The organism is Caulobacter sp. CCG-8 (assembly GCF_037402475.1).
Taxonomy (GTDB): Bacteria; Pseudomonadota; Alphaproteobacteria; order Caulobacterales; family Caulobacteraceae; genus Caulobacter.
Genome location: NZ_JBBEUD010000009.1, coordinates 165666 through 210998 on the forward strand (window position 1 = coordinate 165666; position 45333 = coordinate 210998).

Here is a 45333-nt window from a genome sequence, read left to right on the forward strand (position 1 = left end):
TGCGCGCGCTGAAGACCATCCAGCAGGCCTGCGCCGACACCGGCACGCCGGTCTCGGTCTGCGGCGAGATGGCGGGCAGGCCGCTGGAGGCTTTCGCCTTGCTGGCCTTGGGTTTCGACCGCTTGTCGATGCCGCCGGCCGGTATCGGACCGGTCAAGCAGATGGTGCTGTCGTGCGATCGCGAGGCCGCGCGGCGCAATGTCGAGGCGCTGCTGAAGACCTCGGCCGGGTCGCTCCGTGGCGAGATCGAAACCCTGGCGCGCAAGCTTTACGTCGCCGTTTAGACATGGCCTGGGTTAACCAAGCGCCGCCGTATAGTGTATTGAATCCGGCGACTTACTTTGATATCGACCATAAAGTATTAACAAATCCCGGCTAGGACGGGTGGGGTAAGTCGTCGGCTTCGTCTCTGAGGAGACTGAATTCTCCGGCGACGCGAATTTGGGGTCTCATGGCAGCCATGCCGCTGGATACGGGCAGGGTCTCGCACTTGCATCTGGTCGCCGACGGCGAGCGCGAAGACGCGCCGCTGGCCGAGCACCAGCCTTCGATCGATCACGGCGTCGACATCGGTTCGGCCCTGCGCGCGGCCCGCGAGTTCCGCGGCCTGACCCTGCAGGACGTCGCCGACGCCACCCGCATCCGTCTCAGCTATATCGAGGCGCTGGAAGACCTGCGCCTGGACGAGCTGCCCTCGCGCCCGTTCACGATCGGCTACGTGAAGTCCTACGCCAAGGTGCTGGGCCTGGACGGCGACGCGGCCGTGGCCCGCTTCAAGGTCGACGTGCCCGACGACAGCGAGCCGCTGCGCGCCCCGGTCGGCGTGCGCCACGAGCGCGACCCGCGCCTGGGCCTGATCCTGGCCCTGGGCGTGCTGATCGTGGCCGCCATCGTGCTGTGGAACGTGGCCCAGCGCGCCATCGCCAAGGACGCCCCGCCGGCCCAGGTGGCCCAGGAACACGCCGTCGCCGTGGCCAATGCGCCGCCCCCCGTTCCGGTCGATCCGAACGCCGCGCCGGGCTCGGTCCCGCTGGGCGCGCCGCTGCCGGCCCCGGTCGAATCGACCACGCCCGAGCCCTACAAGACCCCCGGCCTCGACGACGCCGCCGCCAACGGCGGCTCGGCCGACGCGGTGACCGCCGCCTCCAAGGTGCGCGCCGCCGAGGCGGCCAAGGCCGGCGTCGATCCGAACCAGGCGGTCAAGGTCGGAACGCCGTTCCGGGCCAAGGGCGCGGTCTACGGCGCGGCCCCGGCCGAGGCCTCGGGCCTGATCCTGCAGGCTCGCAAGCCGGCCTCGCTGAACGTGCACGACGCCAACGGCCAGATCTATTTCGCCCGCTGGATGGCGGCCGGCGAGGCGTTCCGCGCCCCGCGCAACGGCGGCCTGATCGCCGAGGTCTCCGACCCGCAGGCCTTCGAGGTCTATAACGGCGGCGCCCTGACCAGCCGCATGGGCGCCCCGGTCTCCGCCCTGGGCAAGCTGGTGGTGGCTCCTGCGGCGCCCGCTCCGGCGCCCGTGGCGGCGGCTCCGCAACCCAAGCCCGCCGTGGCTTCAGCGGCCAAGCCGCAGGGCTGAGAAGGGGACACACACTCGCCCTGGGCGTTGTGTGATCCTGGCGAGGTGGTGGGGGCGAGTGTGTGTCCCCCGTTTCTGGCTCGACCTCTAACCCCTTCGCCCGCCCGACTTCGCGAACAGCAGGTCCGACCAGTTCCATCGGCTCGACCCCAGGGCCAGGCGCGGCGCGCCGGGGCCGTCGGCCAGGGAGATCAGCACCAGGCCACGCATCGGGTCGTCGCGGCAGGCCTTGGGGGCGAAGGCCACCTCCAGCATGATCAGCTCGCGCACGCCGGCCAGGCCCTTGCCCTCCTGGCCCGGGCTCTGCACCCAGTCGCCGTTCCAGACCAGCACCGCCTTGCCCTTGGCGGCCGCCTCGGGATGGACCTGCATCATCGCGGCGCGGACGCGGGGGTTCTTGCGCAGGGCGTCCTGCAGCAGCCGGACCATGTCGCACCCGCCGCCGCCCGGGCCGCTGCCCGCCCCGCCGGCCCCGGAGCCGTTGCCGGCCGTGGCCGCGCCGATCAGGTCGGCCTCGCCCAGCTCGGCCACCACCTGGGGCGTCGGGGCGGGCTTGGCGGGCAGGGGCTCGACCTCGCGCGGCGGGACCTGCTTGGGCGGGCGGACGGGCAGCTTGGGCGGCGAGCGCTTGGCCGGGGCCGGATCGCCGGCCGGTTCGGGCGCCAGCTTCGGCGGCTCGGGCGGGGGAGGGGGCGGCTGGTACAGGGCCACGGCGATCGGGTCGGGCTCGTCCATCATCGGCGGCTGGATGCGCACGGCCAGGATCGCCAGCAGCAGGCCGGCATGAGCCGCCAGGCTGACCGCCCCGGCGACCAGGCCGTCCACGCGGGCGCGCCGGCGACGGACCGGCGTCGGGACCAGGGGATCGTACGGCTGCGGTCGCCCGCTCATCGAAACTCCAGAACCGCCTTTGGGAAGCTCCAGAGACCACCGGCCCGCGTCAGGATCGTGGCGCCCGCGACATTTCTCCTCGCGCCCTGCACGCGCCCGCTCTTGGGTTCCGTCGCCAAACCCCTTAGATTGGCCGCATGTCCGCAGACCACACGCACGTTCGTCCCTGGCGCCAGATCACGCGTCGCCAATCGCGGAAGATCCGCGTCGGCAACGTCGAGGTCGGCGGCGACGCCCCGATCACCGTCCAGTCGATGACCAACACCCTGACCAGCGACGCCAAGGCGACGCTGGAGCAGATCCGTCAGCTGGAGGAGGCCGGCGCCGACATCGTCCGCGTCAGCTGCCCCGACACCGACTCCACGGCCGCCTTCAAGACCATCGCCCGCGAGGCCAAGGTGCCGCTCGTGGCCGACATCCACTTCCACTACAAGCGCGGTATCGAGGCGGCCCAGGCCGGCGCGGCCTGCCTGCGGATCAATCCAGGCAACATCGGCAGCCCCGACCGCGTGCGCGACGTGATCCAAGCGGCCCGCGACCACGGCTGCTCGATGCGGATCGGCGTCAACGCCGGCTCGCTGGAGCGCGAACTGCTGGAGAAGTACGGCGAGCCGTGCCCCGACGCCATGGTCGAGAGCGCGCTGAACCACGCCCGCATCCTGCAGGACCACGACTTCCACGAGTTCAAGATCTCGGTGAAGGCCAGCGACCCGTTCATGACGGTGGCGGCCTACTACCAGCTGGCCGAGGCCATCGACTGCCCGCTGCACCTGGGCGTCACCGAGGCCGGGGCCCAGCGCACGGGCACGGTGAAGTCCTCGATCGGCATCGGCTCGATGCTGTGGGCCGGCATCGGCGACACCATCCGCGTGTCGCTGGCCGCCGACCCGGTCGAGGAGATCAAGGTCGGCTTCGACATCCTCAAGTCGCTGGGCCTGCGCCACCGCGGCGTCAACATCATCGCCTGCCCGTCCTGCGCCCGTCAGGGCTTCAACGTCATCAAGACGGTCGAGGCGCTTGAGCAGCGCCTGGCCCACATCAGCCAGCCGATGTCGCTGTCGATCATCGGCTGCGTGGTCAACGGCCCCGGCGAGGCCCTGATGACCGACCTGGGCTTCACCGGCGGCGGCGCCGGCTCGGGGATGGTCTACATGGCCGGCAAGCCCGACCATAAGCAGTCCAACGACGGCATGATCGACCACATCGTCGAGCTGGTCGAACAGCGCGCCGCCCAGCTGAAGGCCGAGGCCGAAGCCAAGGCGATCGCGGCCGAGTAGGGGCGCTCAGGCGTCCTGATCCAGCGGACGCCCTCCGCGCGCCCGCAGGTCGGCCATCAGCGTCCGCATGGCCCAGCCCGTGGCCTTGGCGATCTGTTCGCCGTCCAGGCCCCAGTGGTCGCGCATCTCCAGCCAGGGCGTGGTGTGCAGCACCTGCAGCACCGCCGTCGCCAGCCTCTGGTCCTCTGGCGGCAGGTCCTTGACCAGATCGGCGGCGACCTGGGTGTAGGCGTCGACGCGACGCCCGCTGTCGGCCAGCCGCATGGCCCGCCCCTGCGGCGTGGAGCGCACCAGGGTGGTGATCGGCGCGATGCGGTCCAGGCCCGTATAGATGTCATGCAGCGCGTCGGTGAGGTCGGCCTCGGTCTGGGGGAAGGCGACGCGCGGCCCGGCCAGCTCGCGCACGCGGCTGGTGGCCCCCGCCAGCAAGGTCTCGCGGTCGGGGAAGTAGCGATAGACGGTGCGCCGCCCCAGGCCCGTCCGCTCGGCGATCAGGTCGTGGTTGATGTCCATCCGTCCCTCCGCCAGCAGCTCGATGAGGGCGTCGGCGATGCGCGTGCGCACCTCCTCCTTCTTCTGTTCGCGGGCGCCGGGCTTGTGGGCTGAACCATCCATAGGGTCCAGATAGAGTCTGGCACAAAAAGTGTCAAATCCGTATTGACACAATCTGTGCCACATTGCATTGAGCGCCCAACGAAAGGGATACCGATGCTATTTCACATGTCGATCGCGGCGCACGATCCGCAACACGTGGCCCAGGTGCTGGCCGAGCTCTGGGGCGGCGAGGCGTTCCGCTTTCCGCCGATCTCCGACAACGGCTGGATCGCCCTGGCCGGCGACGCGCGCGGGACGGCGCTGGAGGTCTATCCGATCGACGTGGTGCTGCGCGAAACGGAAGGCGACGCCGACGCCCACGGCGAGCACACCGGCCAGCCGGCCTTCACGGCCACCCATGCCGCCGTCGCCACCGACCTCGACCTGGAAGCGGTGATGGCCATCGCCGCCCGCGAGGGCTGGCCAGCCAAGTACCGCAAGCGGGGCGGCCTGTTCGGCGTCGTCGAGATCTGGATCGAAGGCCGCCAGATGATGGAAATCCTCACGCCCGAGATGCAGGCCGAGTACCTGGCCTGCATGAACTTCGAGGCGTGGCGCGCCATGAGCGCGGCCATGGGCGCCCGCGCCTAGGCCTTGATGTTCAGCACCGAGGCCGACGGCGTCGATCCCGACGCGCCGGACGGCGTCTGGACGTCGGCGGTGGCGTCCGGACCCTCGACGGCCTTGGCGGCTTCGGTTAGGTCCTTCCGGGCGTCCTCGACCTCGTCGGCCGCGCCGTCGTGCCTGGACTTGTCGAGCAGCTTCTTCAGTTTCGCTTCCTGCACGGCCGTGTCGTACATCTGCTTGGCGGCGCCGGCGAAGGTCTTGATCTCTTCCATGTAGAGATCGGCCACGAAGCGCGGCTTGGCGCCGGTCAGGATCATCGGCGTCGCGGTCTCGGCGGCGGCCGCCTCCGGCGTGGCGGCTTGCGCCTGCGGGTCCGTGGCCGGCGCGGCGTCGACGGGCGTTCCGTCGGGCGCGGCCTGCGCGCCTTGGGCCGCGGCGGCGGCCTGCGGATCGGCGGATTGGTCCGTCGACTGGGCCGGGTTCTGGGCGTTCGCCTGGGCGGCGGCGTCGCGACCGTCGGCGGTGGCGGCCGCGTAGTCCTTGGCCACCTGCGAATACTGCTTGTAGAGGTGGGCGGCGGCCTTGGCCCGTTCGACCGGGTCGCGGATCAGGGTCAGGGCGATCAGCGCCTTGCTCATGTCCTTCAGCTTCTCGGCCACGTCCTGGCCGGGCGAGCGTGTCTCCTTCGACGACCCGAAGGTCGAGGCCGCGTCCTTGGCCGACGTAGCGCCCGAGGTCGGCTTGGAGGCGTCGGCGCCGGCGGGATCGCCGATGGGCGTCAGGGTCTTGGCCAGGGACGCGGCCAGGGAGGTCGACGTGACGTTCATCGCTTTCGAATCCTACGCGGGCGAACTGGGCGCACCCTAGCAGGCCCGCGTGACGGCATCATGCTCGCGGCTCAGCCCAGCGAGGTCTGGATCGGCACGCCGCCCTTGATCGCCAGGGTCACCGGGGTGCGCTCGGCGATGTCGGCCAGGCGCGCGCGCTGGGCGTCGTCCAGCGGGCCGGCGGGGACCACGACGCGCTCGATCCGGGGCGGGGTCTCGCCGCCGTGGTAGTGCAGCCGGACCTCCAGGCTCTCCAGCGGCCATGTCTTGTGCTCGGCGTACATCTTCAGGGTCATGGCCGTGCAGGCGCCCAGGCTGGCCAGCAGCAGGTCGAACGGGGCCGGACCGACGTCGGCCCCGCCGTTGCGCGGCGGCTCGTCGGCGGTCAGCTCGTGGCGGCCGGTGGTGATCTGGGTGACGTAGCGAACGTCGCCGATGCGGGCGGTGGCGGCGGCCATGGCGGCTCCTTGCGAAACGGGAGCCGCATCCTGCCGCGAGTCGGGGCGAGGGCGGGGACATGCCCTCGGGCGTGTCCCCAGATTTCGCGCGGAGCCAGGCGGTTGGGGACACGCGCAAGCGCATGTCCCCGGTCTCAGATCGTCGCCCGCGAGCGCTCGTCCGCGCCGATCAGGGCGTCGGCCACGACCCGCAGGCCGCGCTCAAGCTCGCCCCGCTCGGCGGTGGCGCCCAGGCAGATGCGGACGCCGGTCTCCAGGCCCGGGGCGACGATCGGGGCGCCGGGCGGGGTCAGTTCGACGCCGCCGCGCAGGGCCCGGCCGGCGACGCGCTCGGCGTCCAGCTCGGGCATCGCCAGCCAGACGTGCGGGGCGCTGGGCGAGGCCGGCGCCTCGATCGCCGTTCCCAGGACCTGGCGCGCCAGGACCATGCGGGCGGCCATCTCGGCGACCGACTCGGCGGCGATCTGGTCGGCGACGCCCTCCTCGATCCACTGGGTGGCGATCAGACCGCCGAAGTTGGGCGGGGCGTAGGCCAGGGCGCGGACCGCGCGCAGCACCCGGTCCAGGGCCTCGCCCGGGGGCGTGACCAGGAAGCCGGTGCGCAGGCCCGGGGCCAGCGACTTGGACGCGCCCGAGACATAGAAGGTCCGCTCCGGGGCCAGCACCGCCAGGGGCGGCGGCGCGCCGGGGGCGTAGACGGCGTAGATGTCGTCCTCGACCAGCCACAGGTCGCGGGCCCGGGCCACGGCCACGATTTCGGCCCGCCGCGCGGCGCTCATGATCCGGCCCGTGGGGTTCTGCAGGGTGGGCTGCAGGGCGACCACCCGGGCGGTCCCGCGCGCGGCGGCCGCGTCCAGGGCGTCGGGCAGCACGCCGTCGGCGTCCATCGGCAGGCCCTCCAGGCGATAGCCGGCGTGCTCAGCCAGCGCCTTGACGCCGTAGAAGGTGGAGGACTCGCACAGCACCGTGTCGCCGGGCCGGGCCACGGCCCCGAAGGCCAGGTTGAGGGCCTGCTGGGCGCCGGAGCAGACCACCAGCCGCGTCCAGTCGGCGCCGGCCAGGCCCGCGCTGCGCGACAGCCAGGCGGCCGCCGCCCGGCGCTGGGTCTCCAGGCCAGCGGGAGGCGCATAGGCCAGGTGGTCCAGCAGGTCGGCGCGCCGGCGCAGGCGGCCCAGGGTCTCCGACAGCCGCGCCTGGGCGGGCGCGAGGGGGGCGATGTTGCGGGCCAGGTCGATCGGACCGTTCGCCGCCGGTTCGGGCCGCGCGCCGCCGGGCCCGCGCACGAAGCTGCCGCGTCCCACATGGCCCTGGATCAGCCCGGCTTTCTCGGCCTCGACATAGGCCCGGGTCACCGTGCCCAGCCCCAGGCCCAGGCGGTGGGCCAGGTCGCGCTGCGGCGGCAGGCGCGCGCCGTCGGCCAGGGCGCCCGAGGCGATGTCGGCCCGCAGGGCGTCCAGCAGGCGCTCGTACAGCGGCGCGTCGCCCGGCGGCAGGGTCGGGGTCCAGCCCGCCATGCGTGTCTCCATAATTGTCATGGTGACAATATAGGTTTTGACTCATGATGCAATTGGCAAGATGACCGTGACATTCCTTCTCCCAACGGTCCTAGGGGAGTGTCCGCCATGACCGCTCAATTGCTGCTCGCCTTCGTCCTGTTCGCCTTCGCCACCGCCGGCACGCCCGGCCCCAACAACATGATGCTGCTGGCCTCGGGCGCGAATTTCGGCTTCCGCCGCACGGTGCTGCACATCCTGGGCATCAGCGCCGGCCTGGGCGTGATGGTGGCGGCCATGGGTCTGGGCCTGGGCGGGGTGTTCAAGGCCTTCCCGGTGCTGCACGACGTGCTGAAGTGGGTGGGCGGGGCCTACATGCTGTGGCTGGCCTGGAAGATCGCCACGGCCAAGGGCGTGACCGACAAACAGGCCGGCTCCCAGCCGATGACCTTCCTGCAGGCCGCCGCCTTCCAGTGGGTCAATCCCAAGGCCTGGGCCATGGCCCTGACCGCGGCCACCACCTACATGGCCGACGGTTCGACGAGCGCGGTGTTCCTGGTGGCCGGGACCTTCATGCTGGTGGGCGCGCCGTGCAGCGCGGCCTGGGCGGGCTTCGGCCGGGGCCTGCGGCCGTTCCTGGACCGGCCCAAGGTGCTGCGCGCCTTCAACCTGACCATGGCGGCGCTGCTGGTGGTGTCGCTCTATCCGCTGGTCGTCGAGACCCGTCCGGCCGGCGTCACGAAGGAAGCGCCGCGCCTGCTGGCCGACCTGCCGCCGACGCCGCGCTGGTCGTCGCGGGGCTGAGCAGATTGCAGAAACTTAAGTCGACGCCGGCGGACGGCTGAGCTCTGGTGCGGCCACGAAAATCCGGAGACGTCCATGTCCCTCGCCGTCCGTTCCGCCTTTCTCGCCGTCGCGCTGCTGGCCGGGAGCGCCGCCGCCGCCCAGGCCGCCGTCACCCCCGTGCCGGTCGGCCAGCCCCTGGCCCGCTTCGCCAACCTCAAGCCCGGCGTGCACCGCTATCTGCGCTTCAAGCAGACCGGCGACACCATCCGCGTCGCCGACGTCTGGACCCGCGAGGTCCGCTTCGAGGACCAGGACGGCAAGCGCCGGATGCACATCGTCCAGCACTGGGACGGGGTGGGCGCCACGCCGTCGGACCGCCAGCTGGACAGCTGGTTCGAGGTCGGCACCTTCCGTCCCCTGAGCCACATCCGCCGGTCGCAGAAGGACGGGGTCTCCAAGGTCGAGGGTTTCGTCTTCCGGCCCGACCGGATCGTCGGGATGAAGGACCTGGAGGGCAACGCCGCCAAGGACTTCGACGTCGCCTCGCCGCAGCCCAGCTTCAACTTCGAGACCGACATGGAGTTCATCCAGGCCCTGCCCCTGGCGGCGGGCTACGAGGCCAGCATCGTCTTCACCCACCCGGGCGGCGGGCCGCCGGCGGCCTATGTCTTCAAGGTGGCGGGGTCGGAGACGCTGGACCTGCCGGGCGGCGGCAGGGTCGACTGCTGGCTGGTCACGGCCGACTACAACCGCCCGGAGACGCCGGTGACGCGCTTCTGGTTCGCCAAGGGCAGCCAGGTGATGATCAAGCAGCTCTCGCCCCTGCCGGACGGTTCAGGGGTGATCGGGAAAACCTTGCTCTATTGATCAATTTGAACCGCTCATCCCGGCGTTCGCCGGGATGAGCGGATTTGGGGATGGGTGAGGGGGCTTGCCTGGGAGAGCGCATCGGCCCCAGATCGAACCTCCACACGAGGTCCCGCCCATGCGCCCGTTTTTCCTCGCTGCCCTGGCCGTCGCGATCGCGACGCCCGCCCTGGCCCAGGACCTCAAGGTCACCGTCCAGGGGCGCGATAGCGTGACCCTGACGCCGGCCGATCTGAAGGCCCTGCCGCGCGCCAAGGCGACCTTCACCGCCCACGGCAAGCAGATCACCTACGAGGGCGCGGTGCTGAACGCGGCCCTCAAGCAGGCGGGGGTGGTGTCGGGCGACCGGCTGATGGGGCGCTATCTGAACCAGGTGGTGGTCGCCAAGGGCGCGGACGGCTTCACCGCCAGCTATTCGCTGGGCGAGACCGACCCGATCTACCGGACCAACCCGGTGATCATCGCCGACAGCAAGGACGGCCAGCCGCTGGACGCCAAGGAGGGCCCCTACCGCCTGGTCGTCGACGGCGACCTGCGCCCGGGGCGCTCGGTGCGGCAGGTGGTGTCGGTGGACGTGAAGGCGGTTCCGTAGATCGGCGAGCCCCTAAATCGTTGTCATCCCGGAAGCCCCGCAGGGGCTGTCCGGGACCCAGGGGACTGGGCTGATGCTTTGCGGTTCCCCTGGGTCCCGGACAAGCGCTCCGCGCTTTCCGGGATGACAACCGTTTGGGGGAAGTTGACCCCTAGCTCTGCACCGGCCCCAGATAGTCCAGCTTGCCGATCTGCACGCCCTTGTGGCGCAGCACGTCGTAGGCGGTGACCACGTGGAAGAAGAAGTTCGGCAGGGCGAAGCCCAGCAGATAGTCCTCGCCGGTGAAGGTCAGGGTCCCGCCGGGCAGCTTCAGCTCGACGGTGCGGTCCTCGCTGCCGTCGAAGGCCTCGGGATCGACGCTCTGGATGTAGGCCAGGGTGTCGGCCACGCGCTTGCGCAGCTGGGCGAAGCTCGTTTCCTCGTCGGGCATGGCCGGGGCCTCCACGCCGGTCAGCCGGGCCACCGCGCCCTTGGAGGCGTCCGAGGCGCGCTGGATCTGGCCGGACAGCGGCAGCATGTCGTCGGTAAGGCGGGCGGCGACCAGGTCGTCCGGGTTCCAGCCCTGGGCCTTGGCGTGGGCCTCGCCCTTCTCGAGCAGGGTGGACAGGACGTTCAGGGCGCGCACGAAGACGGGAACCGAGGCGCGATGCATCGACAGGGGCATGGAGAGCTCCGAAGGAAAGCGCGGCGTTGGGGGATGGATTTGGCCGCGGTCGGGAGATGGGGGCGCAAGGTCGAGCTTTACAGGGTCGCGCAGGCCGTTCCGACCCAAGGGGTGACGCGGGGCGTTCGGAGCGGTAGAGAGACCGCCCATTCTCCCACAGCGTGACATCTCCCCTTGCGACTGCCCCAGGCCCGCCTCGACCAAGTTCTCGACCGCTTCCGTGAAGTCGAAGCCCGCATGGGCGCGGCCACCGACGGGGCCGAGATCGTCAAGCTCTCCAAGGAGCACGCCGAGCTACGCCCGGTGGCCGAGGCCGTCGAGGCCCTGGCCAAGCTGAGCGCCGAGCGCGCCGAGCTGGAGGAGATGGCCGGCGATCCGGAGATGGCCGCCATGGTCGCCGACGAGAAGGCGGCCCTGGACGAGAAGCTGCCGGTCATGGAGCGCGAGCTGGCCCTGATGCTGGCCCCGCGCGACAAGGACGAGAACGCCTCGGCCATCCTGGAAGTCCGCGCCGGCACGGGCGGCGACGAGGCGGCCCTGTTCGCCGGCGACCTGTTCCGCATGTACCAGCGCTACGCCCAGCTGCAGGGCTGGCGGGTCGAGATCGACAGCGTCTCGGAAGGCGAGATGGGCGGCTATAAGGAAATCATCGCCTCGGTCACCGGCGACGGCGTGTTCGGCCGCTGGAAGTTCGAGAGCGGCGTGCACCGCGTCCAGCGCGTGCCGGCCACCGAGGCCCAGGGTCGCATCCACACCTCGGCCGCCACCGTCGCGGTGCTGCCCGAGGCCGAGGACGTCGAGATCGAGATCAACGAGAGCGACCTGCGGATCGACACCTACCGCTCGTCCGGCGCCGGCGGCCAGCACGTCAACAAGACCGACTCGGCCGTGCGCATCACCCACCTGCCGACCGGGGTGGTGGTGACTTCGTCGGAAAAGTCGCAGCACCAGAACCGCGCCCGGGCCATGAAGAACCTGAAGGCGCGCCTCTACGACATGCAGCGCGAGGCCCTGGACACCGCCCGCTCGGACGCCCGCAAGAGCCAGGTCGGCAGCGGCGACCGCTCCGAGCGCATCCGCACCTACAACTTCCCCCAGGGCCGGGTCACCGACCACCGGATCAACCTGACCCTCTACAACCTGGCCAAGGTGATGGAGGGCGACGCCCTGGACGACGTGATCAAGCCGCTGATCGCCGAGGACCAGGCCGCGCGCCTGGCCAGCCTGGAAGAGGGCGGGTTCTAGGGCCCGGCCCTAGAAGTTCGGCGCCGACCATCCGACGTTCAGCGTCGCCAGGGCCAGGCCGGCCGTGAAGGCGACGTCGGCGCCGGACACGGTCGGGGTCTGGGCGTCGCTGATCGGCTGTTCCAGCGCCGTGACCAGGCTGGCGTTCTGGATCGTCCCGCCCAGGGCCCGCAGTCCGGCCAGCGACACCGTCACGTCCATGGCGGCGTTCGAGGGCTGGTAGACGCGAAGGATCAGGTTCCCCGGATTGGCTTCCGACGGCTTGACGGCGGTCAGGATCGGGGCGGCGCTCACCGAGGCCGCGCTCACCGAGGCCGCGCTCACCGAGGCCAGCGAGACCGCGGCCGGCAGCTGGTTGGTCGAATTGCCAGGCGCCACCAGGGCCGTCAGCGGGGTGGTGTAGCCCAGGGCTTCGATCAGCTGGGCGCCGTTGCCGGGGTCGGCCTTGCCGTTGCTGTCCACATTGATGCCGGTGGGCACGCGGAAGGCGTATTCCATCGTGTGGACGTCCGGGTCGATGCCGCCGGGCGGCAGGGGCAGCTGGCACCAGCCGAAATAGTTCTGGCCGGGATTGCGGGCCAGGCCGCCCACCAGCAGCGCGCTGTTCTGGGCGCCCTGGCCCCAGGCCGGCATGGCGCCGTGATAGATCGCGGCCAGCGGCGCGCCCGTGGTGGTCTCCGGGATCAGGAAGTCGTGCGTGGCCTGCATCGACGGCCCGTCCCAGTAGCGGACCTGGACGGCGTCGTCCCAGTGGTAGGGCGTGCCCTGGGCGATCGCGTCCACCTCCGCCCCCAGCTGGAACATCGTCATGGCCGAATAGTTCAGCGGACAGGCGCCCGTGGTGCGCATGCGCACGAACGGCTCGTCGGCGACCAGCAGATATTCCACCACATAGGGGTAGTCGGCGTCGGCCACCCTGCAGGTCAACTCGGCCTGCAGGCGCACGCGCAGCGGGCCGGTCTCCAGCACCTGGAGCCCGGTCACCGTCGTGGTGACGTTGGTGTCCAGCGTCAGGGCCGGGTAGCCCTGTCCCTGCTCGGGGGCGTAGCGGTAGTTGTTGCCGTCGGCGTCGTTGTAGAACCCGATCTGGTTGGACGTCCCGCCCAGGATGTTGGCCTGGGGATCGCCCGACTGCAGGTCCAGGATCGTGTCGATGGCCCAGGCCGAGGCCGCGCTGACCTCGACCGAGATCAGGCTGTTGGCCAGGACGTAGGAGTCCCCGCCGTTCGAGGTGGTGATGGTCGCCTCGGACGTCGCGGACGCGGTCTCGGGCGACAGGTAGCAGGTGGTGTAGCCCAGGCTCTCGCCGGTGGCGGCGAACAGCAGGCCGCCCTCGGCGCTGGGCTGCAGGGGCACGTTGCCGGACGGGGTGCGCACGCTGGAGAAGAACGACGGGTCCAGGGCCGACGGGACCGTCAGCTCGACCAGGCCGCTCCTCTGGAAGCCCAGCTGGTTGAACACCACGATCGGCAGTTCGTCGGACTGCGGCGCGGCGTCGACCTGGGCGGCGATCTCGCTCATGGCGTCGAGACGCAGCCCCTCGGCGCCGGTGCGGGCGGCGGCCAGTCGCGGCAGCTGCTCGCCGCGGTAGACGTAGTCGGCCGCCGTGCCGGTGATGAAGTCGTGGTGAGTGCTGGGCGCCAGGCCGAGCCACGCCTCGCGCAGGGCCGAGGTGCGGGCCTGCAGCTCCACCGTCCAGGCGCCGCCGCAGCTTTTGGCGTTGCGGGCGCCGGCGATGACCCCGAAGATCTCGGCGCCCAGCAGGGCGCGGGTGGCGTCGTTGTGCAGCCGTTTGATGCGCGGCCGGGTCTGGTAGCAGCCCGAATAGTAGGGCTGGGGCCGGAAGGCCTGGGGCGCGCCCAGCAGGCCGCTGTCGACGATGGCCTGGATGTAGTCGTCGAAGGTGCCCGCCACGGCGACCACCGCCGAGCCGCTCTCGTTCCAGATCTGGGCGCAGGCGGCGGTGTCGACGGGCAGGGCGAAGTCGGTGCCCACCGGCACGTAGAGGAACGGGGTCACCGACGAGGGCGCGTTGGCGGTGATGTAGCTCTGGATCGCGCTGACGGCGTTCTCCGTCGTCAGGTTCGAGCCCTGGCCGTAGCCGTTCTGCATCCAGTGGGCCACCGCCGTGGAGCCGTCGCGCGCGCCCCAGATGAACTCGGTGCCGTTGTCCGTCATCCATTGGGCGGGCGACGGGCCCTGGCCCTTCAGCGGCGGGATGTTGGTGGGCGCCCCGCCGGCCACCCGCTCGAAGGTCACGCCCTGGAAGCCCATGGCCGTCAGCATGACCGGCAGCTGCGAGTCGTGGCCGAAGTCGTCGGGCACGTAGGCGTGCTTGGGGAACAGGCCGTAGGCCTGCTGCACCCAGTTCGTGCCGGTCAGGTAGTTGCGCAGGAAGGCCTCGCCGTGCGGCAGCAGGCTGTCGGGCGAGGTGACGCCGCCGCCCAGGATCTCGACGTTGGTCCCCGCCTGCTTCAGCACCCCGGCCAGCTGCGGATTGGCCTCGGTGAAGGCCTTCAGGAAGCCCATCTCGCAGATCGAGTAGAAATAGGCCGGGTTGGGCGCGCCGTTCGGAACCAGGAAGCCGGACGCCTGGCTGAAGATCGTGAAGGCGTCGCCGCCGGTGGCGCTGAAATAGGTGAAGCCGTTGATGTCGTAGGGCGGGTTGTTCGAACAGAGGGCGGTGAAGGGAAGGATCCAGTCCCAATCCAGGTGGGGCGTGGTGCAGAGAATGACCTTGCTGATCGTCACGCCCAACTTCGTCATGGGTCTGCTCCTCGAGGGTCCAGGGACGGATCGTTCGCTGTGATGGCCTTCCAGGGGTGTTCGAGCGGGCCGGCGCGCGCGACGGGGCGCCGTCGTGGTCACGACGCGGCCGTCTTCGGGCTCGGTGGGAAATTCAACCCCAGATAAGCATTATGCTTGTCTGGGTTGAGTTGGTCAATCGGCTTGCGGCGGACCTAGAGGGTCTTTTCCAGCACCACGAACGACAGCTCGCGCTGCGGCTTGCCGAAGCGCTCGCCCACGGGGAAGGGCTTGGTCTCGCCGGTCAGGGCGTAGCCGCGGCGCTGGTACCAGGCGATCAGGGTGTCGCGCAGGTGGACGACGGTCATGCGCACGCGCTTGGCGCCGAGACCGGCCGCGTAGGTCTCGCCATGGGCCAGCAGGGCGCGGCCCAGCTGGCGGTCCTGCAGGTCGGGCCGGATGGTCAGCATGCCCAGGTACCATGCCGGTCCCCCTTGGGCGTCACCTTCAGCGACGTCGCCGTCCGGCTCGATCCAGACGCAGCCCAGCAGCGGGCCGTCGGCCTCGTCGCGCAGGGTCAGCAGCACCGCGTCCGGCGCGTCGGCCAGGTCCTGCTTCAGGCTCTCCAGGTCGATGCGCTGGCCGTCGATATAGCCGGCCTCGGTGGTCCAGCCGGCCTGGGCGCCCTGGCCTCGGTAGGCGGAGTTGACCAGGGCCACGATGGCGGGGAATTCGGAGTCGAGGGCGGGGGCGAAGATCATGGCCGCACACTTAGGGGCGCGACCCGCGTTCGCCAAGGCTCAGCTGGGCGGCGGCGTGGGCGGAGCAGGACCCTTGGGCTTGCTCCAGCCGATGGCGTGGCCCCAGTAACGGCCCGACACCCGTTTCACCGTGCCCGCCTCGCGCTGGATGAACTCCCAGGGGTGGAAGGCCAGGCCCACGGTGTCGGCCATGGCCGCGCCGCGCTGGCCCATCGGCTTTTCGGGGCCGGTGGTGGAGTCGATGGCCGTCTGGTGCTCGATCTCGGCGTTCAGCTCGGCCCCGACCAGCACGGTCATGATCGAGAACCACATCCAGACCATGAAGGCGATCACCGTCCCCAGCGGGCCGTAGGTGGCGTCGTAGTGGGCCACGCGGTTCACATAGACCGAGAAGCCCAGCGACCCGCCCAGCCAGGCCGCCGCCCCGAACACCGAGCCCCAGATCACCCAGCGCCAGCGCGGCCGGGCGCGGCAGGGGGCGAAGCGGTAGAGCATGGCGAAGGCGAACGCCGTCACGCCCAGCACGATCAGCCAGCGCAGCGGGATCCAGAACACCGCCGCGGCGGAGAGGCCGATCCGGTCGAACACCACGGGCGCGGCGATCAGCACGCCGGCCAGGACGACCGCGTAGATCAGGGCGCAGAGGGTGAAGGCGTAGGTCCAGAGCGTCTTGGTGACGTAGTTGCGCTTCTCGTCCTCGTCATAGGCGATGTTCAGCCCGTCGAAGAGCGCCTTCATGCTGGCGTTGGCGCTCCAGATCGACAGCAGCAGGCTGACCACGAAGGCCACGCCCAGCTTGGCCTGTTCCTGGCTGGCCAGGCGCAGCATCTGCTCGCCGACGATGTTGACGACGCTGGCCGGGAAGACGGTCGACATGTCCTGCAGCTGCTTCTCGACCGCCGCGACGTCGGCGAACAGGCCGTACAGCGACACGAAGGCGCCGATGGCCGGGAAGATGGCCAGCAGGGTGTAGAAGGTCACGCCGCCGGCCACGGCGGGCAGGCGGTCGACGCTGATCTCGCGGAAGGTGCGCCACAGGATGTCGCGCCAGCCCAGGACGGGGATGCGGTGCGGATGCCGGGCGGCGCGGCCGCGCATCGGCTCGGCCTTGTCGAACTCCTGCGGCGGCATGGCCCGGTCCTCGGAGAGGCCGGGCGGGTGGTCCAGCTGCGTCTCGTTGGGCGCCAGGGCCGGCCCGCGTCGCGGCAGGACGAACGGGACCAGGGCCAGCAGGGCGATCCAGGGCGCCAGATGATAGGGCCGCGAGGCGATCCACGACCGGATGGGGCGTCGCGGAACGGTGTCGGTCATGGTCTGGCCCTCCGCTGGAGGAACACGCGCGGCGCCGCTCCGTTCCGCCCGAACGCACGGATCGCGACCTTGCCAAGCCCCGAGTCGTCGCCGACCTTGTGCGCCATGCACGCCCGGATCGCCAGCCTCTACCGTCACCCCGTCAAGGGGTTCACGCCCGAGCGCCTGGCGGGGGCCGAGCTGGTCGCGGGCCGGTGCTTCCCGTGCGACCGGCTGTACGCCGTCGAGGACGGCCCCAGCGGCTTCGATCCCGAAGCCCCGGGCCACATCTCGAAGATGCGGTTCACGGTGCTGGCCAAGATCCCGGCCGTGGCCAAGGCCCGCACCGCCTATGACGAGGCGAGCGGGGTGTTCAGCGCCCGCGCCGAGGGCCGGCCGGACTTCGCCGGCGACCTGCGCGAGGCCGAGGGGCGACGGGGCTTCGAGGCCTGGCTGGCCGGCCTGCTGGGCGACGAGGCCCAGGGCCCGCTGCGCGTGGTCGAGGGGCCGGGCGACCACCGGTTCATGGACAGCCGCAGCGGCTATGTCTCGATCGTCAACCTGGCCAGCGTGCGCGACCTGGAGGCCCGGCTGGGCCGGCCGGTCGATCCCCTGCGCTTCCGCGCCAACCTCTATGTCGAGGGCTGGCCGGCCTGGGCCGAGAACGACTGGACCGGCCGGGCGATGAGGGTGGGCGAGGCGAGGGCGGAGGTGCTGAAGCCCATCGTCCGCTGCGCCGCCACCCACGTCGACCCGGTCACCGCCGAGCGCGACATCGAGATCGTGAAGGCCCTGTTCGACCACTACGGCCACATGCTGTGCGGCGTCTACCTGCGCGTGGACGAGGGCGGGGCTGTGCGCGAGGGGGACGAGGTCAGCCTCGCCTGACGAAATTTGAACACCGAGAGGTCGCCTCCGCGCGCGAGGCGGAGTAAGACCCCGCCTCATGACCCTGACCCTCGTCAAAGCCTGGAACGCCGCCAAGGATCGTCTGAAGTCCGTTCAGATCGACCAGCCGGCCATCGACGCCCGCCTGCTGCTGGAGGTGGCCGCCGACGTCACCCGTACCGACATCATCAGCGATCCCTACCGCGTGCTGACCGACGCCCAGATGGCGACCCTCGAGGACTTCCTGAACCGCCGCGTCGCGCGCGAGCCGGTCAGCCACATCATCGGCCGCAAGGGGTTCTGGAAGATCCTGCTGCAGGTCAACAAGGACGTCCTGACCCCGCGCCCCGAGACCGAGGTCATCGTCGACGAGGTGCTGAGGGCCTTCCCCGAGGCCATGAGCTTCAACATGCTGGACCTGGGCGTCGGCTCGGGCACGATCCTGCTGGCGGTGCTGGCCGAGCGCCCGGCCGCCAAGGGGCTGGGCATCGACGTCTCGGAGGAGGCCCTGGCCGTGGCTCGCGAGAACGCCGCCAACCTGGACCTGTCCGGCCGCGTGGCCCTGCTGCGCGGCGACTGGACCAACGGCCTGGGCGACGAGAGCTTCGACCTGGTGGTGTCCAACCCGCCCTACATCGCCACCGACGTGATCGAGACCCTGGAGCCCGAGGTGCGCGACCACGAGCCGCGCCTGGCCCTGGACGGCGGCCCGGACGGCCTGGACGCCTATCGCTTCCTGGCCGGCGAGATCCTGCGGGTGCTCAAGCCCGGCGCGATGTTCGCCGTCGAGATCGGCTACGACCAGTCGGAGGCCGTGGAGGCCCTGTTCAAGGCGGCCGGCGCGAAGAACGTGCGGACCATCAAGGATCTGTCGGTCAACGACCGCGTTGTCACCGGTACGAAATAGCCGTTTTGAAAAATTCCTTGGAAACCCTGTCGTGAGGCGGTAGACGAATAACGTCTCCTTCCAAAACGCCGGGTGACGGGAACAGCGATCATCTCGATGATCGCGATACTCCCCTGGCAGGCGCGACCGGCCGACCCGGCTGATCGCCGCGCCCGAACCGGGCGGAGGCTCTACGGAAACCAGCGTCTCTAGAACATCGAAGGCAGGACCCAACACGGTTCCACTCCGCTCCAGAGGCCAAACACCGGACGCGTCGATCGCCGCCGGACAGGTTCAGAAGAGAAGATGAGAGATTTCAAGGGCATGAAGCGCCAGCGCGGCCGCAACAATCGCGGCGGGGCGGGTAGCGGCGGTAAGCCTCAGCAGCACAACGCCAACCGGGCCTTCGATTCGAACGGCCCCGAAGGCGTGAAGGTGCGCGGGGCGGCCCAGAGCGTCTACGAGAAGTACCAGCAGCTGGCCCGCGACGCGACGTCGTCCGGCGACCGGGTCCTGGCCGAGAACTACCTGCAGCACGCCGAGCACTATTTCCGGGTCCTGCGCGCCATCCAGCCGAATCGTCCGGTCAGCGACATCATCGGCAAGGACGCCTATTCGGCGTACGAGATCGACTTCGAGGCCGAGCCCGAAGAACAGCCCGAAACCCCCGAGGCGACCCAGACCGAGGCTCCGGCCGAGGGCGAGGGCGGCGAAGGCCAGGGCGAAGGCCGCCGCGACCGGTTCGAGAACCGTCCCCGCGAGGATCGCCCCCGTGATGATCGTCCGCGTGACGGGCAACGCGACGACCGTCCCCGCGACGGCCAGCGCGACAACAACCAGAACCGCGACCGTGACCGCGACGGCCAGGGCCGCCGCGACCGCTGGCGCGACCGCGACGACCGCCCCCGCGACGGCCAGCGTGACGATCGTCCGCGCGATGATCGTCCCCGTGACGACCGCCCGCGCGACGACCGGCCTCGCGAGGATCGGCCCCGGGATGACCGTCCCCGCGACGATCGTCCGCGGGAAGACCGCTTCCGCGACGAGCGTCCCCGCGAGGACCGCCCCCGTGAGGATCGACCCGCCGCCGAGGGCGAAGGCCAGGCCCGCGAGGGCGGCGAGGGTCGCCGCGAGCGTCCGCGCCGCGACCGCGCCCCGCGCGACCGCGATCCGATGGCCGTGATCGAGCCGCAGGCCACGCCGCTGACCGCCGAGGCCCCGGCCTCGCCGCTGCTGCGCGGCCAGGACGGCGACGTCAGCCACGCCCCGGCCTTCCTGGGCCGCAAGTCGCCCCGCGCCGAGGCTCCCGCCGACGCCGCGCCGACGGCGCCGACCTCGGACGAAGGCGAGGCTCCGGCCAAGCCCAAGCGCCGCCGCGCCCCGCGCAGCTTCGAAGGCAGCGCCGCGCCGGAGTCGGAAGAGGTCTGAACCTCTCCACCGATCGCCTGATCTTCAGTCATCCCTCGGCCTCGCCGGGGGATGACGTCGTTTTGGGCGTCCCCCATTGCGTTCGACGCCAAACCCCGCCTAGCCTCGCGCCCAACAACATTAGGGGGCGACCGTGCGCGGCAAGACCAAGACCTTTCTCCTGACGGCGGCCGCCTTGTCGGCGCTTGTCGCGCCGGCCCTGGCCGCGACCTCCGCCAAAGCTCAGTCGGCGGATGAAGCCGCCTTCCGCGGGCTCTACAAGGAGCTGGTCGAGATCAACACCACCGCCTCGGTCGGCAGCTGCACGGCGGCGGCCCAGGCCATGGGCGCGCGGCTGAAGGCGGCGGGCTTCGCCGACAGCGACATCAAGGTGGTCTTCCCCGACGAGCACCCCAAGGCCGGCGCCCTGCTGGCCACCCTGCACGGCAAGGACCCCAAGGCCGGGGCGATCCTGCTGATGGCCCACATCGATGTGGTCGAGGCCAAGCGCGAGGACTGGGAGCGCGATCCGTTCAAGCTGGTCGAGGAGAACGGCTACTTCTACGCCCGCGGCGCCAGCGACGACAAAGCCATGGCGGCGATCTTCACCGACAGCCTGGTCCGCTACAAGCAGGAGGGCTTCAAGCCCAAGCGCGACATCAAGCTGGCCCTCACCTGCGGCGAGGAGGGCGGCCAGTTCAACAGCGTGCCCTGGCTGCTGGAGAAGTATCCGCAGGCCATGAAGGCCGACTTCGCCCTGAACGAGGGCGACGACAGCCAGCTGGACGAGAAGGGCCAGCCCCGCCTGCTGGGCATCCAGGTCGGCGAGAAGGTCTATATGGACTACACGCTGGAAGTGACGAACGCCGGCGGCCACTCGTCGCGCCCGATCAAGGACAACGCGATCTACCACCTGGCCAACGGCCTGGCGCGGCTGGGCGCCTACGACTTCCCGATCGCCCTGAACGACGCCACCAAGGGCTATTACGAGCAGAACGCCAAGATCGAGCCCGATCCCGAGGTGGCCGGCGCCATGCGCGCCATGGTCGCCAATCCGGGCGACGCGGCGGCCGCCGCCATCCTGGCCCGCGACCCGGGCCGCAACAGCATGATGCGCACCACGTGCGTGGCCACCATGGTCGAGGCCGGCCACGCGCCCAACGCCCTGCCGCAGCGCGCCAAGGCCAACGTCAACTGCCGCATCCTGCCGGGCAACGACCCCAAGGTCATCCGCGACCAACTCCAGGAGATCGTCGCTGATCCGGCCATCAAGATCACCCTGGCCCAGGACCCCGATCCGGTCAGCCCGCCGCCGCCGCTGACGCCCCGGATCATGGCCCCGGCCACCAAGGTCGCCGCCAAGATCTGGCCGGGCGTCCCGTTCATCCCGGCCATGCTGACCGGCGCCACCGACGGCCGCTTCACCAACGCGGCGGGCGTCCCGACCTACGGCCTGTCGGGCCTGATGGCGGGCGTGGACGGCGACCACATCCACGGCCTGAACGAGCGCATCCAGGTCAAGGCCCTGATGAACGGCCGCCAGTTCCTGTACGAGGTGGTCAAGCTGTACGCGGACGGGAAGTGACCCGCCCCGCGCGCTTTCCCGATATCGGGTGAACCCTGATCTGTTCGGGCCCGGGCCGCGCCGATACAATCGGTAGCGGTTCTGGCTCGTGCTGGAGAGACATCATGCGTCGCATCTTTTCCCTCGGCCTCGCCGCCCTGGCGCTGTCGGCCTGCGCGTACAATCCCGAGCTGGGTCGTCAGCAGATGACGATCGTCGACGACTCCAGCCTGACCAAGGCCGGCGAGCAGGCCTGGAACCAGGCCCTGACCAAGAGCAAGGTCAGTCCCGACAAGGCGGCCAACGCCCGTGTCCGCGCCGTGGGCCAGCGGGTGGTCAACGCCGCAGGCCTGGGTGACCGGCCCTGGGACTACGCGGTGTTCGAGGACGCCTCGCCCAACGCCTTCGTGCTGCCCGGCGGCCATGTGGGGGTCACCACCGGCCTGTTGAAGATCGTCGACAACGACGACCAGCTGGCCGCCGTGATCGGCCACGAGACCGGCCACGTCGTGGCCCACCACGCCGCCGAGCGCCAGTCGCAGAACATGACCTCCAGCCTGCTGCTGGGCGTCCTGGGCGCCTATGCGGGCGGCGACACAGGGCGGGCGATCTCGACCTACGGCGGCGACGCGGCCAAGTACGGCATCCTGCTGCCGTTCTCGCGCAAGCAGGAACTGGAGGCCGACCGCCTGGGCGTCGACTACATGCAGCGGGCCGGCTATCGCCCGCGCGAGGCGGTGACCCTGTGGGAGCACATGCAGGCCCAGGGCGGGTCCGGCACGCCGCAGTTCGCCTCGACCCACCCGTCGGACGCCACCCGGATCGCGGCCCTGCAAAACTATATCGTCCAACGCGGCTGGTGAACCTTGTGTGGCTGATCGGCCACACCTAAATCCCTGTTCGAGGTCGTTCGTGCTCGATGGAGGCGAACGGCCCAAATCCGCCTTTGGAGGGGATACCGTATGAAGATCGATCTCTATTCCGACCGCGCCAAGTCCGCGGTCCAGTCGGCCCAGAGCCTGGCCCTGGCCAAGGGGCACCAGCAACTGGGGCCCGAACACCTGCTCAAGGTCCTGCTCGAGGAGAAGGACGGCCTGAGCCGCACCCTGATCCAGAACGCCGGCGGCCGGCCCGACGCGGCCGACGCGGCCGTGGACGCCCTGCTGGCCAAGACCCCGCGCGTCGACGGCGCCGGCGGCCAGCTCTACATGAAGCCCGACACGGCTCGCGTCTTCGACGCGGCCGAGACTGGGGCGAAAAAGGCCGGCGACGCCTTCGTCACCACCGAGCGCCTGCTGATCGCCATAGCCAAGGAAGGCGGCGACGCGGCCAAGATCCTCAAGGACGCCGGGGCCACGGCCCAGGGGCTGGAGACGGCCGCCGCGGCCATCCGCAAGGGCCGCACCGCCGACAGCGCCTCCAGCGAGGACGGCTATGACGCCCTGAAGCGTTACGCCCGCGACCTGACCCAGGCGGCCCGCGACGGCAAGATCGACCCGGTGATCGGCCGCGACGAGGAGATCCGCCGCACGATCCAGGTCCTGTCGCGCCGCACCAAGAACAATCCCGTCCTGATCGGCGAGCCCGGGGTCGGCAAGACCGCCATCGTCGAAGGCCTGGCCCAGCGCATTGTCAACGGCGACGTGCCCGAGAGCCTGAAGGACAAGAAGCTGCTGTCGCTGGACATGGGCAGCCTGATCGCCGGCGCGAAGTATCGCGGCGAGTTCGAAGAGCGGCTGAAGGCCGTGCTCGGCGAGGTCACGGCCGCCGAGGGCTCGATCATCCTGTTCATCGACGAGATGCACACCCTGGTCGGGGCCGGGAAGGGCGACGGGGCGATGGACGCCTCCAACCTGCTCAAGCCCGCCCTGGCGCGCGGCGAGCTGCACTGCGTGGGCGCCACCACGCTGGACGAGTACCGCAAGCACGTCGAGAAGGACGCGGCCCTGGCCCGTCGCTTCCAGCCGGTGTTCGTGCAGGAGCCGACGGTGGAGGACACCGTCTCGATCCTGCGCGGCCTGAAGGAGAAGTACGAGGTGCACCACGGCGTGCGCATCAGCGACTCCGCCATCGTCGCCGCCGCCACGCTCAGCAACCGCTACATCGCCGACCGCTTCCTGCCCGACAAGGCCATCGACCTGGTCGACGAGGCCGCCAGCCGCGTGCGCATGGCCATCGACTCCAAGCCCGAGGAGCTGGACGAGATCGACCGCCGCCTGGTGCAGCTGAAGATCGAGCGCGAGGCCCTGTCCAAGGAGACCGACCAGGCCTCCAAGCAGCGGCTGGAGAACCTGGAGGTCGAGATCGACGACCTGCAGTTCCGCAGCGACGAGATGACCGCTCGCTGGAAGGCCGAGAAGGACAAGGTCGGCGGCGCCGCCCAGGCCCGCGAGGCCCTGGACCGCCTGCGCGCCGACCTGGCGACCGCTCAGCGCGCCGGCGACTTCGCCCGCGCGGGCCAGATCCAGTACGGCGAGATCCCGGCCCTGGAGCGCCGCCTGGCGGAAGCCGAGGCCGGCGAGACGGGCGGGGCTGAAAAGGCCCTGACGCCGGAAGTCGTCGACGCCGAGCAGATCGCCGCCGTCGTCAGCCGCTGGACCGGCGTGCCGGTCGAGAAGATGCTGGAAGGCGAGCGCGAGAAGCTGCTGAAGATGGAAGACCAGCTGCGCGGCCGCGTGGTGGGTCAGGACGAGGCGCTGGAAGCCGTGTCGGACGCCGTCCGCCGCGCCCGGGCCGGCCTGCACGACCCGTCCAAGCCGATCGGCTCGTTCCTGTTCCTGGGCCCGACGGGCGTGGGCAAGACCGAGCTGACCAAGAGCCTGGCCGAGTTCCTGTTCGCCGACGAGCATGCGATCACCCGCATGGACATGTCGGAGTACATGGAGAAGCACTCGGTCAGCCGCCTGATCGGCGCGCCTCCCGGCTATGTCGGCTACGACGAGGGCGGTGCGCTGACGGAAGCGGTGCGCCGGCGTCCGTACCAGGTGGTGCTGTTCGACGAGATCGAGAAGGCCCACCCGGACGTCTTCAACGTGCTCCTTCAAGTGTTGGATGATGGCCGCCTCACGGACGGCCAAGGCCGGACGGTCGACTTCAGGAACACCCTGATCATCATGACCTCCAACCTCGGCGCCGAGTACCTGGCCAGCCAGGAAGACGGCGAGGACGTGGAGGAGGTCCGGCCGATGGTGATGAACACGGTGCGCGGCCACTTCCGCCCCGAGTTCCTCAACCGGATCGACGAGATCATCCTGTTCAAGCGCCTGTCGCGCGCGAACATGGGCGACATCGTCCGCATCCAGCTGCAGCGGGTAGACAAGATGCTGGCCGAGCGCCGCATGACCCTGGCCCTCGATCCCGAGGCCCTGCGGTGGCTGGCCGACAAGGGCTACGACCCGGTCTACGGCGCGCGCCCGCTCAAGCGCGTGATCCAGAAGGACCTGATCGACCCGATCGCCAAGAAGCTGCTGGCCGGCGAGCTGGAGGACGGCGGGGTGATCTCGGTCGGCGCCGGCGCCGACGGCCTGAGGATCGGCAAGGCGACGCTGCAGTAACGCTGCGTCACCGTCGAATCTGGAGCGGGCGCGTCCGATGGGCGCGCCCGTTTTTTCTGTCTGGCGAAGAGCGGAAAAGAGGTCCAGGATGACCTCTCAGCCCTCACATATCGCAAATATTTATCGGGAACCTTTGGCCGGTTTGCGCGTACGCGCGCGTTACTAAGAAGCGGCGTAGAGATGTTCGTGAGAATGGCTAAGTCTGTCTAGAACAGGCCCAGAATTCGCCTCTTTCGAATGTCGGTTTTCAACTGACGAAGCGCCGCTGCTGAACTGTCGAACGGTTCAGCTTGGTGCTCGGAGTTGAAACAAAGGTGGAAGGGTGTCCCATGATTAGCGTGAATTATAAGATGATGATGGTGAGCGCTCTGGTGGCTGGCGGCCTGGCGGTCAGCGGCTGCGCGACCAAGGGCTACGTCAACGATCAGGTCGGCGCGGTGAACACGCGGGTCGACAGCACCGACAGCAAACTGGCCGAGGTGGACCGCACTAGCCAGGAAGCGCTGAAGCGTGCGACCGACGCCGGCAAGCTGGCGGAAGGCAAGTTCCTGTACTCGGTGGTGCTGAGCGACGACTCTGTGAAGTTCCCCACCAACCAGCATGAGCTGTCGCCGGAAGCCGAACAGCGCCTGGCCGACTTCGCCAGCAAGCTGAAGGGCGACAACAAGAACGTCTATCTCGAGATCCAGGGCTTCACCGACAACACCGGCGACCCGAAGTACAACGAAGGCCTGGGCGGCGAGCGCGCCGAGACAGTGCGCAAGTTCCTCAGCAAGCAGGGCGTGCCCCTGAACCGCATGGCCACCATCTCGTACGGCGAGGACGATCCGGTGGCCCCCAACGACACCCCCGACGGCCGCGCCCAGAACCGCCGCGTGGTGATCCAGGTCCTGGCCTAGCAGGTCCTGAACGCGATCATCGCCCTGCGTCCGGCTGGGCGATGATCCCTTCTCTCCGCTCGTCCTGACGAACATCGGGACCCAAGCCGGTTTTCCGAACCTGTCGTGGAGGCGGGTCGGGATGGGCGGCCTGGGTCCCGACCTTCGCCGGGGCGGGCGGATTTTTATGGGCGTCAGCCGATCGTGGCGGGCTTCAGCAGGTCCTCCAGGCCGATCCGGCGGTACATCTCGGCCCGCACCCGGTCGGCCACGCCGTTGACGACCTCGGCGCCGTCCTGCGACGGGTCGATGTGGACGCGGAACGGACGCTTGCCGAATTCGGTGTCGACCACCTTGGCGATGGCCCGCGCCACCTCGCCCGCGTCGGCGTCGGCCGGCTCCAGGGCGGCCAGGCCGTCCAGCGCCATCTTGGCCACGCCCTTGTAGGGGCCGTCGTCATATTCGGCGGCCCGCGCGGCGTCGGCCGGCTTGCCGGAGTGGGCGAAGTGGTTGGTGCCCTGGGTGAAGGCGCCGGGCACGATGATCGAGGTCTCGATCCCCCAGCGCGCCAGCTCGGTGGAGTACGACACCGCCAGGCTGTCCATCGCCGCCTTGGCCGCGAAATAGGGCGACAGGTAGGGCGGGGTGCCGCCGCGCGTCGAGCTGGACGAGACCCAGACCACCAGCCCCTTGCCCTGCTTGCGCAGCTGCGGAAGGGCGGCGCGGTTGACCCGCTGGGTCGACAGCACGTTGACGTCGTAGAGCTGGGCGAACTGCTCGGGCGTGAAGGCCTCGGCCGGGCCGAAGCTCATGTGGCCGGCGTTGTGGACGATCACGTCCAGGCGGCCGTTGTCGGCGATGATCCTGGCGATCCCGGCCTCGACCGAGGCGTCGCTGGCGACGTCCAGCTCGACCGTGCGCAGGTCGACGCCGTTGTCCTTGGCGTAGGCGGCGATCTCGGCGACCCGCGGCGCGTTGCGGCCTTCCGTCTCGCGCATCGAGGCGTAGACGGTGTGGCCTTGGCGGGCCAGGGCCTGGGCGCTGAGCAGACCGAAGCCGCTGGAGGCGCCGGTGACGACGATCACTTGGTTCTGGGTGGTCATTGGACTTGTCCTTGAAGGGGTGTGTCGGGGAGGGGCGTGAAGGCGGGGTGGGGGATCAGATGATCCCGCCGTTGGCGCGCAGGGTCTGGCCGTTGATCCACGAGCCGTCGGGGCCGACCAGGAAGGCGATGGCGGCGGCGATGTCCTCGGGCTGGCCCAGGCGTTCCAGCGGGGCCAGCTTGGCCAGGTGGTCGATCACCGCCTGCGGCTTGCCGTCGAGGAACAGCTTCGTGGCCGTCGGTCCGGGGGCGATGGCGTTGACGGTGATGTTCCGGCCGCGCAGCTCCTTGGTCAGGATGCTGGTCATGGCCTCGACCGCCGCCTTGGTCGCCGCGTAGACGCCGTAGGTCGGCTGCAGCAGGCCCACCACGCTGGACGAGACGTTGACGATCCGCCCGCCGTCGCGCAGTTGCCGGGCCGCCTCGCGCAGGGTGTTGAACGTCCCTTTCAGGTTGACGGCGATCTGGCTGTCGAACAGGGCGTCGTCGCTGTCGGCGATCGTGGCCAGCTTCATGATCCCGGCGTTGTTGACCAGCACGTCGACGCCGCCGAAGGCCGTGCGGGCGGCCTCGAACATCTTGCGGACCGCCTCGGGGTCGGCGATGTCGGCCTGGTGGGCGACGGCCTTGCCGCCGGCCGCCTCGATCGTGCGGACCAGGTCCTCGGCCGGCTGGGCCTTGCCGGCGTAGTTGACGACGACGGTGAAGCCGTCGCGGGCCAGGCGTTCCGAAACCGCCGCGCCGATGCCGCCCGAGGTGCCGGTGACGATCGCTACCTTGTTGCTTTGGTTGGTCATTTCGTCTCTCCAGGCCGACACCGCGTCGGCTGTGAGGAGAAGATGAGCCTTTGACGGACGGAGATAATCATCCGATATTCGACAACATTATTCAGATTTGCGAATAATGGAGACGCCGTCCTGGACCGCTTCGACGCCATGCGCCTGTTCGTCCGCATCGTGGAGCGACGCAGCTTCAGCCAGGCGGCCCTGGACCTGAACCTGCCGGCCTCGACGGCCACCGAGGGGGTCAAGCAGCTGGAGGCGCGGCTGGGCGTGCGTCTGCTGCAGCGGACCACGCGCCATGTCAGCCCCACCCTGGACGGCGAGGCCTTCTATCGCCGCTGCCTGACCATCCTGGGCGAGCTGGAGGACGCCGAGGCCGAGTTCAGCGACGCCAAGCCGCGCGGCCTGCTGCGGGTGGACGTGCACGGCACCCTGGCCCGCCACTTCCTGCTGCCGGGCCTGCCGGCCTTCCTGGAGCGCTATCCCGACATCCGCCTGCACCTGGGCGAGGGCGACCGGCTGGTGGACCTGGTGCGCGAGGGCGTCGACTGCGTGCTGCGGGTCGGCGACCTGAAGGACAGCGCCATGATCGCCCGCCGGGTGGGCCTGCTGGACGAGGTGACCTGCGCCGCGCCGAGCTATCTGGAACGGCGCGGCGTCCCGACCACGCCCGACGACCTGACGGCCAAAACCGAGCAGGGCGGCGGCCACGTGATGATCGGCTTCGTCTCGTCGGCGACAGGCGAGCATTTCCCGCTGGAGTTCACGGTCGGCGGCGCCCTGAGGGTCGTGACCCTGCCGGCCGTGCTGTCGGTGACCGGGGCCGAGACCAACATCGTCGCCGCGCGCCAGGGCCTGGGGATCATCCAGATCCCGCGCTACCACGCCCAGGCCGACCTGGAGGCCGGGCGGCTGGTCGAGATCCTGCCCGACTTCCCGCCCAGCCCCACGCCGGTGTCGCTGCTCTACCCCCAGGCCCGCCACATCCCGCCGCGCGTGCGGGTGTTCATGGAGTGGCTGACGGGGGAGTTTTCGCGGCGGGCCGCCTAGGCCGGCGCCGCCTCCTTCGCCGCCGCGATCAGGGCGTCGTCGATCTCGGAAGCCCGCTTGGCCGCCGGGCGCTGGCTGATGCCGGCCCAGTAGGCCTCGAACGCCGGGCGCTTCTCGATCGTGCCGAACATCATGCCCCAGCCGATCTGGGCGCCCACATAGACGTCGGCCGCCGAGAACGTGTCGCCGACGATGTACTGCTTGCCGCCGACCGCCGTTTCCAACGCGTTGAGCGTGTCTTCCAGGCAGCCGTAGCCAGCCATCGGTTTGCGGTCCTCCGGGACCACGAAGCCCAACGACTTGTTGGTCACCGCCGCCTCGACGGGCCCGCAGCCGAACATCAGCCAGCGATAGTAGGTCCCGCGCTCGGGCGAGCCGACGGGCGGGGCCAGGCCGGCCTCGGGGAAGGCGTCGGCCAGATAGGCGCAGATGGCCGCGCCCTCGGTGACCGTCACGCCGCGATGGGTGATGGCCGGCACCTTGCCCATCGGATTGACCGCCAGGTACTCGGGCGCCTTCATCGACGAGGCGTAGTCGAGCACCACCGTGCGATAGGGCGCGCCGACCTCTTCCAGCATCCAGCGGATGATCCGGCCGCGCGACATCGGGTTGGTGTAGAAGACGAGTTCGTCGCTCATGGGAGGCGCTCCTGGGGGAAAGGCGGCGCGATCCTAGCCTGCCCCGTCCGACGCGCAATCTCGACGATCGATGTTATTCGAGTTGCGTCAGGCCGCCTCGGCGGACTTTGCCATGGCCGTGTTCAGCGCGTCGACCAGGCCGGCGGCGGTCATCGGCTTGGACACCGCCCCGTCGAACACCCCGCCGGGGCCGCCCGGGCGGGCGTCGGCCGAGAAGGCGATGATCGGGGCGCTGGCGCTGGGGCCGCCTTCGCCGCGGATGCGCACGGCGGCCTGGGCGCCGTCCAGGCGGGGCATGCGCAGGTCCATCAGGATGGCGTCGAAGCGTTCGGCCGCGGCGGCGGCCACGCCTTCCTCGCCGTCCACGGCCTCGGTCACCTCGGCGCCCATGGCGGAGAGGATGGCGTTGACCAGTTCGCGGTTGGCCGGATTGTCGTCCACCACCAGCACCCGGCAGGCGGGCGGCAGCAGGGCGGCGGCGGCCTCCAGGGCGGACGGGGCCTCGGCGTGGGCCGTCGACGGGGCCAGCACGTCGAAGCTGAAGCAGGCGCCGCGGCCCGGAACGCTGACGACGCCGATCTGGCCGCCCATCGCCTCGACCAGGCCCTTGCAGATGGCCAAGCCCAGGCCCGTGCCGCCGTGCTTGCGCGTCAGGCCGGCGTCCACCTGCGAGAAGCGGCGGAACAGCAGGTCCACGTCTTCGGGGGCGATGCCCGGGCCGGTGTCGGCGACCGAGACGCTCAGCCGCTCCTCGGCGACGTCGTAGGCGGCCGTGACGGTGATCGATCCGGCCTCGGTGAACTTGGCGGCGTTGCCGATCAGGTTCAGCAGCACCTGGCGCAGGCGGCCGCCGTCGATCAGCAGGTCGGCGGGCAGGGTCTCCAGGCCCTCGGTGCGCAGGGCCACGCCCCGGGCCCCGGCCTCCAGGGAGAACAGGTCCAGCGCCTCCTCGATCAGCGGGGCGGGGGCGACGGGCTCGCGCTTCAGCTCCAGCTGGCCGGCCTCCAGCTTCGAGAAGTCCAGGATGTCGTTGATGGTGGTCAGCAGCGCCTTGCCGCCGCTCAGCACCCGGCCGATGAAGCGGCGGGCGTCGGTCGACAGGTCGGGCTCGTCGTCGACCAGGCGGGCGAAGCCCAGCACCGAGGTCAGCGGCGTGCGCAGCTCGTGGCTCATATTGGCCAGGAACTCGCCCTTCACCGCGGCGGCGGCCTCGGCCTCGTTGCGGGCCTCGCGCAGCTGGCGCTCCATGGCCTTCTGCTCGGTGACGTCGCGGACCACGTCGGTGATGCCGGTGATGGCGCCGGTCAGCGGATCGCGCTGCAGGCCGGGGCGGGACTCCAGCCAGATCACCTGGCCGTCTTTGCGGATGGCCCGGTACTCGACGCGGGTCGGGCCGTTGTCGTGGTGGGCCGTCATGTGGGCGATCTGCTCGACGACGATGGCGCGGATGTGCTCGCGGTCGTCGTCGTGGACGGTCATCATGCCCTCGCGGCCGACCAGCTCCTCGGGCGCGTAGCCCAGCATGGTGACGCAGGCGGGCGAGACGTACTGGATCACGCCGCGCAGGTTGCTGTGGACGATCATGTCCTGGGCGTTCTCGGCCAGCTGGCGGAAGCGGGCCTCGCTGCGGGCCGCCGCGGCGTTGGCCTCGGTCATGTCCTGCAGGATCTGGCGGCGGTGGCGCTGGATCGAGGCCACGGGCAGGCTGATGAAGATCGCCACGGCCAGGAACAGCTGCAGCACGATCGCCTGGTCGGGCGAGCCGCTGGCCAGCAGGGTGATCGGGCCGTGGCCGGCCATGGTGAAGATCACCGCGACGACGGCCACCAGGGTGGCGCTCAGCGCCGCGCCCAACACCTCCAGGCGCCAGGCGACCAGCAGCATCATGGGCGGCACGATGAACAGCACGGGGCGGGGCTGGGTGAAGACGCCGACGGTGACCACCAGCAGCAGCAGCAGGCAGACGACGCCGGAGATCGAGAGGGGACGTTCGCGCAGGTAGTGGCGCACGCGCACCAGGGCCAGCAGGCAGGGCGTGATGGTCATCAGGCCCAGGATGTCGCCCAGCGACCAGACGCCGATATTGGCCGCCAGTACACCGCCGCGCATGGCCGTGTGGATCGTGGCGGCGACCATGCCCGTGGCGATCGGCACGGCCAGGCCGCAGATCAGGGCGAAGGCGATCATGTCGCGCGCCCGGCCCAGGTCGACCTCCTGGCCGCAGATCCGGCGCATACCCCAGGCGCAGAGGAAGATCTGGACGATGTTGCAGCTGACCAGGGTGATGTTGATCGGCAGCAGGTCCTGGACGTGGGCGCCGGCGGCCAGGCCGCCCATGAGGCATCCCAGCAGGATCGCCGGCCAGTGGCGGCTGCGGCAGGACAGCAGGCAGGCCACGCCGAAACCGTTGGACAGCCAGATCGGCGCCACCTGGCCGTAGTTGCGGGGGAATTCGACGCAGAGATAGGCCAGGAGGGCGTAACCGACGGCCGCGATCATGGCCAGGGCCGCGGTCTTCAGGATGTCACCCCCGGTCCACCTGGACTTCGGCCAATCGAAATCTGGTCTTGCGGCGGTCGAAGAGGTCTCTGTCATCACCCTGCTTTCGCGGGTCGTCCAGCAATAGCTCAAGCTAAGACGATCGGCAGGGCATGAATAGATCGAAGGCCTTAAAGAACAGTGGCTTGCGGCGCGGCTCATCGCCGCGCCCCTGAGGTTGTATTCGACCTTTTACGACCCGAAACCCTCAGCCGTGACCAGGCGCGCGACTTCGGCGATCACAGCGTTGCGGCCGTCGTTGTCCAGGGTGGAGCGGCTGAGATAGGCGGTGATCAGCAGCGGCGGTTTCCCGGGCGGCCAGACCACCGCGATGTCGTTGGTGGTCCCGAACTTGTCGTCGCCCCAGCTGCCGGTCTTGTCGCCCACCTTCCAGCCCTTCTTCTTCCAATCAGCGGGCAGGCCGGCCCGCAGGCGCGCGTCGCCGGTCTGGTTGGCGACCAGCCAGTCGACCAGCTGCCGGCGCGAGGCCGGCGACAGGACGGGACCCAGGGTCAGGGCGCGCAGGGTGGCCAGCATGGCGTTGGGCGAGGTGGTGTCGTGGATTTCGCCGGGTCTGACGACATTCAGCGTGGGCTCGTATTCGTCCAGCCGGGTGACCTTGTCGCCCAGGCCCCGCACGAAGGTCGTCAGGGCGGGCGGGCCGCCGAAGGACATCAGCAGCAGGTTGGCGGCGGCGTTGTCGCTGAGCGTGACCGTCGCCTCGCACAGGGCGCCGACGGTCATGCCCTGGCCGACATGCTTCTCGGTGGCCGGGGAGTGGGCCAGCAGCACTTCGCGGCCGTAGGGGATGCGGCGGTCCAGCCGCTCCTGGCCCTGGTCCACCCGCTTGAGGATCAGGCCCGCGACCAGCGCCTTGAAGGTGCTGCACATGGCGAAACGCTCGTCGCCCCGATAGGCGAAGGTCTTGCCGGAGGCGCTGTCCAGCACCGAGACGCCCAGCCGGCCGTGGCTGCGGGCCTCCAGGGCGGCGATACCTCGGCTAATGCCGCTGGTCAGGCGCGCCGTCGCGGCCGAGGCGGCGGGCGCGGCGAAGGAGAGGGCGGGCAGGGCGGAAAGGGCCGTTAACACTTGGCGTCGGTCGATCATCGGGTCCTCCATGGCGCGCAAGATGATCGATGGGTGACCCCGCGATCAAACGATGATACTTCGCGCGAAACCCTAGAAAATTTTGGGTCAAAGGGATGGAGGGGTTTGGATGAGCCGCGCGCAACTTCCCCTCAACGCCCTGCGGGCCTTCGAGGCCTCGGCCCGCCATCTGAGCTTCACCCGCGCCGCCATAGAGCTGTGCGTGACCCAGGCCGCCGTCAGCCACCAGGTCAAGGGGCTGGAGCAGAGGCTGGGGGCGAGCCTCTTCCGCCGTCTGCCGCGCGGCCTGGCCCTGACCGACGAGGGCCTGGCCCTGCTGCCGGTGGTGCGCGACAGCTTCGACCGCATGGGCGACGTGCTGGAGCGGTTCTCGGCCGGTCGTGTGATGGAGGTGCTCAGCGTCGGGGTGGTGGGCACTTTCGCGGTGGGCTGGCTTTTGCCGCGCCTGCCGGCGTTCCGGGAGGCGCATCCGTTCGTCGACCTGCGCCTGTTCACCAACAACAACCGCATCGACATCGCCGGCGAGGGGCTGGACTGCGCCGTGCGGTTCGGCGACGGGGCCTGGCACGGCACCCAGGCCACGCCGCTGTTCGCCGCCCCGATGACGCCGCTGTGCGCCCCGGTCGTGGCCGAGCGGCTGAGGACGCCCGAGGCGCTGAAGTCCGAGATGCTGCTGCGCAGCTACCGCGCCGACGACTGGCCCGATTGGTTCGCCGCCGCCGGCCTAGCCCCGCCGCCGATCCGCGGCCCGGTGTTCGACAGCTCGTGGGTGATGGTCGAGGCGGCCATGCAGGGCGCGGGCGTGGCCCTGGCGCCGTCGATGATGTTCGCCCGCGACCTGGAGCAAGGCCGGCTGGTGCGGCCGTTCGCCCTGGAGGTGGGGGCGGGGATGTACTGGCTGACCTGGCTGAAGTCGCGGGCGGTGACGCCGGCCCTGGCGGCGTTCCGGGACTGGCTGACGGAGCAGGCCGCCTAGGATCGGGGACATGCCCTTGCGGCGTGTCCCCAACAGACGCGGTGCGAGATTTGGGGGACACGCACAAGCGCATGTCCCCGCGCGGGGCTAGGCGATCATCTCCGGATCGTTCCGCTTGAGCCACGCCGCGGCGTAGCTGCACAGCGGCACGATCTTCATCCCTTCGCCGCGCGCGGTCTGGGCGACCTGCTGCATCAGGCGGCCGGCGGCGCCGGTGCCGCGCAGGGCGGGGTCGGCCTCGACATGGGGGATCACCAGGCGGTGCCCGCTGCGCTGGTAGTCGGCGAAGGCGATCAGGCCGTCGACCTCCAGTTCGTAGCGGCTCTTGGCGGGGTTGTGGCTGAAGGCCTCGGTCATGACTCGCATATGGGCTGGACGGCGCGGGGCGCCACGGTTGTTATGGGTCTGGGGGCTAACGCGCGAAAGAGGTGGGCGATGCGGTCTCTAGCGGTGTTCGTGGCGTGCGGAACCTTGGCGGCCCTGGCCGCCTGCGGTCAGAAATCCGAGACCAAGACGGCGGAGGCGCCCAAGGCGGGAACGGCGACGACCGCCGCGCCGGCCGCGCCAGGAGCCGCCGCGCCGGCTCCGGCGGCGACCGCCCCGGCCCCGACCCAATGGCCCAAGCGCAAGCCGGGCCTGTGGACCCAGACCATGACCCTCAAGGCCCAGGGCTTCACCCGCAGCTTCCGCTTCTGCGTCGACGAGACCAGCGACGAGAAGATGGGGCTGGACACCCAGGCCGAGGACAAGCGCTGCCAGCGCAAGTCGATGACCCGCGGCGCGGACGGCGGCTGGACGGTGGTCTCGACCTGCGACATGGGGCCGGGCGGCAAGACCGAGAGCACCATCCACGTCGTCGGCGACTTCAACACCCGCTACGTCATGGACGTCACCAGCGTCACCTCGGGCGCGTCCTCCCCGGCGATGAACGGCGAGCACAAGATGGGCATGACCGCCGAATGGTCGGGGGCCTGTCCCGCCGGTTGGACCGGCGGCGACGTCGAGATGCCCGGCGGCCGGCGGATCAACCTGCTGACCAAGGCGGTCTCGGGCGGCTAGGGGCGGCCGCGCACCGCATCAGCCCAGTCTCCTGGGTCCGGACAGCCTCTACGAGGCTTCCGGGATGACACCGATTGGGTGCGTTTGGGTAGGTCGCCCTAGACCAGCTCCACCGCCATGGCGGTGGCCTCGCCGCCGCCGATGCACAGGGAGGCCAGGCCCTTCTTGCCGCCGCGCGCCTGGAGGGCCGAGATCAGGGTGCACAGGATGCGCGCGCCCGAGGCGCCGATCGGGTGGCCCAGGGCGCAGGCCCCGCCGTTGACGTTCAGCTTGTCGTCGGGGATGCCCAGCTCCTGCTGGGCGATCATGGCGACCACGGCGAAGGCCTCGTTGACCTCGAACAGGTCGACGTCGGCGACGTCCCAGCCGGCCTTCTTCAGCGCCTTCTTCATGGCCGGCACCGGGGCGGTGGTGAACAGGCCCGGCTCGTGGGCGTGGGCGGCGTGGGCGGCCACCCGGGCGACGATCGGCAGGCCCAGGCGCTTGGCCACGCTCTCGCGCGTCATGACCAGGGCGGCCGCGCCATCGCTGATCGAGGAAGAGTTGGCGGCGGTGATCCCACCGTCGCGGCTGAAGGCCGGGCGCAGGGTGGGGATCTTGGCGGCGTCGGCCTTCAGCGGCTGCTCGTCCTGGCTGACGGTCTCGACGCCCTTGCGGGTGGTGATGGTCACCGGCGTGATCTCGGCGTCGAAGGCGCCCGAGGTCACGGCCTTCTGGGCCTTGGCCAGGCCCTTGACCGCGTAGTCGTCCATGGCCTCGCGGCCGAACTGGTAGGTGGCGGCGCTGTCCTCGGCGAAGGCGCCCATCAGCTTGCCGGGGGTGTAGGCGTCCTCCAGCCCGTCCAGGTACATGCTGTCCCACATCTGGTCGTGGCCGATGCGCGCGCCCGAGCGGTGCTTGGTCAGCAGGTAGGGGGCGTTGGTCATGCTCTCCATGCCGCCGGCCACGATGATCTCGGCGCTGCCGGCCGCCAGGGCGTCGTGGGCCATGATCGCGGCCTGCATGCCGCTGCCGCACATCTTGTTGACCGTGGTGGCCTCGACCGAGAGCGGCAAGCCCGCCCCGACCGCGGCCTGGCGGGCGGGCGCCTGGCCCAGGCCCGCGGGCAGGACGCAGCCCATGAAGATCTGCTCGACCTGGTCGCCCGCGACCCCGGCCCGCTCGATCGCCGCCTTCACCGCCGTCGCGCCCAGCTCGGTGGCCTTGGCCCCGGCCAACGCCCCCTGGAACCCACCCATCGGCGTGCGGGCGAACGAGACGATGACGACCGGATCGCCAGAAGGCTTGTAGGTCTCGGACATGGTTAGGCTCCACCCTTGGGGATTTTGCGGCGGAATAAACCCTCTTTGGCGCGTCGAGCGCAAGGGTTTCGCGCAAAAAGCGGGCGACGGAGGATGCGGATATCCCGCCGTCGCCGCGCAGTGCGCAACCGAGAGAGTCAATTGCTATAAAAAACCTACTCGCGTGGGTCTGCAAAAGCAACCCTTGCATTCCCTGGCGGAAGGCTTCACCTTCGCGTGATGGGCCGTACCGCCGACTACACCAACGAACGCTGCGCCATCGCCGCCACCCTCGAGGTCGTCGGCGATCCGTGGACCCTGCTGATCCTCCGCGACGCCTTCCAGGGCGTGAAGCGGTTCGAACAGTGGCAGGAACGGCTGGGCGTGGCCCGCAACGTCCTGGCCGCCCGCCTCAAGAGCCTGGTGGCCCACGGGGTGCTGGAGCCTCGCCGCTATTCGGAGCGTCCGCCGCGCCAGGAATACGTGCTGACCCCCAAGGGGCGGGCCCTGTCGCCGGTGCTGCTGACCATGGCCGAGTGGGGCGACCAGCACGTCTACGGCGTGGGCAAGGGGCCGGTGCACTTCGTCCACAAAAAGTGCGGCTGCGACTTCCATCCCAAGCTGGCCTGCGAGGCTTGCGGCGAGATCGTCGACGGCCGCGACCTGTCCCGGGTGATCCACGAGGAACAGGCCCTGACCGTCGGCGAGGCCCTGGAGGCCTCGATCGGGATCGCCGCCGAGTGAGCTACCGCTTCCACGTCCACCGGACCAAGCCGGCCTACCGGCTGGTGACGGCGGACGGGGCGGGGTTCCCGGACGGGGCCGACCCCGAGGACTGGCGCTTCACCCTCGCGCGCCAACGCGCCGACACCGCCCCCGACGTGGCGCGGCTGGTCGACGAGACCGGCTACTGCCTGTTCAAGATCGGCCTGCGGTTCGACGAGATCGCCTGATCCCCGCGACGGGCCTGGAGCCTAGTCCTGTCGTCTTCCGAAGGACGGCTTGATCGGCGTCAGCGGCTCGGGCTCGAGCGTCGAGGCCGGTGGGTCGCCGGGTGCGCGCGGCGTGGCGGGCGGCGGGCTCGGCCCGACCGCGCCCGGGCCTGGAGCCGGCGTGGCCGCCGTGCCGTCCCGATAGCCCTCGACGAACGGCGCGCCGGGGATCTCCAGCGCATAGATGTACGTGCCTCCGCACTCGCCGGTCGCGCCGTTGGCGTAGGCCGCGGCCTTCAGGCGGCCGACGCGATCGGCGGGGAGCGCGCTCCGGGCGGCCGAGGGATCGAGCCTGGGGCCCCATTGCAGGTCGCCCAGCGTGTACCAGCCCGCGAAGACGGTTCCGCCGGCGGCGACCGGGAAGACCGGCTGGCCCAGGCAGAAGTCGACGGTGATCCCGTCCCGCCGCATGGCCGACAGGCGCCACTCGCCCGGCGGGACGGCGAAGGCCTGGACGGTGTCGTAGGTCTCGCCGTCGGCCGGAAGCCATCTGGACGGCAAGGCGGCGACGAAGGTGTCGGGCGCCGTATCGGCGGGACCGGCGTGCGTCCGCCTGAAGACCAGCTGCTGTCCGGCCTGGAGCGTCTTGCCGGACAGGCGGACGAGCACCAGGGCGGCGTCCGCCGGCGCGGCGGCGACCTGTTCGGTCTTCAGGGCCTTGATCGGCGGCGCGTCGCCGGCGGGCGGCCAGGTGAAGCTGACGGTCGTCGCGGGCTGGGTCGCCAGGCTCAGCGAAGGTTTCACGGGGCGGGCGCTGGGGGCGAACATCCGGGTCGAGCCCCAGTGGGCGTCGTTGGCGAAAGCCCGGGCGGCGGGGTTCGCCGGCCGAGGCGCGCCGACCTGGGACGAAAGCCATTCGGCCTTGGCGGCGCGCGGCAGGGCGGCCAGGCGGGCGCCCTCCGCCACGTCCACCTGGCGCACGTCCCAGCCGAGCACCACCATGCAGTTCTCGATGTTGGCCGCGTGGATGTTCTCGAAGACCATGCCGTCGTTGAACGCGCCCTTGCCGATGTCGGCCACGACCTTGACGGTGGCCGGGCCTTTAGGAGGGCCGCGGAACGACACGACGCCGGGCGGCGGGGGCGAGATGGTTCGGGCTGTCCGCTCGATGCAGCCGCGCAGCGCGGCGTCGTGGTCGGCCAAGGTCGCGCCCGCGCGGTGGAAATAGGTGTAGCCCGGCACGGTCGCCGTCAGGTCGGCCGCGAGGGCGCCGGTCGAAGCCGCCGCGAGCGCGACGGCCAGCAAACTCACGATACGCATGAAGCCCCCAAATCCCGGTCCGCAGAGTAGGGACGCTCCGCGCGGGCCGCAATATCGGCCGCCGGAGACGGCGGGCCTCGGATCCCGACGTTCGGTCGGAACCTCGACGCTTCGAATGCGTTCCAAGCCCTCGAGCGTCCAAGCCCTCGCGTGGGACGCTCGGGCGGGGGCGCCCGGTGTGCAGTGGGGTTCGCGTTGAGTGAAGCGAGGGAACGTGTCGGCGTGGTGGGTCCCGCCGGAAGCGTGTGCAAGCGGGTGTTGGACGTGCTGGGCGCGGTCCTCGTCCTGGTGTTCTTCCTACCGGTGGGCGTGCTGATGATCGCCGCGATCCGTTGCAGTCGGAGCGGGCCCGTCTTCACGTGCGAGCAGACCGTCGGCCTGGGCGGCGCGATCTTCGGCCGCTGGCGTCTTCACCGGCCGGCTGACGGCGAGACCGTATTCGACCGGGCGCTCTGGCAGGCGGGGCTGGCCGACCTGCCCTCGGCGGTCAACGTCATCGACGGCGACATGTCGCTGATCGGGCCCAGGCCGCAGTCGCCGTCGCAGTATGTCAGTTTGAGCCAGGGGCTGCCGGATTACGCGCGGCGTCTGGAGGCGCGGCCGGGGATGATCTGGCCCCGCGCCGGCGAGGGCGAGCCGTCATGGAGCGCCGAGCTGGACTATGTGGCCCGATGGTCGGTGTTCGAGGACCTGAAGGTGGCGGGGCTGTACGCGGTCCAGGGCCTGTTCCGCGAGGAACAGGGCGTCGACTAGGTCAGCCCGCGACCAGCACGACGCCGGCGATCAGGCTGGCCCAGAGCGCCAGGTTGGCCACGATCACCGTCAGGCGGGTCAAGGAAACGTGCCGGTCCTGGTGACGCTTGTCAGTATAGGCGGCGGTAGCCATGGGCCTACAACTCCGAATTCTACAGCAGCGTCAAAAAGCTTGACGGCAGCGCACAGTAGATACGCTCTAGATGCCATAAAAGTTTCGTATGTCACTCGCTCGCGACGTGAATTTTCGGTGCAGAGGGCAATTATTTTAGCGTGACTATTGGTCGGCCGACGCCGTTTTGACAGTGTCGTCAATAATGTGCTGAAAAGTGCGGCGTTTGCCGATTTTCGAGGCGTCGGCGAGCGAGGGGCGACGCCTAGAGCGCCGCCCGCTCGGTGGCCACGATGAAGCCGCCGCCCAGGACGCGCTCGGGATCGGCGGGGTCGTACAGCACGCAGGCCTGGCCGGGGGCCACGCCTTCTTCCAGCACGTCGAACACCAGGCGCGGTTCATTGTCGACCAGGGCCAGGCGGCCCGGGACGGGTTCGCGGGTCGAGCGCACGCGGGCCAGCACCGGCGCGCCGTTGGCGGCGGCCGCTTCCAGGCTGTCCTCGGCGCCCAGCCAGTTGCCTTCCTTCAGCGACAGCGCCTGGGTCAGCAGGGCCTCGCGCGGGCCGACGATGACCTGGCGCTTGTCGGCGTCGATCTTGACGACGAACAGCGGGTCGCCGACGGCGATGTTCAGGCCCCGGCGCTGGCCGATGGTGTAGCGGGTGACGCCCTCGTGCTGGCCCAGCACGCGGCCGTCCATGTGCACCATGTCGCCGGGCAGGGCGCCCTGCGGCCGGATCCGGTCGATCACCGTGGTGTACTTGCCCTCGGGCACGAAGCAGATGTCCTGGCTGTCGGGCTTGTCGGCGATGGCCAGGCCCAGCTCGGCGGCCACCAGGCGCACGGTCGGCTTGTCCATGCCGCCCAGCGGGAAGCGCAGGAAGTCCAGCTGCTCGGGCGTGGTGGCGAACAGGAAATAGCTCTGGTCCTTGGCCGGGTCGGCGGCGCGGCGCAGCTGCGGGCGGTTGCCGCCGGAAGCCGGCATGGCGCGCTGGACGTAGTGGCCGGTGGCCATGGCCTCGGCGCCCAGGTCGCGGGCCACGTCCAGCAGGTCGCGGAACTTCACAGTTTGATTGCAGCGCACGCACGGGATCGGCGTCTCGCCGCGCAGATAGGCGTCGGCGAAGTCTTCGATCACCTGCTCCTTGAAGCGGCTTTCGTAGTCCAGGACGTAGTGCGGGATGCCGATCCGCTCGGCCGCCATGCGGGCGTCCATGATGTCCTGGCCGGCGCAGCAGGCGCCCTTGCGCGAGATCGCCGCGCCGTGGTCGTAGAGCTGCAAGGTCACGCCCACCACGTCGTAGCCGGCCTTGGCCAGCAGGGCGGCGGTGACGGTGGAGTCCACCCCGCCGGACATCGCCGCGACGATCCGCGTCCCGACCGGCAGGCCCACGGCCGCGCGCGCCTGCTCGACGGCGCGGTCGAGGGCGGAGGCGGTGGTCGTGGCGGTGTCCAGAAGAGCGATGTCGGCGTCCATCGCGGCCATATAGCGGTTCAGGGCCGGTTTTGCGAGATTGCGGGTGTCGCGGGCGGTGACGCCCCCTCCGTCACGCTGCGTATTCGCATCGCGCCACCTCCCCCGTTTCACAGGTGAGGAGGATTCCAGGCGGTCTCTCCTCCCCCGTGAAACGGGGGAGGTGGCGGGCGAAGCCCGACGGAGGGGGCGTCCCTCCGCCCAGCCCTACCTCAGCACGTTCAGCAGCGACGAGTTCTGCAGGGACGCGAACACCTGGGCCGAGGCCTGGACGGCCAGCTTGGCCGATTCCAGGCGGGTGACCGCCTCGGCCATGTCGACGTCGGTGATGCCGCCGACCATGGTGGTCAGGGTGTCGGCCTGGGCCGAGAGGTCGGTCTGGGCGGTCTCGAAGCGCTTCTGGTTCAGGCCGTTCTGGGCCTGGGCGATGGTCAGGTCCTTCTTGACGGTGTCGAAGGGGGCCAGCAGGCCTTGCAGGAACTGGCTCTGGGCCTCGGTCAGCTTGCCCGTGAACGGGCCGTTGGCGTCGACATAGGCCTGGACCTGGGCGAAGGCGCCGTAGACGCCCGTGCCCAGCTTGTCGGCCAGCTGGCCCGTATCGACCGAGGTGGTGTCGTCGATGCGGTTGCTGGTGATGTACTGGTCGTTCGTGAACAGGGTGGCGATCGGCGGACCGGCGGTCAGGTCGGCCATGCTGGTGGCCGTGGTCGGCATGGTGTCGGACTTGGCCCCGGCGAACACGTAGCGGCCGTTGAACTTGCTGTTGAGACCCTGGACCACGTCGCCGAACGCGCCGTTCAGCTGCTGCATCAGGGTCTCGGCGCTGCCGGCCGCGATGGCGTTGGCGATGGCGTCGCGGGCGTCCTGGGTGGCGTCGGCGATCTGGCCGATGCCGATGTCCTGGACGTCCAGGCGGTTGGCGACCAGCGAGGTCTGGTCCAGGAAGCCGGCGACCTTGGCCTGGGCGGTCTTCATGGCCGTCAGGACCTCGGCGTTCTTGGCGTAGCCCTTCAGGTCGTTGGCGTTCTTCTGGCTGGAGACCTGTTCGCCGGCGATGTTCTGCAGCACCTGCGCGCGCATCAGGTTGCTGGTCATCACGCCGAAGTTGCCGGAGGTGGAGACGCGGGTCATGGCTTAACCTCAAACGATATTGGTGAGGACATCGAACATGTCCTTCGTCGCCTGGATCAGGCGGGCGGAGGCGTTGAACGCCTGCTGGTAGGTGGTCAGGTTGACGAGCTCCTCGTCGAGGTTGACGCCCTCCTGCGACTGGCGCTGGGCGTCGACCTCGGTCTTGACGGAGTCGGCGGCTTCCTTGCGGCTGGTGGCCGAGGCGGCCTTGCGGGCGATCGAGCCGCTGAAGTCGGCGCCGTAGTTCAGCACGCTCTTCTTGGAACCGGCCGTGTCGCCGGCGTTGGCGAAGGTGGTGGTGCTGTCGCCGGCCTTGGCCAGGGCCAGGGCGCCGCGGCCGTCGCCGACCGCCAGGGCCGGCACGCCAGCCGCCACGGTCAGGTCCAGCTTGGCGAACGGCAGCTTGGCGGGGTTGGCGTCCATGGCCGGGTCGACCGAGTAGAGGCCGCCGCGGGTGCTGCGCTCGCTCATGCCCACGCCGAACAGCTGGCTGAGCGAGGGGCCGCCGACGCCGCGCTGGGTCTTGTCCTCGACCACCGACAGGTTGACCGGGGAGGCGCTGTTGGAGGTGAAGGTCAGCTCGCCCTTCGAGCCCAGGGCGAAGGAGCCGTAGAGGCCCACGCCCGAGTTGCGCGAGTTCAGGGCGTCGATGGTTTCCTGCATCGTGCCGGTCCCCGTGGGGATCGCCACCTGGATGTCGCGGATGCGGCTGCCGTCGCCGTCGGTCAGGCGCAGGGTGATGGTCTGGCCGGGGGTGAAGCCGCTCTGGTCGCCGGCCACCATGCCGGTCTCGTAGGGCGAGTAGCCGTCCGAGCGGATGATGTCGTTCAGGCCGAAGAACTGGGAAAAGCCCTTGCCGGCCTTGCTCGAGGGCGTGGTGGCGTCGTCGACGATGGCGATGCCGTTGGTCGCGGCCGTGGTGTTCAGGCTCAGCTGCCCGTTGGCGAAGGCCGCGGTGGCCGTGCCGCCCAGGGCGGTGTTCAGCTGGGTCAGGAAGTTGGTGTTGATGAAGGCCGGGCCGGCCGCGCCGTTCACCGTCATGGTCCCGGCGCCGAAGTCGATGTCGATCCGCCGGACGATGGCGCTGTTGGGGTCGGTGATGGCGATCGTGGTCTTGCCGGTGAAGTTGGCGAAGGCCGTGTTGGCGTCCAGGCCCAGGTCCTTGCCGGTCATGCTGTTGGGCGCGGGGACCGAGCTGGCGGCGTTGGAGGCGCGGTTCATCTCCTCGGCCGCGCGGCTGACGAACTCGCCCAGCTGGTCGGAGAGGTTGGGCAGCTCGGTGTTGCGCAGCTGGAGCAGGCCCTGGATCTCGCCGTTGGTGACGGCCAGCGGCATGACCTGGCCGCCGCTGTTGGCGGTGACCACGGTGAGATAGCCGTTGGCCGGGCCCGACTGGTTGTAGGCGATCGTGGCCGGGCCGTTGCCGGCCAGGGTGACGCCCTCGCCAGAACGGACCATGACCCCGCCGTTGGCGCGGTCGCTGACCTGGATGTTCATGTAGGTCGACAGCTCGTTGATCAGTCCGCTCTGGACGTTCTCGGAGCCGGTGCCGTCCGCGCCCGCCATCTTGGCGCGGGTGATGTCGACGTTCAGGGCGTCGATCTGCTTGAGCAGGTCGTTGACCCGGTCGACGTCGGCGCCGATGCGGTTGTCGGTGTCCTTGATCTGGCTCGACAGCGACGAGGTGATGCGCTTGCTCTCGCCGAGGAAGTCCTCGACCTTGGTCACCGCGCTGCTGCGCAGCAGGGTCGAGGACGGGTCGTCCACGGCCATGGAGAAGGCGGCGTAGACGTCGTCCAGGGTGGCGAAGAAGTTGTCGGTCGCGCTGGGGTCGCCGAACAGCTTCTGGGCGTTGTCCATGGCGGTCGCGATCGCGCCCGTGCGCCCGGAGTCCGAAGCGCCGTTCAGGCTGGCGGCGGCCATGAACTTGTCGGTGGCCCGCTTGATGGCGTCGATGTTGACGCCCACGCCCATGCCGTTCGACACCAGGTTCGACTGGGCGATCGTCTTGCGGACGTAACCGGCGGTGTTGATGTTGGCGATGTTGTCGGAAACGACGCGCAAGCCGGTCTGGCTGGCCATCATCCCCGAGGTCGCGACGTTCAAGATGGTGTTCAACGACATGGTCTATTCTCCGGCCAGCTCGGCAAACCACGAACGGCACGACGCGACCTTGCCCGGCGAAAACTGCCGGGCGTTGCGGGGTTCGACCCCTTCGGCGATGTGCAAGCCATTGAAACTCATGGCAATTCGTTCCTGACGTCGAGCGAGCGACAAGAACGTATGCGCAAGGAGGGCGCCAACTGCGGGTGGGACGCGACGACGCGGCAAGCCTGGTCCCGTTAACCCTGTTTGGCCCGGCAAAAAACGCCGTGGTCGGCCTATCCGAAGTCGTAAATGCAAGATTAAAATCAAATAAAACAACACCTTATGGCGTCGGCACGAGTTGGCCCGGCGGTTGCTGAGGGATGGCCGGATCAAGGCGTGTCCTCTTCGGGCCGCCATCCTCCGTGGACCCAATCGACGCATGACCGCGATCGCTGCACCCACTTCCGTCCTGCCCCAGGCCCCGGCGATCGCCGGCGGCTATGACAAGGACGCGGCCGACGGCTTCGGCGCCCTGCTGGCCCAGGCCGGCGGCGCCAACGCCGCGAACGACAAGGCCCCCGCGCGAGACGCCGGCAAGGCCGCCGACAAGGCCGCGGACCGCGCGCAAGACAATAAAGCCTCCAGCGCCAAGGCCGCCGACGCCAAGGCCGATGCGAAGGCCGACAAGGCCGATCGCGCCGCCGACGCTTCGGACAAGGCCGGCGACGCCAAGCCGCCCACCAAGGTCGCCGACGCCGACCAGCGCGACGCCAAGGCCTCGGACGCCCCGACCGCCGACAGCAAGACCGACGCCAAGAGCGACGCCGACACGACCGTCGACGACGGCCAGGCGGCCGACGCGACCACCGGCCAGGCCGACGCCGCCGCCCTGGCGGCCGCCGCGGCCCTGATCGCCGCCATGCAGGCGCCGACGACCCAGACCGTGAAGACCGACGCCGCCGCCGACGCGACCGCGACGGCCGGCCAGGCTCCCGTCGCCGCCGACACCGTCTTCGCCCCGGTCGTCGCCCAGACCGCCGCCGCCCAGGAAACCGCCGTTCCCGCCGCCGCCGGGGCGACGGACGCCGCCGAGACCGCTCCGGTCCTCGACCTGCCGCAGACGCCGGCCGCCTCGGCCGCCGAGCTGGCCGCCGCCGCCGCGGCCGCCGCCAAGGCCAAGA

General features: G+C 70.2%; 42 protein-coding genes and 1 pseudogene (1 of these 43 cut by a window edge). 22 read left to right on the forward strand and 21 right to left on the reverse strand.

What is annotated here, in order from left to right; translation table 11 throughout:
• Positions 1–284, forward strand: partial view of a phosphoenolpyruvate--protein phosphotransferase gene (gene ptsP, locus WAE60_RS11170; protein WP_029914180.1) — the final stretch only. The gene continues 1981 nt to the left of window position 1, outside the view; 284 of the gene's 2265 nt are visible here — the last part of the coding sequence; the start codon falls outside the window, past its left edge; it ends in the stop codon at positions 282–284.
• Between the two features lie 176 nt (positions 285–460).
• Positions 461–1576, forward strand: coding sequence for a helix-turn-helix domain-containing protein (locus WAE60_RS11175; RefSeq protein ID WP_337686450.1), 1116 nt, complete (start codon positions 461–463; stop codon positions 1574–1576).
• Positions 1577–1663: 87 nt separating this feature from the next.
• Here WAE60_RS11175 and WAE60_RS11180 read toward each other — a convergent pair whose 3' ends face one another.
• Positions 1664–2467, reverse strand: coding sequence for a hypothetical protein (locus tag WAE60_RS11180; protein ID WP_337686451.1), 804 nt, complete (start codon positions 2465–2467; stop codon positions 1664–1666).
• Positions 2468–2604: 137 nt separating this feature from the next.
• On the opposite strand from WAE60_RS11180, the gene ispG reads away from it, so the two are divergent.
• Positions 2605–3744: a flavodoxin-dependent (E)-4-hydroxy-3-methylbut-2-enyl-diphosphate synthase gene (gene ispG / locus WAE60_RS11185; RefSeq protein WP_337686452.1), complete on the forward strand. Its 1140-nt coding sequence runs from the start codon at positions 2605–2607 to the stop codon at positions 3742–3744.
• A gap of 6 nt (positions 3745–3750) precedes the next feature.
• Here the strand turns inward: ispG and WAE60_RS11190 are convergent, their stop codons facing one another.
• Positions 3751–4359 (reverse strand): TetR/AcrR family transcriptional regulator, encoded by a 609-nt coding sequence (locus WAE60_RS11190; protein ID WP_337686453.1) that lies wholly within the window; start codon positions 4357–4359, stop codon positions 3751–3753.
• Between the two features lie 105 nt (positions 4360–4464).
• Here WAE60_RS11190 and WAE60_RS11195 point away from each other — a divergent pair, with 105 nt between their 5' ends.
• Positions 4465–4929 (forward strand): hypothetical protein, encoded by a 465-nt coding sequence (locus WAE60_RS11195; protein WP_197026720.1) that lies wholly within the window; start codon positions 4465–4467, stop codon positions 4927–4929.
• Here WAE60_RS11195 and WAE60_RS11200 read toward each other — a convergent pair.
• The 3 genes from WAE60_RS11200 to WAE60_RS11210 form a co-directional block, all read right to left on the reverse strand.
• Positions 4926–5732, reverse strand: a complete 807-nt coding sequence (locus tag WAE60_RS11200) for a hypothetical protein (protein WP_337686454.1) — start codon at positions 5730–5732, stop codon at positions 4926–4928. The genes WAE60_RS11195 and WAE60_RS11200 overlap by 4 nt on opposite strands.
• A 71-nt stretch (positions 5733–5803) precedes the next feature.
• The gene (locus WAE60_RS11205) at positions 5804–6190 is read right to left on the reverse strand and encodes an OsmC family protein (RefSeq protein WP_337686455.1); all 387 of its coding nucleotides are present in this window, start codon (positions 6188–6190) and stop codon (positions 5804–5806) included.
• A 134-nt stretch (positions 6191–6324) separates the two neighbouring features.
• Positions 6325–7704, reverse strand: coding sequence for a PLP-dependent aminotransferase family protein (locus WAE60_RS11210; protein ID WP_337686456.1), 1380 nt, complete (start codon positions 7702–7704; stop codon positions 6325–6327).
• A 108-nt stretch (positions 7705–7812) separates the two neighbouring features.
• Here WAE60_RS11210 and WAE60_RS11215 point away from each other — a divergent pair, with 108 nt between their 5' ends.
• The 3 genes from WAE60_RS11215 to WAE60_RS11225 all read left to right on the forward strand — a co-directional run bounded on the left by WAE60_RS11215 (position 7813) and on the right by WAE60_RS11225 (position 9928).
• The gene (locus tag WAE60_RS11215) at positions 7813–8487 is read left to right on the forward strand and encodes a LysE family translocator (RefSeq protein WP_337686458.1); all 675 of its coding nucleotides are present in this window, start codon (positions 7813–7815) and stop codon (positions 8485–8487) included.
• Positions 8488–8562: 75 nt separating this feature from the next.
• On the forward strand, positions 8563–9336 hold the full coding sequence (locus tag WAE60_RS11220; RefSeq protein WP_337686459.1) for a hypothetical protein: 774 nt from the start codon (positions 8563–8565) through the stop codon (positions 9334–9336).
• 118 nt (positions 9337–9454) lie between these two features.
• Positions 9455–9928, forward strand: a complete 474-nt coding sequence (locus WAE60_RS11225; RefSeq protein ID WP_337686461.1) for a molybdopterin-dependent oxidoreductase — start codon at positions 9455–9457, stop codon at positions 9926–9928.
• Between the two features lie 151 nt (positions 9929–10079).
• Here WAE60_RS11225 and WAE60_RS11230 read toward each other — a convergent pair whose 3' ends face one another.
• The gene (locus WAE60_RS11230; RefSeq protein ID WP_337686463.1) at positions 10080–10592 is read right to left on the reverse strand and encodes a DUF1993 domain-containing protein; all 513 of its coding nucleotides are present in this window, start codon (positions 10590–10592) and stop codon (positions 10080–10082) included.
• A 174-nt stretch (positions 10593–10766) separates the two neighbouring features.
• Here WAE60_RS11230 and prfA point away from each other — a divergent pair, with 174 nt between their 5' ends.
• The gene (gene prfA / locus WAE60_RS11235; RefSeq protein WP_029914154.1) at positions 10767–11837 is read left to right on the forward strand and encodes a peptide chain release factor 1; all 1071 of its coding nucleotides are present in this window, start codon (positions 10767–10769) and stop codon (positions 11835–11837) included.
• Positions 11838–11846: 9 nt separating this feature from the next.
• Here prfA and WAE60_RS11240 read toward each other — a convergent pair whose 3' ends face one another.
• The 3 genes from WAE60_RS11240 to WAE60_RS11250 all read right to left on the reverse strand — a co-directional run bounded on the left by WAE60_RS11240 (position 11847) and on the right by WAE60_RS11250 (position 16654).
• Complete coding sequence (locus WAE60_RS11240; RefSeq protein WP_337686465.1) at positions 11847–14603, reverse strand: glycosyl hydrolase-related protein; 2757 nt, start codon at positions 14601–14603, stop codon at positions 11847–11849.
• A gap of 194 nt (positions 14604–14797) precedes the next feature.
• The gene (locus WAE60_RS11245; RefSeq protein WP_029914150.1) at positions 14798–15343 is read right to left on the reverse strand and encodes a GNAT family N-acetyltransferase; all 546 of its coding nucleotides are present in this window, start codon (positions 15341–15343) and stop codon (positions 14798–14800) included.
• Positions 15344–15382: 39 nt separating this feature from the next.
• A complete protein-coding gene (locus WAE60_RS11250) occupies positions 15383–16654 on the reverse strand; it encodes a YihY/virulence factor BrkB family protein (RefSeq protein ID WP_035018565.1) in 1272 nt (423 codons plus the stop codon).
• A 105-nt stretch (positions 16655–16759) separates the two neighbouring features.
• Between WAE60_RS11250 and WAE60_RS11255 the strand changes: the two genes are divergently transcribed.
• From WAE60_RS11255 to WAE60_RS11285, 7 genes are all read left to right on the forward strand, one after another.
• Complete coding sequence (locus WAE60_RS11255) at positions 16760–17521, forward strand: MOSC domain-containing protein (protein ID WP_337686469.1); 762 nt, start codon at positions 16760–16762, stop codon at positions 17519–17521.
• Positions 17522–17579: 58 nt separating this feature from the next.
• Positions 17580–18428, forward strand: coding sequence for a peptide chain release factor N(5)-glutamine methyltransferase (gene prmC, locus WAE60_RS11260; protein WP_337686471.1), 849 nt, complete (start codon positions 17580–17582; stop codon positions 18426–18428).
• A 285-nt stretch (positions 18429–18713) separates the two neighbouring features.
• Complete coding sequence (locus tag WAE60_RS11265) at positions 18714–19835, forward strand: DUF4167 domain-containing protein (RefSeq protein ID WP_337686473.1); 1122 nt, start codon at positions 18714–18716, stop codon at positions 19833–19835.
• Positions 19836–19968: 133 nt separating this feature from the next.
• The gene (locus WAE60_RS11270) at positions 19969–21399 is read left to right on the forward strand and encodes a M20/M25/M40 family metallo-hydrolase (RefSeq protein ID WP_337686475.1); all 1431 of its coding nucleotides are present in this window, start codon (positions 19969–19971) and stop codon (positions 21397–21399) included.
• A 104-nt stretch (positions 21400–21503) separates the two neighbouring features.
• Positions 21504–22241, forward strand: a complete 738-nt coding sequence (locus WAE60_RS11275) for a M48 family metallopeptidase (RefSeq protein ID WP_029914138.1) — start codon at positions 21504–21506, stop codon at positions 22239–22241.
• Positions 22242–22340: 99 nt separating this feature from the next.
• A complete protein-coding gene (clpB, locus tag WAE60_RS11280) occupies positions 22341–24932 on the forward strand; it encodes an ATP-dependent chaperone ClpB (RefSeq protein WP_337686477.1) in 2592 nt (863 codons plus the stop codon).
• 329 nt (positions 24933–25261) lie between these two features.
• On the forward strand, positions 25262–25831 hold the full coding sequence (locus WAE60_RS11285) for an OmpA family protein (RefSeq protein ID WP_337686478.1): 570 nt from the start codon (positions 25262–25264) through the stop codon (positions 25829–25831).
• 173 nt (positions 25832–26004) lie between these two features.
• On the opposite strand, the gene WAE60_RS11290 is transcribed toward WAE60_RS11285, so the two are convergent.
• A complete protein-coding gene (locus WAE60_RS11290) occupies positions 26005–26913 on the reverse strand; it encodes an SDR family oxidoreductase (protein WP_337686479.1) in 909 nt (302 codons plus the stop codon).
• A gap of 55 nt (positions 26914–26968) precedes the next feature.
• Positions 26969–27709 (reverse strand): SDR family oxidoreductase, encoded by a 741-nt coding sequence (locus WAE60_RS11295; protein WP_337686480.1) that lies wholly within the window; start codon positions 27707–27709, stop codon positions 26969–26971.
• A 138-nt stretch (positions 27710–27847) separates the two neighbouring features.
• Between WAE60_RS11295 and WAE60_RS11300 the strand changes: the two genes are divergently transcribed.
• The gene (locus WAE60_RS11300; protein WP_337686482.1) at positions 27848–28744 is read left to right on the forward strand and encodes a LysR family transcriptional regulator; all 897 of its coding nucleotides are present in this window, start codon (positions 27848–27850) and stop codon (positions 28742–28744) included.
• Here WAE60_RS11300 and WAE60_RS11305 read toward each other — a convergent pair.
• From WAE60_RS11305 to bla, 3 genes are all read right to left on the reverse strand, one after another.
• On the reverse strand, positions 28741–29382 hold the full coding sequence (locus WAE60_RS11305; RefSeq protein ID WP_029914130.1) for a glutathione S-transferase family protein: 642 nt from the start codon (positions 29380–29382) through the stop codon (positions 28741–28743). The genes WAE60_RS11300 and WAE60_RS11305 overlap by 4 nt on opposite strands.
• Positions 29383–29469: 87 nt before the next feature.
• Complete coding sequence (locus tag WAE60_RS11310) at positions 29470–31977, reverse strand: MASE1 domain-containing protein (RefSeq protein ID WP_337686484.1); 2508 nt, start codon at positions 31975–31977, stop codon at positions 29470–29472.
• A 135-nt stretch (positions 31978–32112) separates the two neighbouring features.
• Positions 32113–33027 (reverse strand): class A beta-lactamase, encoded by a 915-nt coding sequence (gene bla / locus WAE60_RS11315; protein ID WP_337686486.1) that lies wholly within the window; start codon positions 33025–33027, stop codon positions 32113–32115.
• A gap of 109 nt (positions 33028–33136) precedes the next feature.
• Between bla and WAE60_RS11320 the strand changes: the two genes are divergently transcribed.
• The gene (locus WAE60_RS11320; protein WP_029914126.1) at positions 33137–34003 is read left to right on the forward strand and encodes a LysR family transcriptional regulator; all 867 of its coding nucleotides are present in this window, start codon (positions 33137–33139) and stop codon (positions 34001–34003) included.
• 87 nt (positions 34004–34090) lie between these two features.
• Here WAE60_RS11320 and WAE60_RS11325 read toward each other — a convergent pair whose 3' ends face one another.
• Positions 34091–34360: a GNAT family N-acetyltransferase gene (locus WAE60_RS11325; protein WP_029914124.1), complete on the reverse strand. Its 270-nt coding sequence runs from the start codon at positions 34358–34360 to the stop codon at positions 34091–34093.
• A 78-nt stretch (positions 34361–34438) separates the two neighbouring features.
• On the opposite strand from WAE60_RS11325, the gene WAE60_RS11330 reads away from it, so the two are divergent.
• Positions 34439–35062 carry a DUF3617 family protein gene (locus tag WAE60_RS11330; RefSeq protein WP_029914122.1) on the forward strand — a complete coding sequence of 208 codons (624 nt, stop codon included), beginning with the start codon at positions 34439–34441 and terminating at the stop codon, positions 35060–35062.
• Positions 35063–35160: 98 nt separating this feature from the next.
• Here the strand turns inward: WAE60_RS11330 and WAE60_RS11335 are convergent, their stop codons facing one another.
• Complete coding sequence (locus WAE60_RS11335) at positions 35161–36363, reverse strand: acetyl-CoA C-acyltransferase (RefSeq protein WP_029914120.1); 1203 nt, start codon at positions 36361–36363, stop codon at positions 35161–35163.
• Between the two features lie 219 nt (positions 36364–36582).
• Here WAE60_RS11335 and WAE60_RS11340 point away from each other — a divergent pair, with 219 nt between their 5' ends.
• Positions 36583–37086 (forward strand): helix-turn-helix domain-containing protein, encoded by a 504-nt coding sequence (locus tag WAE60_RS11340; protein ID WP_029914117.1) that lies wholly within the window; start codon positions 36583–36585, stop codon positions 37084–37086.
• Positions 37083–37295 (forward strand): hypothetical protein, encoded by a 213-nt coding sequence (locus WAE60_RS11345; RefSeq protein WP_337686489.1) that lies wholly within the window; start codon positions 37083–37085, stop codon positions 37293–37295. The genes WAE60_RS11340 and WAE60_RS11345 overlap by 4 nt, the downstream gene beginning before the upstream one ends.
• A 21-nt stretch (positions 37296–37316) precedes the next feature.
• Here WAE60_RS11345 and WAE60_RS11350 read toward each other — a convergent pair whose 3' ends face one another.
• Positions 37317–38594: a hypothetical protein gene (locus WAE60_RS11350; protein WP_337686490.1), complete on the reverse strand. Its 1278-nt coding sequence runs from the start codon at positions 38592–38594 to the stop codon at positions 37317–37319.
• Positions 38595–38816: 222 nt separating this feature from the next.
• Here WAE60_RS11350 and WAE60_RS11355 point away from each other — a divergent pair, with 222 nt between their 5' ends.
• Positions 38817–39347 carry a sugar transferase gene (locus WAE60_RS11355; protein ID WP_231499487.1) on the forward strand — a complete coding sequence of 177 codons (531 nt, stop codon included), beginning with the start codon at positions 38817–38819 and terminating at the stop codon, positions 39345–39347.
• 1 nt (position 39348) lies between these two features.
• Here the strand turns inward: WAE60_RS11355 and WAE60_RS11360 are convergent, their stop codons facing one another.
• From WAE60_RS11360 to flgK, 4 genes are all read right to left on the reverse strand, one after another.
• Positions 39349–39480, reverse strand: a complete 132-nt coding sequence (locus WAE60_RS11360; RefSeq protein ID WP_255347301.1) for a hypothetical protein — start codon at positions 39478–39480, stop codon at positions 39349–39351.
• Between the two features lie 244 nt (positions 39481–39724).
• Entirely contained in the window at positions 39725–40936 is a 1212-nt protein-coding gene (mnmA, locus tag WAE60_RS11365) for a tRNA 2-thiouridine(34) synthase MnmA (protein WP_337686499.1), read from the reverse strand.
• A gap of 204 nt (positions 40937–41140) precedes the next feature.
• A complete protein-coding gene (locus WAE60_RS11370) occupies positions 41141–42064 on the reverse strand; it encodes a flagellin (protein ID WP_029914106.1) in 924 nt (307 codons plus the stop codon).
• A gap of 9 nt (positions 42065–42073) precedes the next feature.
• Positions 42074–44188: a flagellar hook-associated protein FlgK gene (flgK, locus tag WAE60_RS11375; RefSeq protein WP_337686492.1), complete on the reverse strand. Its 2115-nt coding sequence runs from the start codon at positions 44186–44188 to the stop codon at positions 42074–42076.
• 403 nt (positions 44189–44591) lie between these two features.
• On the opposite strand from flgK, the pseudogene WAE60_RS11380 reads away from it, so the two are divergent.
• Positions 44592–45333, forward strand: a pseudogene (locus WAE60_RS11380) (flagellar hook-length control protein FliK); the annotation flags it as partial.

What these genes read in the sequence shown, in the direction of transcription:
- WAE60_RS11175 (WP_337686450.1), top strand. Translation starts at nt 461, where the DNA reads ATGCCGCTGGATACGGGCAGGGTCTCGCACTTGCATCTGGTCGCCGAC.
- WAE60_RS11180 (WP_337686451.1), bottom strand. Translation starts at nt 2,467, where the DNA reads ATGAGCGGGCGACCGCAGCCGTACGATCCCCTGGTCCCGACGCCGGTC.
- ispG (WP_337686452.1), top strand. Translation starts at nt 2,605, where the DNA reads ATGTCCGCAGACCACACGCACGTTCGTCCCTGGCGCCAGATCACGCGT.
- WAE60_RS11190 (WP_337686453.1), bottom strand. Translation starts at nt 4,359, where the DNA reads ATGGATGGTTCAGCCCACAAGCCCGGCGCCCGCGAACAGAAGAAGGAG.
- WAE60_RS11195 (WP_197026720.1), top strand. Translation starts at nt 4,465, where the DNA reads ATGTCGATCGCGGCGCACGATCCGCAACACGTGGCCCAGGTGCTGGCC.
- WAE60_RS11200 (WP_337686454.1), bottom strand. Translation starts at nt 5,732, where the DNA reads ATGAACGTCACGTCGACCTCCCTGGCCGCGTCCCTGGCCAAGACCCTG.
- WAE60_RS11205 (WP_337686455.1), bottom strand. Translation starts at nt 6,190, where the DNA reads ATGGCCGCCGCCACCGCCCGCATCGGCGACGTTCGCTACGTCACCCAG.
- WAE60_RS11210 (WP_337686456.1), bottom strand. Translation starts at nt 7,704, where the DNA reads ATGGCGGGCTGGACCCCGACCCTGCCGCCGGGCGACGCGCCGCTGTAC.
- WAE60_RS11215 (WP_337686458.1), top strand. Translation starts at nt 7,813, where the DNA reads ATGACCGCTCAATTGCTGCTCGCCTTCGTCCTGTTCGCCTTCGCCACC.
- WAE60_RS11220 (WP_337686459.1), top strand. Translation starts at nt 8,563, where the DNA reads ATGTCCCTCGCCGTCCGTTCCGCCTTTCTCGCCGTCGCGCTGCTGGCC.
- WAE60_RS11225 (WP_337686461.1), top strand. Translation starts at nt 9,455, where the DNA reads ATGCGCCCGTTTTTCCTCGCTGCCCTGGCCGTCGCGATCGCGACGCCC.
- WAE60_RS11230 (WP_337686463.1), bottom strand. Translation starts at nt 10,592, where the DNA reads ATGCCCCTGTCGATGCATCGCGCCTCGGTTCCCGTCTTCGTGCGCGCC.
- WAE60_RS11240 (WP_337686465.1), bottom strand. Translation starts at nt 14,603, where the DNA reads ATGACGAAGTTGGGCGTGACGATCAGCAAGGTCATTCTCTGCACCACG.
- WAE60_RS11245 (WP_029914150.1), bottom strand. Translation starts at nt 15,343, where the DNA reads ATGATCTTCGCCCCCGCCCTCGACTCCGAATTCCCCGCCATCGTGGCC.
- WAE60_RS11250 (WP_035018565.1), bottom strand. Translation starts at nt 16,654, where the DNA reads ATGACCGACACCGTTCCGCGACGCCCCATCCGGTCGTGGATCGCCTCG.
- WAE60_RS11255 (WP_337686469.1), top strand. Translation starts at nt 16,760, where the DNA reads ATGCACGCCCGGATCGCCAGCCTCTACCGTCACCCCGTCAAGGGGTTC.
- prmC (WP_337686471.1), top strand. Translation starts at nt 17,580, where the DNA reads ATGACCCTGACCCTCGTCAAAGCCTGGAACGCCGCCAAGGATCGTCTG.
- WAE60_RS11265 (WP_337686473.1), top strand. Translation starts at nt 18,714, where the DNA reads ATGAGAGATTTCAAGGGCATGAAGCGCCAGCGCGGCCGCAACAATCGC.
- WAE60_RS11275 (WP_029914138.1), top strand. Translation starts at nt 21,504, where the DNA reads ATGCGTCGCATCTTTTCCCTCGGCCTCGCCGCCCTGGCGCTGTCGGCC.
- clpB (WP_337686477.1), top strand. Translation starts at nt 22,341, where the DNA reads ATGAAGATCGATCTCTATTCCGACCGCGCCAAGTCCGCGGTCCAGTCG.
- WAE60_RS11285 (WP_337686478.1), top strand. Translation starts at nt 25,262, where the DNA reads ATGATTAGCGTGAATTATAAGATGATGATGGTGAGCGCTCTGGTGGCT.
- WAE60_RS11290 (WP_337686479.1), bottom strand. Translation starts at nt 26,913, where the DNA reads ATGACCACCCAGAACCAAGTGATCGTCGTCACCGGCGCCTCCAGCGGC.
- WAE60_RS11295 (WP_337686480.1), bottom strand. Translation starts at nt 27,709, where the DNA reads ATGACCAACCAAAGCAACAAGGTAGCGATCGTCACCGGCACCTCGGGC.
- WAE60_RS11300 (WP_337686482.1), top strand. Translation starts at nt 27,848, where the DNA reads ATGCGCCTGTTCGTCCGCATCGTGGAGCGACGCAGCTTCAGCCAGGCG.
- WAE60_RS11305 (WP_029914130.1), bottom strand. Translation starts at nt 29,382, where the DNA reads ATGAGCGACGAACTCGTCTTCTACACCAACCCGATGTCGCGCGGCCGG.
- WAE60_RS11310 (WP_337686484.1), bottom strand. Translation starts at nt 31,977, where the DNA reads ATGACAGAGACCTCTTCGACCGCCGCAAGACCAGATTTCGATTGGCCG.
- bla (WP_337686486.1), bottom strand. Translation starts at nt 33,027, where the DNA reads ATGATCGACCGACGCCAAGTGTTAACGGCCCTTTCCGCCCTGCCCGCC.
- WAE60_RS11320 (WP_029914126.1), top strand. Translation starts at nt 33,137, where the DNA reads ATGAGCCGCGCGCAACTTCCCCTCAACGCCCTGCGGGCCTTCGAGGCC.
- WAE60_RS11325 (WP_029914124.1), bottom strand. Translation starts at nt 34,360, where the DNA reads ATGACCGAGGCCTTCAGCCACAACCCCGCCAAGAGCCGCTACGAACTG.
- WAE60_RS11330 (WP_029914122.1), top strand. Translation starts at nt 34,439, where the DNA reads ATGCGGTCTCTAGCGGTGTTCGTGGCGTGCGGAACCTTGGCGGCCCTG.
- WAE60_RS11335 (WP_029914120.1), bottom strand. Translation starts at nt 36,363, where the DNA reads ATGTCCGAGACCTACAAGCCTTCTGGCGATCCGGTCGTCATCGTCTCG.
- WAE60_RS11340 (WP_029914117.1), top strand. Translation starts at nt 36,583, where the DNA reads ATGGGCCGTACCGCCGACTACACCAACGAACGCTGCGCCATCGCCGCC.
- WAE60_RS11350 (WP_337686490.1), bottom strand. Translation starts at nt 38,594, where the DNA reads ATGCGTATCGTGAGTTTGCTGGCCGTCGCGCTCGCGGCGGCTTCGACC.
- WAE60_RS11360 (WP_255347301.1), bottom strand. Translation starts at nt 39,480, where the DNA reads ATGGCTACCGCCGCCTATACTGACAAGCGTCACCAGGACCGGCACGTT.
- mnmA (WP_337686499.1), bottom strand. Translation starts at nt 40,936, where the DNA reads ATGGACGCCGACATCGCTCTTCTGGACACCGCCACGACCACCGCCTCC.
- WAE60_RS11370 (WP_029914106.1), bottom strand. Translation starts at nt 42,064, where the DNA reads ATGACCCGCGTCTCCACCTCCGGCAACTTCGGCGTGATGACCAGCAAC.
- flgK (WP_337686492.1), bottom strand. Translation starts at nt 44,188, where the DNA reads ATGTCGTTGAACACCATCTTGAACGTCGCGACCTCGGGGATGATGGCC.